The organism is Terrabacter koreensis, from assembly GCF_054783315.1.
In genome coordinates this window covers 1,467,524-1,524,118 of sequence record NZ_BAAGQU010000004.1, presented here as the reverse complement: position 1 = coordinate 1,524,118, position 56,595 = coordinate 1,467,524, and the positions used below count along the sequence as shown (strand labels likewise).

At 71.2% G+C, this 56,595-nt stretch carries 53 protein-coding genes, 3 tRNA genes and 1 other RNA gene (2 of these 57 only partly in view); 33 read left to right on the top strand and 24 right to left on the bottom strand.

Annotated elements, in window-relative coordinates:
* A protein-coding gene (locus ACYVNR_RS09870; RefSeq protein WP_461047899.1) for a quinone oxidoreductase family protein crosses the window boundary here: on the bottom strand, positions 1–995 show its 5' portion. It extends 115 nt beyond the left edge of the window; the window shows 995 of its 1,110 coding nt (coding positions 1–995); its start codon is at positions 993–995; its stop codon lies beyond the left edge, outside the window.
* A 321-nt stretch (positions 996–1,316) separates the two neighbouring features.
* Between ACYVNR_RS09870 and ACYVNR_RS09865 the strand changes: the two genes are divergently transcribed.
* The 9 genes from ACYVNR_RS09865 to ACYVNR_RS09825 all read left to right on the top strand — a co-directional run bounded on the left by ACYVNR_RS09865 (position 1,317) and on the right by ACYVNR_RS09825 (position 10,093).
* Positions 1,317–2,231, top strand: coding sequence for a lysostaphin resistance A-like protein (locus tag ACYVNR_RS09865; protein WP_461047898.1), 915 nt, complete (start codon positions 1,317–1,319; stop codon positions 2,229–2,231).
* A 235-nt stretch (positions 2,232–2,466) separates the two neighbouring features.
* The gene (locus ACYVNR_RS09860; protein WP_461047897.1) at positions 2,467–3,120 is read left to right on the top strand and encodes a hypothetical protein; all 654 of its coding nucleotides are present in this window, start codon (positions 2,467–2,469) and stop codon (positions 3,118–3,120) included.
* 4 nt (positions 3,121–3,124) lie between these two features.
* Positions 3,125–3,469, top strand: coding sequence for an ANTAR domain-containing protein (locus tag ACYVNR_RS09855; RefSeq protein ID WP_461047896.1), 345 nt, complete (start codon positions 3,125–3,127; stop codon positions 3,467–3,469).
* A gap of 234 nt (positions 3,470–3,703) precedes the next feature.
* The gene (locus ACYVNR_RS09850; protein ID WP_458800113.1) at positions 3,704–4,660 is read left to right on the top strand and encodes an ABC transporter substrate-binding protein; all 957 of its coding nucleotides are present in this window, start codon (positions 3,704–3,706) and stop codon (positions 4,658–4,660) included.
* A 2-nt stretch (positions 4,661–4,662) separates the two neighbouring features.
* Positions 4,663–5,601 (top strand): amino acid ABC transporter permease, encoded by a 939-nt coding sequence (locus tag ACYVNR_RS09845; protein WP_461047895.1) that lies wholly within the window; start codon positions 4,663–4,665, stop codon positions 5,599–5,601.
* 83 nt (positions 5,602–5,684) lie between these two features.
* Positions 5,685–6,437 carry an amino acid ABC transporter ATP-binding protein gene (locus tag ACYVNR_RS09840; protein WP_045186607.1) on the top strand — a complete coding sequence of 251 codons (753 nt, stop codon included), beginning with the start codon at positions 5,685–5,687 and terminating at the stop codon, positions 6,435–6,437.
* Between the two features lies 1 nt (position 6,438).
* Positions 6,439–7,683, top strand: coding sequence for a M20 family metallopeptidase (locus ACYVNR_RS09835; RefSeq protein WP_461047894.1), 1,245 nt, complete (start codon positions 6,439–6,441; stop codon positions 7,681–7,683).
* A gap of 31 nt (positions 7,684–7,714) precedes the next feature.
* Positions 7,715–9,091 carry a cyanophycinase gene (locus tag ACYVNR_RS09830; protein WP_461047893.1) on the top strand — a complete coding sequence of 459 codons (1,377 nt, stop codon included), beginning with the start codon at positions 7,715–7,717 and terminating at the stop codon, positions 9,089–9,091.
* A gap of 117 nt (positions 9,092–9,208) precedes the next feature.
* Entirely contained in the window at positions 9,209–10,093 is an 885-nt protein-coding gene (locus tag ACYVNR_RS09825; RefSeq protein WP_461047892.1) for a MurR/RpiR family transcriptional regulator, read from the top strand.
* Between the two features lie 218 nt (positions 10,094–10,311).
* Here the strand turns inward: ACYVNR_RS09825 and ACYVNR_RS09820 are convergent, their stop codons facing one another.
* Complete coding sequence (locus tag ACYVNR_RS09820; RefSeq protein WP_461048302.1) at positions 10,312–11,229, bottom strand: NAD(P)-dependent oxidoreductase; 918 nt, start codon at positions 11,227–11,229, stop codon at positions 10,312–10,314.
* Between the two features lie 493 nt (positions 11,230–11,722).
* Between ACYVNR_RS09820 and ACYVNR_RS09815 the strand changes: the two genes are divergently transcribed.
* The 3 genes from ACYVNR_RS09815 to ACYVNR_RS09805 all read left to right on the top strand — a co-directional run bounded on the left by ACYVNR_RS09815 (position 11,723) and on the right by ACYVNR_RS09805 (position 17,760).
* On the top strand, positions 11,723–14,563 hold the full coding sequence (locus tag ACYVNR_RS09815; RefSeq protein ID WP_052677009.1) for a S8 family serine peptidase: 2,841 nt from the start codon (positions 11,723–11,725) through the stop codon (positions 14,561–14,563).
* 293 nt (positions 14,564–14,856) lie between these two features.
* Positions 14,857–15,453 (top strand): phosphatase PAP2 family protein, encoded by a 597-nt coding sequence (locus tag ACYVNR_RS09810; protein WP_052677008.1) that lies wholly within the window; start codon positions 14,857–14,859, stop codon positions 15,451–15,453.
* A gap of 777 nt (positions 15,454–16,230) precedes the next feature.
* A complete protein-coding gene (locus tag ACYVNR_RS09805) occupies positions 16,231–17,760 on the top strand; it encodes a PQQ-dependent sugar dehydrogenase (RefSeq protein ID WP_461047891.1) in 1,530 nt (509 codons plus the stop codon).
* A 268-nt stretch (positions 17,761–18,028) separates the two neighbouring features.
* On the opposite strand, the gene ACYVNR_RS09800 is transcribed toward ACYVNR_RS09805, so the two are convergent.
* A complete protein-coding gene (locus tag ACYVNR_RS09800; protein ID WP_045186601.1) occupies positions 18,029–18,223 on the bottom strand; it encodes a hypothetical protein in 195 nt (64 codons plus the stop codon).
* Positions 18,224–18,467: 244 nt separating this feature from the next.
* Positions 18,468–19,373 carry a membrane protein gene (locus tag ACYVNR_RS09795; RefSeq protein ID WP_461047890.1) on the bottom strand — a complete coding sequence of 302 codons (906 nt, stop codon included), beginning with the start codon at positions 19,371–19,373 and terminating at the stop codon, positions 18,468–18,470.
* A gap of 269 nt (positions 19,374–19,642) precedes the next feature.
* Between ACYVNR_RS09795 and ACYVNR_RS09790 the strand changes: the two genes are divergently transcribed.
* The 3 genes from ACYVNR_RS09790 (at position 19,643) to ACYVNR_RS09780 (ending at position 22,424) form a co-directional block, all read left to right on the top strand.
* Entirely contained in the window at positions 19,643–20,371 is a 729-nt protein-coding gene (locus ACYVNR_RS09790) for a TetR/AcrR family transcriptional regulator (RefSeq protein ID WP_461048301.1), read from the top strand.
* 162 nt (positions 20,372–20,533) lie between these two features.
* Positions 20,534–21,439 (top strand): NAD-dependent epimerase/dehydratase family protein, encoded by a 906-nt coding sequence (locus ACYVNR_RS09785; protein WP_461047889.1) that lies wholly within the window; start codon positions 20,534–20,536, stop codon positions 21,437–21,439.
* A 31-nt stretch (positions 21,440–21,470) separates the two neighbouring features.
* Positions 21,471–22,424, top strand: coding sequence for an aldo/keto reductase (locus ACYVNR_RS09780; RefSeq protein ID WP_461047888.1), 954 nt, complete (start codon positions 21,471–21,473; stop codon positions 22,422–22,424).
* A gap of 75 nt (positions 22,425–22,499) precedes the next feature.
* On the opposite strand, the gene rnpB is transcribed toward ACYVNR_RS09780, so the two are convergent.
* Positions 22,500–22,895, bottom strand: an RNA gene (gene rnpB, locus ACYVNR_RS09775) — RNase P RNA component class A.
* A 92-nt stretch (positions 22,896–22,987) separates the two neighbouring features.
* Positions 22,988–24,787: a SpoIIE family protein phosphatase gene (locus ACYVNR_RS09770; protein WP_461047887.1), complete on the bottom strand. Its 1,800-nt coding sequence runs from the start codon at positions 24,785–24,787 to the stop codon at positions 22,988–22,990.
* A 67-nt stretch (positions 24,788–24,854) separates the two neighbouring features.
* Between ACYVNR_RS09770 and ACYVNR_RS09765 the strand changes: the two genes are divergently transcribed.
* Complete coding sequence (locus ACYVNR_RS09765) at positions 24,855–25,271, top strand: ATP-binding protein (RefSeq protein WP_461047886.1); 417 nt, start codon at positions 24,855–24,857, stop codon at positions 25,269–25,271.
* Between the two features lie 38 nt (positions 25,272–25,309).
* Here the strand turns inward: ACYVNR_RS09765 and ACYVNR_RS09760 are convergent, their stop codons facing one another.
* The gene (locus ACYVNR_RS09760) at positions 25,310–25,669 is read right to left on the bottom strand and encodes an STAS domain-containing protein (protein WP_461047885.1); all 360 of its coding nucleotides are present in this window, start codon (positions 25,667–25,669) and stop codon (positions 25,310–25,312) included.
* Positions 25,670–25,876: 207 nt separating this feature from the next.
* Between ACYVNR_RS09760 and ACYVNR_RS09755 the strand changes: the two genes are divergently transcribed.
* A complete protein-coding gene (locus ACYVNR_RS09755; RefSeq protein WP_461047884.1) occupies positions 25,877–26,851 on the top strand; it encodes a hypothetical protein in 975 nt (324 codons plus the stop codon).
* 87 nt (positions 26,852–26,938) lie between these two features.
* On the opposite strand, the gene ACYVNR_RS09750 is transcribed toward ACYVNR_RS09755, so the two are convergent.
* Entirely contained in the window at positions 26,939–28,375 is a 1,437-nt protein-coding gene (locus ACYVNR_RS09750; RefSeq protein ID WP_461047883.1) for an RNB domain-containing ribonuclease, read from the bottom strand.
* A gap of 90 nt (positions 28,376–28,465) precedes the next feature.
* Here ACYVNR_RS09750 and ACYVNR_RS09745 point away from each other — a divergent pair, with 90 nt between their 5' ends.
* Together ACYVNR_RS09745 and ACYVNR_RS09740 are read left to right on the top strand one after the other, a co-directional pair.
* Positions 28,466–29,215, top strand: a complete 750-nt coding sequence (locus tag ACYVNR_RS09745) for a YaaA family protein (RefSeq protein ID WP_461047882.1) — start codon at positions 28,466–28,468, stop codon at positions 29,213–29,215.
* A 1-nt stretch (position 29,216) separates the two neighbouring features.
* The gene (locus ACYVNR_RS09740) at positions 29,217–30,311 is read left to right on the top strand and encodes an ArsB/NhaD family transporter (RefSeq protein ID WP_461047881.1); all 1,095 of its coding nucleotides are present in this window, start codon (positions 29,217–29,219) and stop codon (positions 30,309–30,311) included.
* Positions 30,312–30,387: 76 nt separating this feature from the next.
* On the opposite strand, the gene ACYVNR_RS09735 is transcribed toward ACYVNR_RS09740, so the two are convergent.
* The 8 genes from ACYVNR_RS09735 to ACYVNR_RS09700 form a co-directional block, all read right to left on the bottom strand.
* The gene (locus ACYVNR_RS09735) at positions 30,388–31,572 is read right to left on the bottom strand and encodes an O-succinylhomoserine sulfhydrylase (protein ID WP_461047880.1); all 1,185 of its coding nucleotides are present in this window, start codon (positions 31,570–31,572) and stop codon (positions 30,388–30,390) included.
* Complete coding sequence (locus tag ACYVNR_RS09730) at positions 31,569–31,982, bottom strand: rhodanese-like domain-containing protein (RefSeq protein ID WP_461047879.1); 414 nt, start codon at positions 31,980–31,982, stop codon at positions 31,569–31,571. Before ACYVNR_RS09730 ends, ACYVNR_RS09735 begins: the two co-directional genes overlap by 4 nt.
* 24 nt (positions 31,983–32,006) lie before the next feature.
* Positions 32,007–32,987 (bottom strand): reverse transcriptase-like protein, encoded by a 981-nt coding sequence (locus ACYVNR_RS09725; RefSeq protein WP_461047878.1) that lies wholly within the window; start codon positions 32,985–32,987, stop codon positions 32,007–32,009.
* 7 nt (positions 32,988–32,994) lie between these two features.
* Complete coding sequence (locus ACYVNR_RS09720) at positions 32,995–33,804, bottom strand: zinc ribbon domain-containing protein (protein ID WP_461047877.1); 810 nt, start codon at positions 33,802–33,804, stop codon at positions 32,995–32,997.
* Positions 33,732–34,634 carry a Nif3-like dinuclear metal center hexameric protein gene (locus tag ACYVNR_RS09715; RefSeq protein ID WP_461047876.1) on the bottom strand — a complete coding sequence of 301 codons (903 nt, stop codon included), beginning with the start codon at positions 34,632–34,634 and terminating at the stop codon, positions 33,732–33,734. Before ACYVNR_RS09715 ends, ACYVNR_RS09720 begins: the two co-directional genes overlap by 73 nt.
* 1 nt (position 34,635) lies before the next feature.
* Positions 34,636–34,708 (bottom strand) — tRNA-Val (locus ACYVNR_RS09710).
* 45 nt (positions 34,709–34,753) lie between these two features.
* Positions 34,754–35,278: a peroxiredoxin gene (locus ACYVNR_RS09705; RefSeq protein ID WP_458800067.1), complete on the bottom strand. Its 525-nt coding sequence runs from the start codon at positions 35,276–35,278 to the stop codon at positions 34,754–34,756.
* A gap of 55 nt (positions 35,279–35,333) precedes the next feature.
* Positions 35,334–35,750, bottom strand: a complete 417-nt coding sequence (locus tag ACYVNR_RS09700) for a DUF3052 domain-containing protein (protein WP_045193258.1) — start codon at positions 35,748–35,750, stop codon at positions 35,334–35,336.
* A gap of 396 nt (positions 35,751–36,146) precedes the next feature.
* Between ACYVNR_RS09700 and aceE the strand changes: the two genes are divergently transcribed.
* Positions 36,147–38,918, top strand: a complete 2,772-nt coding sequence (aceE, locus tag ACYVNR_RS09695) for a pyruvate dehydrogenase (acetyl-transferring), homodimeric type (RefSeq protein ID WP_461047875.1) — start codon at positions 36,147–36,149, stop codon at positions 38,916–38,918.
* Positions 38,919–39,087: 169 nt separating this feature from the next.
* Here aceE and ACYVNR_RS09690 read toward each other — a convergent pair whose 3' ends face one another.
* Positions 39,088–40,005 (bottom strand): hypothetical protein, encoded by a 918-nt coding sequence (locus tag ACYVNR_RS09690; RefSeq protein ID WP_461047874.1) that lies wholly within the window; start codon positions 40,003–40,005, stop codon positions 39,088–39,090.
* Between the two features lie 226 nt (positions 40,006–40,231).
* Between ACYVNR_RS09690 and argG the strand changes: the two genes are divergently transcribed.
* The 7 genes from argG (at position 40,232) to fabF (ending at position 47,672) form a co-directional block, all read left to right on the top strand.
* Complete coding sequence (gene argG, locus ACYVNR_RS09685; RefSeq protein ID WP_461047873.1) at positions 40,232–41,656, top strand: argininosuccinate synthase; 1,425 nt, start codon at positions 40,232–40,234, stop codon at positions 41,654–41,656.
* 20 nt (positions 41,657–41,676) lie between these two features.
* On the top strand, positions 41,677–42,393 hold the full coding sequence (locus tag ACYVNR_RS09680) for a class I SAM-dependent methyltransferase (RefSeq protein ID WP_461047872.1): 717 nt from the start codon (positions 41,677–41,679) through the stop codon (positions 42,391–42,393).
* A gap of 68 nt (positions 42,394–42,461) precedes the next feature.
* Positions 42,462–43,724 carry a PucR family transcriptional regulator gene (locus ACYVNR_RS09675; protein WP_461047871.1) on the top strand — a complete coding sequence of 421 codons (1,263 nt, stop codon included), beginning with the start codon at positions 42,462–42,464 and terminating at the stop codon, positions 43,722–43,724.
* A 46-nt stretch (positions 43,725–43,770) separates the two neighbouring features.
* A complete protein-coding gene (locus ACYVNR_RS09670; protein ID WP_461047870.1) occupies positions 43,771–44,700 on the top strand; it encodes an ACP S-malonyltransferase in 930 nt (309 codons plus the stop codon).
* Between the two features lie 165 nt (positions 44,701–44,865).
* Complete coding sequence (locus ACYVNR_RS09665) at positions 44,866–45,918, top strand: beta-ketoacyl-ACP synthase III (protein WP_458800052.1); 1,053 nt, start codon at positions 44,866–44,868, stop codon at positions 45,916–45,918.
* A 117-nt stretch (positions 45,919–46,035) separates the two neighbouring features.
* The gene (locus ACYVNR_RS09660; protein WP_045193252.1) at positions 46,036–46,284 is read left to right on the top strand and encodes an acyl carrier protein; all 249 of its coding nucleotides are present in this window, start codon (positions 46,036–46,038) and stop codon (positions 46,282–46,284) included.
* A 137-nt stretch (positions 46,285–46,421) separates the two neighbouring features.
* The gene (gene fabF / locus ACYVNR_RS09655; RefSeq protein ID WP_045193251.1) at positions 46,422–47,672 is read left to right on the top strand and encodes a beta-ketoacyl-ACP synthase II; all 1,251 of its coding nucleotides are present in this window, start codon (positions 46,422–46,424) and stop codon (positions 47,670–47,672) included.
* 188 nt (positions 47,673–47,860) lie between these two features.
* Here fabF and ACYVNR_RS09650 read toward each other — a convergent pair whose 3' ends face one another.
* From ACYVNR_RS09650 to ACYVNR_RS09630, 5 genes are all read right to left on the bottom strand, one after another.
* On the bottom strand, positions 47,861–48,229 hold the full coding sequence (locus ACYVNR_RS09650; RefSeq protein ID WP_458800050.1) for a WhiB family transcriptional regulator: 369 nt from the start codon (positions 48,227–48,229) through the stop codon (positions 47,861–47,863).
* A gap of 18 nt (positions 48,230–48,247) precedes the next feature.
* A complete protein-coding gene (locus ACYVNR_RS09645) occupies positions 48,248–48,742 on the bottom strand; it encodes an HNH endonuclease (RefSeq protein ID WP_045193268.1) in 495 nt (164 codons plus the stop codon).
* 108 nt (positions 48,743–48,850) lie between these two features.
* A complete protein-coding gene (locus tag ACYVNR_RS09640; RefSeq protein ID WP_458800048.1) occupies positions 48,851–48,997 on the bottom strand; it encodes a hypothetical protein in 147 nt (48 codons plus the stop codon).
* A gap of 247 nt (positions 48,998–49,244) precedes the next feature.
* Positions 49,245–49,760, bottom strand: a complete 516-nt coding sequence (locus tag ACYVNR_RS09635) for a DUF3145 domain-containing protein (protein ID WP_082081174.1) — start codon at positions 49,758–49,760, stop codon at positions 49,245–49,247.
* Positions 49,761–49,920: 160 nt separating this feature from the next.
* Positions 49,921–50,262, bottom strand: coding sequence for a bifunctional 3-phenylpropionate/cinnamic acid dioxygenase ferredoxin subunit (locus ACYVNR_RS09630; RefSeq protein ID WP_045193249.1), 342 nt, complete (start codon positions 50,260–50,262; stop codon positions 49,921–49,923).
* A 163-nt stretch (positions 50,263–50,425) separates the two neighbouring features.
* On the opposite strand from ACYVNR_RS09630, the gene ACYVNR_RS09625 reads away from it, so the two are divergent.
* The 6 genes from ACYVNR_RS09625 (at position 50,426) to ACYVNR_RS09600 (ending at position 56,118) form a co-directional block, all read left to right on the top strand.
* Positions 50,426–50,499: transfer RNA gene (locus ACYVNR_RS09625), tRNA-Ile, on the top strand.
* 538 nt (positions 50,500–51,037) lie between these two features.
* On the top strand, positions 51,038–52,591 hold the full coding sequence (locus ACYVNR_RS09620; RefSeq protein WP_461047869.1) for a M23 family metallopeptidase: 1,554 nt from the start codon (positions 51,038–51,040) through the stop codon (positions 52,589–52,591).
* 195 nt (positions 52,592–52,786) lie between these two features.
* Entirely contained in the window at positions 52,787–53,515 is a 729-nt protein-coding gene (locus ACYVNR_RS09615; protein WP_458803584.1) for an amino acid ABC transporter ATP-binding protein, read from the top strand.
* Positions 53,516–53,582: 67 nt separating this feature from the next.
* The gene (locus ACYVNR_RS09610) at positions 53,583–54,428 is read left to right on the top strand and encodes a glutamate ABC transporter substrate-binding protein (protein ID WP_045193213.1); all 846 of its coding nucleotides are present in this window, start codon (positions 53,583–53,585) and stop codon (positions 54,426–54,428) included.
* Positions 54,429–54,508: 80 nt separating this feature from the next.
* Positions 54,509–55,186, top strand: coding sequence for an amino acid ABC transporter permease (locus tag ACYVNR_RS09605; protein WP_045193214.1), 678 nt, complete (start codon positions 54,509–54,511; stop codon positions 55,184–55,186).
* Positions 55,183–56,118 (top strand): amino acid ABC transporter permease, encoded by a 936-nt coding sequence (locus ACYVNR_RS09600; RefSeq protein WP_045193215.1) that lies wholly within the window; start codon positions 55,183–55,185, stop codon positions 56,116–56,118. The genes ACYVNR_RS09605 and ACYVNR_RS09600 overlap by 4 nt, the downstream gene beginning before the upstream one ends.
* 122 nt (positions 56,119–56,240) lie before the next feature.
* On the opposite strand, the gene ACYVNR_RS09595 is transcribed toward ACYVNR_RS09600, so the two are convergent.
* Together ACYVNR_RS09595 and ACYVNR_RS09590 are read right to left on the bottom strand one after the other, a co-directional pair.
* A tRNA-Asn gene (locus tag ACYVNR_RS09595) sits at positions 56,241–56,313 on the bottom strand.
* 105 nt (positions 56,314–56,418) lie between these two features.
* A protein-coding gene (locus ACYVNR_RS09590) for a hypothetical protein (RefSeq protein ID WP_045193217.1) crosses the window boundary here: on the bottom strand, positions 56,419–56,595 show its end. 342 nt of this gene lie beyond the right edge of the window; the window shows 177 of its 519 coding nt (coding positions 343–519); the start codon falls outside the window, past its right edge — the gene reads right to left on this strand; the stop codon is at positions 56,419–56,421.

Genomic DNA, 56,595 nt, shown 5'->3' with positions numbered 1-56,595 from the left:
GACACGTCCAGGACGACCCCGCCCGTCGATGTGGGGTGGCCAAGCAGTGCATAGGCCCGGGCGATCTCGGCCAGCGGCAGGACCGCGTCGACGACCGGTGTCCAGTGCGTGCTGTCCACGTGGTCGAGGAACCCGGCGAACTCCTGCCTGCTACCCCCCTCGGATCCGAGGATCTGCAGGTGCCGCCACGCGAGCAGACGGGCGTCCACGCTGGTGAGACCGGTAGGTCTGGTGGCGACCGTGACCAGCCGCCCGCCGGGTCGGAGACCGGACAGCAGCGCTGCCCAGTGCCTGCCGTCCGTGTCGAGGGCCAGGCTCGCGCCGCGGCCGCCGACGATCTCCCGCACGTGGGCTGCGAGGAAGCGGTCCGAGCTGTCGACCGTTTCGGTCGCTCCGCAGTCGAGCGCGAGCTGTCGCCGAGTGTCCGAGGCAAGGGCGATGACCCGCGCACCGAGGGCTGCCGCGATCTGGATCGCGACCAGGCCCTGAGCGGAAGAGGCACTCGAAACGACGACGGTCTCGCCCTGGCGGAGACGTCCCACCGTCGTGAGTGCCCGCCACGCAGTCAGCCCCGTCATCGGAAGTGCCGCCGCCTCCCTGGCCGTGAGTCGGGACGGCAGGTGAAAGACGTTCCCAGCGGGCACTGCCACGAGCTCTGCGTGGGTGCCGGGAAGGTGCGTGCCCAGCACGCGTACGCGTGGGCCGGGCAGACGTGTGCCGACGCGCCAACCGAGCCATGGCGACATCACCACGGGATCACCCACGCCAAAACGCTTGACACGCGCGCCGATCGCCACGATACGGCCCGCGCCGTCACTTCCGGGAGTCGCTGGGTGGACGCGCCACGCATACCGGCCGAGCATCGCCACGTCATGTCGGGTGACACCGGCGTGGTCGATCTGCACCACCACCCAGCCGGGTCGCGGCCGAGGATCCGGGTGCTCGACCACCCTGAGCGGTGCGTGGGCGTTTGCATCGATGATGGCCGACCTCATGGGGAACTCCATTCGATTCCGTTGTCGCGCCGTTGATTCCGACCGTCAGGCGGGGCTTCATGGGCGCTGCCGAGTGCGTGTCGTCCCAGTAGAGACGTTGCCCTCACATCTCCGGTATCGGCCTGAGCGCCTCGTGTACGCCGGGAGCCCCTTGGCCTCCGGGGTGGCCCGCCCCCCATGGAAACGGTGCGGTCAGCGGGCGAGCCGAGCCTCACAAGGGTGGCTGTTCGCCTGCGCCAGTGCGTGTTTCCCCATCGTGCGACTTCCCGCGTCTGGCTTTCACTGGTCGAGCCAAAGACCTCCGACAAGAGCGGAACCACCATGACCACGACCATCCACACGCGGCATCGACAGAGCCGCCTACATCAGCTGATCCAGCGCCGCCCCATCACCATGTTCCTCATCCTGGGCGTGGGCGCCGTCTACCTGCTGGCCACCGTCTGGGGGCTCGCCTACCACGGAGTCATCCCCGGCGGAGGCCTGCACGAGACCCTCGGCGTCGCTCCCGACGAGGTGGCCGGCTTCCTCTTCATCCTCGGGCTGCTGCCGGTGGCCCTCTACGTGACCTGGGTCGTCGACGGCCGTCGGGGAGTGCGCAGCCTCCTCCGGCGTGCCTTCCGGTGGCGGGTCAGCGTCGGCTGGTGGCTCACCGTGCTGCTCGCCATCCCGGTGATCACCGTCGGCCTCGCCGCCGTCCTCGGCGACAGCCTTCGACCGGTCGACCTGATCCCATTGGTGGCCAGCCAGATCGGCCTGCTGCTCGTCAACTTCGTCCTCGTCAACCTGTGGGAGGAGACGGTGTGGACGGGCTTCATGCAGACGCGCCTCGAGCGTCGCCACAACTGGTACCTCTCCGGGATCATCACCGCCGTGCCGTTCGCGCTGGTCCATTTGCCGCTCGAGTTCTTCCTCGACCAGACGGTGGACCTCAGCGTCCTGCTCGGCGCCTTCGTCACCTACTTCATCCTCGGAGTCCTGGTCCGGCCCGCCTGCGGCGTGCTGCGCCGCGGGACCGGCGACAGCCTGCTCCTCGTGGCCCTGTTCCACAGCATCTTCAACCGGACCAACAACGACAACGGCATCGCCGCCGAGATGGTGAATGGCGAGCTGCGCGCCCTGACCATGATCGTCGCCGTCGTGCTCGTCACCATCGGCGTCGCCGTCGCAGCCAGAGGGCGTCTCTCCAAGACGTATGCCGTGGAGCTGGAGAGGCGAGCCACCGCGGCCGCCAGCTGACGCGTCGGCCGTTCCGCGCACACCTGCCCTGCCGACCCTCGAGGCGACGAACCCGCCCCGGTGCCGGCGACCTACCGCCGCAATCGGGGCGGGTCACGCACGAACGTCTCCCTCCCCCCGCACGCAAGCCACCAGATCGGAACCTCACATGACGCCCTCGAGCGCAACCTCCCGACAGACTCCCCGAAGCCACCGCGCCCGTGCCGTGTCAGCGGCCGGCGTCCTCAGCCTGGCGATGCTGGCTGCCGCATGCTCGATAGGAACCACGGATTCTCGGACCGTCGGCCTCGACCCGAGCTGGACCGGCCCGTCACCTCTCCTGACCAAGGACGACCTGCCCCTCGGGTACAGCAACGACGCATCCGCCGACGAGGAGGACCTGACCGAGGCGGGCTGCCTCTCCGCGGTCACGTCACTCGCGTCGACGGCAACCGACCGGCGCACGGCGACCTTAACCACCCCCAATCCCTTCAACAGCTCGATCGTCAAGCACTCGGTACTGACGTTCGCCGGGGACACCGAGGCGTCAGCCGCCCTCGGCACCTGGCTGAGGGCCGCGCGCCAGTGCAGCCGCGTCGAGGTGCCGACCATGGACGAGAACCTGTCGACTCTGCGACTCACCGTCAGGAACGACACGGTGCGGCACGGAGACGCGGTCGTGGCCGAGGGCAACCTCATCGCCACGGGCAAGGTCGACTCAGAACACATCGACGTCGACATCAGCCAGTGGATCTCGGTCGCGCAGGTGCGTCACCACCTCTCCGTGGTCCAGGTGCTCGACTTCAACGGCGAGGATGCCGTGGAGAACGGGCAGCGGCTCGCCGGACTCACCGCAGAGCGCGTAGCCGGCTGGGCCACGAAGCACGGCTCCGAAGACGTCAACCCGTAGCAGCGTGTCGCGTGCAGCAGAGGTGCCGGCACCACAGCGGAGGGAATCGACGCGGCGCGCCGCGGCATCCCCCGGTCGCGTGCTGGCCCTCGAGCGCGAGGTCCGGGTCCTGCGCGCGGCCGTGACAGCCGCACCGGGCATCCAACGGGCGGTCGGCATCCTCATGGCGCGGCTGGGGTGTACTCCACTCGAGGCGTTCTCGCTGATGCGGCAGCGCGCACTGGACCGCAACGTACGCGTTGCCGACGTCGCGGTCGAAGTGCACCGTCGCACGTTGCCCGGTACCCGTCACCCGCCAGAGGACGGTCCTCGCCGGCGGGAGGCGCTGCTCTGGCCCGAGCAGTGGTAGCCGGACCTCCGACTGCGACAGGCGGCGGCCGGGCCGGGCTCGATGCGTGGCCCGGCCGCCCGCAAGGTGTGGGGCGGCGCAGCCGCACGACGCTGGATCGAGCCATCCAGGCCCGGCCAGCGTGACCACTCCCGATGAATCGTCTGTTACATCTAGACGCCGTCTAGTGCTTTCTGTAATGCTTCACACGCCACCGGCGGCCGCCGGTGCGCTGCCTCCAGTGAAGGATCTGCAGTGCGCACACGTACTCCCGCGTCCCGGCTCGGCGTCGCCTCCGCGGTGGCCCTCGCCTCCCTCACCCTGGCCTCCTGCGCGTCGGGCACCGGCGCCGCGAGCGAGGCGAGCACCCCCGCGTCCGTCACCGTCGCCGGCGTCAGCGTCGGCGTCGACAGCGCCGCAAAGGCCCTCGTGCCGCAGAAGTACCGCGACTCCGGGGAGGTGCGGGTCGCCACCGACGTCCCGTACGCCCCGTTCGAGATGTTCGCCGCGGAGGGCTCGTCGCAGATCACCGGCGTCGACTACGACCTGGGCCAGGCGATCGCCGCGCGCCTGGGGCTGCGCTTCACGTTCACGGCACAGAAGTTCGACGGCATCATCCCGGCCATCCAGGCGGGCAAGTTCGACGCCGTCATGTCGGCCATGACCGACAAGAAGGAGCGCCAGGCCGTCCTGACCTTCGTCGACTACTCCGCCTCGGGGACGGGCGTTCTCGTGGCGAAGGGCAACCCGCAGGGCATCAAGACCTACACGGACCTGTGCGGTCAGTCGGTCGCCGTCCAGGCCGCGACGAACCAGCTGGACCTCGCGACAACGTGGCAGAAGGACTGCACCGCGGCCGGCAAGGCACCGATCCAGCTCCAGCAGTTCCCCAAGGACTCCGACGCCCAGCTCGCGATCAAGGCGGGCAAGGTCGTCGCCGCTCTCGCGACGAAGCCGGCGGCCGGATACTCCGCGAAGACGACCGACGGCGGCAACGCCTTCGAGCTCGTCGAGGACCCGGCGGCCCCCACCGGGTACGAGGCGACCCCGAACGGGATCGGCCTCAGCAAGGCCGACCCCGAGCTCGCCAAGGCGGTGCAGAAGGCCCTGCAGTCGCTCATGGACGACGGCACGTACACGAAGATCCTCGCCAAGTACGGCGTCGAGGGGATCGCCGTCGAGAAGGCGACGATCAACGCGGCGGTCAGCTGAGCATGGCCGCCACGCAGCAGGGCAGCAGCACCATCGAGCCCGCCACCGTCCCGCCTCCACGCCTCGAAGCAGTGCCGGTGCGCCACCCGGGTCGCTGGGTCGCCGCGGTGCTCGTCGGTGTCGTGGGCCTGTCGGTCGTCGTCAGCCTGGCGAAGAACCCCAACCTCGACTGGCCCACCGTCCGGCGCTACCTCTTCTCGGACCTCGTGCTGTCGGGGCTGTGGACGACGGTCTGGCTCACGGTCGCGGCGATGGCGATGGGCGTCGTCGGAGGAGTCGTCGTCGCCGTCATGCGCCTGTCGGCCAACCCCGTGCTGCGGGTCGTGTCCGGCGCCTTCGTCTGGGTCTTCCGCGGCACACCGGTCCTCGTCCAGCTCATCTTCTGGGGATTCCTCGGCGCCTTCTACCCGACGACGACGATCGGCATCCCCTTCACCGACGTCGTGTTCTTCACGGGCCGCACGAGCGACCTCGTCCCGGCCACCGTCGCGGCGCTGCTCGCCCTCGGACTCAACGAGATGGCATACGCCTCCGAGATCATCCGCGCCGGCATCCAGTCCGTCGACAGCGGCCAGGTGGAGGCCGCGCACTCGCTCGGCATGACCTCGGGCCGGACGATGCGCCGCATCGTCCTGCCCCAGGCGATGCGCGTGATCATCCCGCCGATGGGCAACGAGACCATCACCATGCTCAAGACGACCGCCCTCGTGTCGGTCATCTCCGGCCACGACCTCATGTCCAACATCCAGGCCGCCTACGCGCAGAACTTCAAGGTCATCCCGCTGCTCGTCGTCGCGAGCGCCTGGTACCTCGCCCTCACGACCCTCCTGTCCGTCCCGCAGGGCTGGCTCGAGCGCCGGTTCGGCCGAGGCGTGGCGGCCCCGGGCCCGCGCGGCGGTCTCGGCCGGCTCGTCTCCTTCCGTCCAGGAGCCTCCTCATGACCCTTCTCCGTCGTACGCCGTCCTCCACGTCACGCGCGACCGAGCGGCCCGGCGCCGCCGGAGATGCGTCCTCCACGCCGCCCATGGTCCTGGCCGAGGGAGTCTGCAAGAGCTTCGGGCACCTCCAGGTGCTGCAGGGCATCGACTTCGAGGTGGCGCGCGGCGAGGTTGCCGTGCTCCTCGGCCCCTCGGGTTCTGGCAAGTCCACCTTCCTTCGCTGCATCAACCACCTGGAGAAGGTCGACGCCGGACGCCTCAGCGTCGACGGCGAGCCGGTGGGCTACGTCGAGCGGGGTGGGCGGCTGCACGAGCTGCGCGAGAAGGAGGTCGCCGCGCGGCGCACCGAGATCGGCATGGTGTTCCAGCGCTTCAACCTCTTCTCGCACCAGACGGCGCTCGAGAACGTCGTGGAGGCGCCGACGCAGGTGAAGCGGCTCCCCCGGCGGGTGGCCGAGGAGCGCGCCCGCGAGCTGCTCGACCGCGTCGGTCTCGCCGACAAGGCGGGCAGCTACCCCAGCCAGCTGTCCGGCGGCCAGCAGCAACGCGTCGCCATCGCCCGCGCCCTCGCGATGGACCCCAAGCTCATGCTCTTCGACGAGCCCACGTCGGCGCTCGACCCCGAGCTCGTCGGCGAGGTTCTCGACGTGATGCGCGACCTCGCGAGAGAGGGCATGACCATGGTCGTCGTCACCCACGAGATCGGCTTCGCCCGAGAGGTGGCAGACGTCGTGGCGTTCATGGACGGTGGCGTCGTCGTGGAGACCGGACGCCCCGACCAGGTGCTCGGTCGCCCCCAGCACGAGCGCACGCGGTCGTTCCTGTCGAAGGTGCTCTGAGGTGCCTCGCACCACAGGCCTGTCGGCAGACCTGCTCGCCCTGGCGTCCGAGCACCTCGACGCCTTCGTCGTCGACCTGCGGACCCTCGTGTCCATCGACAGCGGGTCGGGCGACGCCGACGGTGTGCGACGGGTGGCCGACTGGTCGTGCGCCCGTCTCGAACAGGCCGGCTTCGCCGTCGAGCGGCGGGAGGTGACGGGCACGGACGGACTCCCACTCGGACCCGTCGTCGTGGCGCGCCGGCCGGGCAGCGGCCGACGAGTGCTGCTCTTCGCCCACATGGACACCGTCTTCGCGCCTGGCACGGCGTCCGCCCGTCCCTTCCGACTCGACGGCCACCGCGCTCTGGGGCCCGGGGTCTGCGACGACAAGGGCGGCCTGCTTGCCGGCGTGCACGCCTGCGAGCTGCTCGTCGCCTCCGGCCTGGCCGACGGCGTCGACCTCACGGTCGCCCTCACGCCAGACGAGGAGATCGGTGCGCCGGGCAGCGCCCCGGTCCTCGCCGAGCTGGCCCGTGAGAGCGACGTCGCCCTGTGCCTCGAGGGCGCCCGTGAGTCCGGCGACCTCGTCGCCTCGCGCAAGGGCGTCGCGGACCTGCACTTCCGGTTGCGCGGGCGTGCGGCCCACTCGGGCATCGAGCCCGGCAGGGGCGCCAGCGCCGCCGTGGAGGCGGCGCACCTCGCCCTCGCCGTGGCCGCGCTCGACCGTTCGGCCCCCGGTCTCACGGTCAACGTCGGGGTGCTCGAGGCGGGGTCGCGTCCCAACGTCGTCGCCGAGGAGGCGCGGATCGTCGCCGAGGTGCGAGCCACCTCGTCCGACGTGCTCGACGTCGTCGTCGGGCAGCTTCGTCGCCGCGCGGCGGAGCCGGTGAACGCGGGCGTGGCCATCGAGCTGGAGGTCCGCGACCGCACCGATCCGATGGAGCGCACCACGAGCAGCGACGCTCTCGCGCGTCTCGCGCTCTCCACGGCTGCCGAGCTCGGGCTCGACATCGACGCCGTCGCCACCGGCGGCGTCTCCGACGCCAACATCGTCGCAGCCACGGGATGCCCGACCCTCGACGGGCTCGGCCCCGTCGGAGGGGACGACCACAGCCAGTCCGAGTGGCTCGACATCTCGTCCGTACCGACCCGAACGGCGCTGCTCGCCTCGCTCGTCGCACGGCTGGGTGCCGGGGACCCGGAGACGTATGCCGCCGGGTCGCCCGAGTCCTTCTCTGCCGCAAGCGGCTCCACCCACCACTGACGCGCGGCGGCGCATCGAACAAGGAGGTTCCATGCACCCTTCCCCGGAGCACCAGCCTGACCACCCAACCGGCCACCGACCCGACCGCCCAGCCGGCCACCCGGACCGGCACCGCACCCTCGCTCGGCGTTCCGCCCTGCGCGGGGCCGCTGTCGCCGCCGCCGCGCTGGCGCTTCCCGGGGCCGCTCGCCCGGCGAGCGCTGCCGAGACCGGCGCCACCTCACGCGAGCAGCCCAGCGGTGCAGGCCAGCTCGTGCTCGTCGGGGGCGGCCTCTCCGACGACAACGCCACGGTGTGGGGCGACATCGTCCGGCGTGCTGGCGGAGCCGGCGCCCGCATCGGCGTGGTCACCGCCGCCTCTGTGCCCGAGTCGCAGGACCCGGACGCCGGCACCCCGGACGCGAGCAACTCGGTGGCCAACGGTGCCTTCTACGTCGGCCTCCTGCGCTCCTACGGCGCCCGCGCCGAGTACGTGCCGGTCGACCTCGACCACGTCGGTGCGGCCGACGACCCGGACCTCGCGGTGCGCGTGTCGCGGCTCGACGGGTTCTTCTTCGGCGGCGGGGACCAGTACCGGCTCGTGCAGGTGCTCCAGCGCGGACCCGAGCAGCGTGACTCAGCGGTGCTCGCCGCGATCCGAGCAGCCCTGACGCGCGGTGCGGTCGTCGCCGGCACGTCCGCCGGCGCGCAGATCCAGGCCGGCCCGTGCATGGTCACGGGCGGCGAGTCATGGGAAGGACTGCGTGACGGGAGCGCACCGGGCTACTTCGACGACCCGACCGTCCTGGGCTACCTCCCCCGCGGCGGCTTCGGGTTCTTCCGCTCGGGTCTGCTCGACACGCACTTCACCGCCTACGGTCGCGAGGGCCGCGCCGTTCGGCTCGCGGCGGACACCGGACGACGGCGCGTCTTCGGCCTCGACCCGGACACCGCGCTCGTCGTCGAGCGCGCCGGCACCACGCACGAGCGGCTCTCGGTGCTGGGGCGGCACGGCGTGTCGGTGCTCGACCTCGGGGCGGCGCGCGTCGCCACCGGCGCTGCTGGCAGATGGAGCGTCGACGGGGTCCGGTGGACCTGGCTGACGAGCGGTGACACCTACGTGCCCGAGGCCGACGCCGTGGTGCCGGGGCGCGACACGTCGCCGCTGCGCGGCATCGACCGACCCGTCGCAGTGACCACGACGGACGTCTTCTCCTCCCTCCGAGGGTCCTCCCCCGGCTACGAGCTCGTCGGGCTGGCACGCGACCTCGTCGCCACCAACCAGCCGTCCGCGTCCGGCACGACGCTCGAGGACGACCCCCGCTTCGTCGTGACCCTCCGCCAGGACGCCCGCACGTCGGCCCGGACCCGTGACGGGGCGACGACCACCGCCTTCACGCGCCTCGACCTGTCGGTGCACGCCCGGTGACGCGCTGGACGGGTGCCACGGTCGGGTCGACGCGACAGGCGGCGCTCGTCCGGTCGGGTCGTCGGCACCCGGCGCGCCCCGGCTTTCCATTGACGAACCCTGAGCGAGAGTTGACCCATGAGCAGTGACCCCGTCCACCCGGCATACGACCGCAGTGTCGCCGACCTGGTGCGACGCTCGCTCGGGGGCCTCAGCGCCTCGGAGCGCAAGGTGGCCCGGGCCCTCCTCGCGGCCTACCCGGTAGCGGGCCTCGAGACCGTCGCCCGGCTCGCGGCCCGCGCCGAGGTCAGCGGGCCCACCGTCGTGCGGTTCGTCGGCCGCCTCGGCTTCGACGGCTACGCCGACTTCCAGCGGGCGCTGCGCGATGACCTTGCGGCACAGTCGGCCTCGCCCCTCGCGCTCTACGAACGGGCCGACCGGCGGCGGGACGACGACACCCCCGACGACCTCGTCTCGAGGGCCGGCGAGAGCGCCCGCGCCGCCACGACAGCCACGTTCGCGGCCCTGTCCGCCGACGAGGTGGACCGGGCCGTCGAGGTGCTCGCCACGAGCCGGCGTGTGCTGCTGTCGGGTGGACGCTACAGCGGCCTGCTCGCCCGCTACCTGCACCAGCACCTCGAGCAGCTGCGGCCGGGCGCGACGATGGTCCCGAACGCCGTGTCCTCACGCGCAGCGGCGCTCTCCGAGCTGTCACGCAAGGACGTGGTGGTGCTCTTCGACTTCCGCCGCTACGAGCCCCAGGCCCAGTCGCTCGCGACGGAGGCCCGCCGGCGCCACGCCCGCGTGCTGCTCTTCACCGACTCCTTCCTGTCCCCGGTCGCGTCCAGCGCCGACGTCGTGCTCGCGGCCGACGTCTCGTCGGTCTCCCCCTTCGACACGATGGCCACGTCGATGTTCCTCGTCGAGACGTGCATCGCCGGCGTCGTGGACCGCCTGGGTGATGCCGCCCGCGACCGGATGTCTGCCGTCGAGGCCGCGGCAGGACGACTCGAACTGTACTGAGCTGTGGGCCGGCCCGAGCCGCGCGCGGCGTGATGGGCTGACGGCCGTCTTCCTGGCGCAGTCGGCAGCCAGTGGTGCCGAGCCGCTGGTGCTTGAACGCTCTCGAGACGTCGGCGTGGCCCGCCGGATCCCCCAGTTCGGGCGGGCCGCGCGTTCCGGCTACAACGCTCGCCGAGCCCAGCTGAAGGCGGATGAGCCGCCAGAGCCTTGAGTCGTCCTCACTCCTCGAGAGCGCCGGGACGACGGTCGCCGTCAGGTGCGTCGGAGGACGACTCGGTCCGATGTTCGATGGCGCGGATGACCGCCGCCATGTCCTCGTCGCCGAAGCCCAGCCGGACTGTCTCGTCGTAGAGCCGATCGGCGGTGTCGGCCATCGGCGTCGCGATGCCTGCCGAGCGGGCGGCCGAGACGACGAAGCCGCTGTTCTTGCGGACGTCGTGGATGGCGGCCTGTGCAGAGAAGTCCCGCTCGCGCAGCTTGGCCCCCTTGATCTCGGCCACGGGGCTTGCCATCTGTCCTGCGTTGATGATGGACACGAAAGTGTCGAGATCGAGCTTCTGGCGTTGTGCGAAGTGCACGGATTCTGCCAGCGCAGCGACAGTGGTCACCAGGTAGAGGTTGACCGCGAGCTTCATCTTCAGTGCGCTGCCGGCTTCGCTGCCGCACCTGTGAATGCTGCGGCACATCGGCTTGATGATCCCCTCGACCTCGTCGACGACATCGGCGCGGCCGGCGAGCATCGCAACCAGCCGGCCCTGCTCCGCCGGCACCTTCGATCCGGAGACCGGCGCTTCCACGTGGGTTCCTGCCGCGGCGGCGATGTCGGCGGCCAGGGCCGTGGCGTACTCGGGCGCGGTGGTTCCCATGAACACCAGCACCCGGCCGGCCACGCGCCGCGAGAAGTCCGGGGTGCCGCGCCCCAGTACCTCGTCTATCGCGTGCTCGTCGGCGAGCATGAAGAGGTTGACGCGGCACGCCCGCAGCACGTCGTCCTGAGTTGCGCCGTGCTGGGCGCCTGCCCGCAGCAGGGGCTCGCAGCGCGACGGATCACGGTTCCACACCATGAGCGGGACTCCGGCCTCCGCGAGCCGCATCGCCATGGGCGTCCCCATGATGCCGAGTCCGAGAAACCCCACGCGGTCCAATCACATCACCTCCTGTAGGCACGACCCGGCGGACTTCAGCGCGCGTGTACGCCAGGTCTGGGCGACCGGCTCCCCCAGGCGAGGGGACCGGTCACCTCCTGTCACCCGGCTCACCTGCCCATCCTCGGGTGCGCACCCACCCTCGCCCCTGCTTTTCGTGCTTCCACCGCCTGAGCATCACACAGACCGCCCGACGCAGCGGCCCGAGACTCCCGTGTCACCCATTTGTGCCGATTCGCTGCGAGATGTCCGCCGCGGCGCTACGTTGCGCATCGGACCCGTTGCGATCGCACGGGGATCGTCACCGCTGGCGTGCCTTTCCCGCCAACGGGCCACACAGGGGGTTTGTATGGGCGCAGGTCGCCGATGCCTTTTTGCTGCCGCTGTCACGTTCGCACTCGTCGTCCCACCGGGCGCGACGGCATACGCGGCGGGTGAGCCGTCGCCCGGCGGAAAGCGTGAACGCCTCGAGCAGGCGCACGCCATGACACCGAGCACGTCGATGTCGCCGAGCCAGAACGGCCGTGGACGCCTCGGCGCTCTCGCCGTCCAGGCCGACCCCGGCAAGGTCGTGCTGTCCGTGAAGATGCGGGCGGGGTCGCGCACCCTGTCGTCGCTCTCCGACGTGGCGCGCACCGCCGCGGCCCACGGAGGTGTGCAGCGGCGGACGCTGCGCCAGCTCGGCACCGTGTCGCTGGAGGTTCCTTCGGCCCGCGCCGACGGTGTCGCAACCCAGCTGCGCCAGCGCGCTGACGTCGCCCGGGTCGACGTGGTCCAGCGCCGCACCCTGACCTTCGTGCCCGACGACGAGCAGTACGCAGCGACGGCGCCCTATCTCGACGCGGTGAACGCACCGAGTGCGTGGGACGTCCAGCGGGGCGACGCCTCCGTCCGCATCGCCGTCGTCGACAGCGGGGTCGACACTGCGCACCCCGACCTCGTCGGACGCGTCACCGACACGTACAACGCCGTCGACCAGAGCGCCGACGTGCAGGACGACGTCGGTCACGGCACCTTCGTCGCCGGGGTCGCGGCAGCCACCGCCGAGAACGGCATCGGGGTCGCGGGCGCCTCCATGGGCGCGAGCGTGATGGCCGTCAAGGTCGCGGACCCCTACGGCCAGGTCTGGGGGGATGCCGAGGCGGCGGGCATCATCTGGGCGGCCGACAACGGCGCCAACGTCATCAACCTCAGTCTGGGCGGCGACACGCCCGACCAGATCGAGTCCGACGCGGTGGCCTACGCCGTCAGCAAGGGCGTGCTCGTGGTGGCCGCGGCAGGCAACGACGCCAGCAGCCTCCCGCAGTACCCGGCCGCGTACCCGGGCGTCGTGGCGGTCGGAGCCACCGACGCCGCAGGCAACCGGGCTTCGTTCTCCCAGTACGGGTCGTGGGTCACCGTCGCCGCCCCTGGGATCAACATCACCAGCACGGCGCCGACCGCCGGCAGCTCCTTCTTCCAGCCGGCCTACGACACCGCCGACGGCACCTCGTTCTCCGCGCCCCTCGTCGCGGCCGAGGCCGCGCTCCTGTGGTCACACAACCGGAACGCCAAGGCCGCCGACGTGCGCAGCGCCATCGTCAGCAGCGCGCACGGCTATGCAGGCCTCGGTCTCGGCGCCGGACAGGTCGACTACACCTCGGCGCTGCAGGCCCTGGCGCCCACGTCGGTGCCGGCCGTGACGAGCCCGACCGCGGGGGCACCCGTGTCCGGCCTGGTCACCGTCACCGCCGCCTCCACGGCCCCGAAGGTCCGCTTCTACGCCGACTCGACGCCGCTCGGCGCCCCGGTGGCCACCAACGGCGGCACCGCCAGCACGGTCTGGTCCACGTGGGGCCTGGCCAACGGCGCCCACACGCTCCGCGCCTTCGACTGCAGCATCAAGGACCTGTGCAGCACGGACGGCGCCGACGTCGCGGTCACCCTCGGCAACGCCGCCCCGGTCATCACGGCCCCGGCCCCGTCGCAGCTGGTCTCCGGCACCGCGACGTTCAAGGCCACTGCGGCGGGCGGCGCCGTCGCGTTCGTCGTCGACGGCGTCCGGCGCGGCCTCGACACCACCGCTCCGTACTCGCTCACCTACCCGGTCAGCGCGCTGGCGGACGGCACCCACACGGTCACGGCCGTCAGCTGCTCCGTGGCCGGCGCCTGCGCAGGCCCCACGTCGGCGTCCGTGTCGTTCCGGAACCAGTCGCTGCACCCGCGGTTCACCGCTGCCGGTCCCAGCCCGTTCAGCCCCAACGGTGACGGTCGCTCCGACACGATCAAGCTGAGCTTCTACCTGCCCGACACCGAGACGGTGAAGTACCAGGTGCGCGACGCCGCCGGAACGATCGTCCGCGGCGCTGCCGGCCTCGGCACCTTCAGCGCCGGGACCCGCTCCTTTGTCTGGAACGGCCTGACCAACGCCGGAGCACGCGTCAGCAGCGGCACCTATCGGGTGGAGCTGCTCACGGCCAAGGCGGTGAGTGGCGCGACCCTCTACGGCTCCGCAGCCATCAACGTGCGCGTCGACCAGGCCGCCCCGACGCTGAGCTCCATCGTGGGCAACGGCACGGCCTTCTACCCGTACCCGGACGCGTACAAGGACGCGTTCTCGCCCGTGTTCACCCTGAACGAGGCCGCCACCGTCACGCTCCAGGTGCGCACCGGCGCGGGCAGCATCGTGCGCACGATCACCGGCAGCCGGGCCGCCGCCCGCACCAGCATCACGTGGAACGGGCGCAACGCCGCCGGCGCGCTCGTCGGCGCAGGCACCTACTACTGGACGCTCACCGCCCAGGACGCTGCCGGCAACCGGCGAGCCACCGCGAGGTACTCCGTCACCGTCAGCAGCAAGCGGCTGGTGACCAAGACCGCCACGCTCGACAAGCGGGGGTCGCAGTTCTACACGGCCGGGGGCAGCAACGACGCCTGCGCCTGGGGCAGCCTCAGCTCCTCGGACTTCCGCCCGTACGGGCTGTGGCTGGCCAACGCGTGCGACCCGTACTACGGGCTCGAGATCGCCGCGGGCACCTACCGCTTCACCCTGCCGGCAGCGGTCAGCTACAGCTCGCTCAAGGTGCAGAGCTACGGCAACTCGCTCGCCACCTCGAAGCTGGCCGCCGGATTCACCAAGTGGGGCACCTCGAACTACGCGTTCACCCCCGAGATCTACACGGGGACGGCGACGGCGTGGCGCACCCTCGGGTCGGTGTCGCCGACCGGCCTGGTGACCTCCTCACGCGTCGTGGAGACGGCGGTGTACGTCCCGAACCGCTACTACAACAGCGACTACGACGTGAGCTACGTGCGTCTCGTCGTGACGTACAAGGTCCTCGCCTGAGCGCACAAGAACCAGCATGGCCGTCCCCGGGCACCTCGTGTGCCCGGGGACGTCTCATGTGTGCGGCAGGCCTGCATCAGGCTTGGAGTGGATGAGTCGGCCGATACGCCGGGATTGCAGCGGCCCGCCGACCGGTCGATTTCGCGGTTGAGCCTCCTGCGCTCGCGAGGTCGGACCTGAGTGGCGGGAGTTCCTCGGAGTCTTCGGCACCACTCTGAGACTTCTCTCAGATCTGCACGTCAGGCTGTGGAATCGTGCGGCCGCCGCCGCTCCACCCATACCGAAGGACGTCCGTGACCACCCTGTTCCACCTGAGCGACGCCCTCTTCCTGCGCATCAACGATTTCGCCCGCACCTCGACGGCACTCCACACACCGGCCATCGCCTTTGCGAAGTACGGCATCGCGGTGTTCGCCGCGCTGATCCTGGTGGGCGTCTGGCGCCGGAGGGGAGCGAGCAACCCTCATCTCGCGGCCGCCCTCTGGGCCGGAGCGGGGGCCCTGCTCGCGGTTGCGGTCAACCAGCCGGTCGCCGCGCTCGTGGCCGAGGCCAGGCCGTATGTCGCGCACCCCGCGGCGCTCACCCTCGTGGACCGGACCACCGACTGGTCCTTCCCCTCCGACCACTCCGTCATGGCGGGTGCGGCCGCCGTGGGGCTGCTGCTCGTGGTTAAGCGCCTAGGCATCGTCGCTGCCCTGGCGGCGATGCTCATGGCCGTCACCCGCGTCTACGTCGGCGCGCACTACCCTCATGACGTCGTCGCCGGTCTGCTCCTCGGCGCAGCGGTCTCGGCTCTCGGCTGGCTGCTCGTACGGCTGCCGATGACGCGCCTCGTCGGAGCTGTTCGCAGGCTCCCCGTGGTCGACCGCGTGCTTGCGCCAGTCGCATAAGCCGACTGCCCAACTGGCAGAGATGCGAGTAGGGATAGCGGCAGGTCGGGCCCTGCCCACATACGTCGGTGTCATGGCCGCTGCCACGGGACGCACGTAGAGGGTCCGTGCGATTCACGGCGGCACGATCCACGTGAGGGTGGCACATGCGCCTCCTTGGCCGACGTCTGCCCGACGTCCGATCTGTCCCCTCGCCGTGTTCCCGCGGGCGGACTACCGTTGCAGCAGGAGCCTCAGTCGCAGGGATGACGCGGTGGCCAGCCAAGGGGGCTGGCCGCTCAGCATGGTCAGCACGTCACGTCCGAGGACGGCTCGTGCCTCATGGAACTCGTCTCAGTCTCAGCCCCCGAGTGGTGGAGCGACGCTCCCGATTGCACGCACCCATTGCTTGCGCATCTCCCCCGCCGCGCCAACGATGCCACGTCGGACCTCAACCGGGCTGCTTTGGGCAGCTATGTGCAGACGCTGGTCCGGGCCAGCACGAACGGCCCGCGGGCCTACGCCCGGATCGCCGCTGCATGAACGAGCGTTGCCCTGGCACAACGGCCCACACTGGCGCCCGCATGCGACCGTGAAGGACCGTCGACGCTTGCGGGTCATGGGGCGTAAGGGCGGCCTTCACCCGACTGCGGCCGCGGGTACTAGTACCAACGGGCAGTGACCCGGCTGGTGCCGCGGACCCTAGCCTTGACGGGTTCAGTGCACTGCCGCCCCGCCCGGCGCATGGCTGCGCCGCTCGCCGCAACAGCGCTCGCTCGACCTCGAGGGAGATCACGCATGGCCAGCTCACCGACCCCGTACCTGCGGCACGACACACAGGTCAGGCGCACCACCAGGAGAGCGGCGCTCGTCGCCGGGGCGGCTGTGACGGCGCTGGCCGTCTCGCTGCCCCAGTCCGCGATCGCGAGCGGCCCCTCCACGCACGTACCGATCGACGACCCCATCGGACCCCGCATCCAACAGGGACCCGTGCAGGTCGACCTCACCACCATCACCACGGAAGTGACGGCGCCCTTGGCCGGTATCACGGCGCCCGGACATCCCGACGAGCTCTTCATCGTCGACCAGGTCGGCACGCTATGGAGCCTCGATCTCACCGCAACCGCGCCGGTGTCCCCGACCTCGGTCCTCGACGTGTCGGGCCTGCTCGCCGGCCCTCAGGACCCGAAGGACGAGCGCGGCTTCCTGGGTGCCGCCTTCTCGCCGGACTTCTCCACCGACGGCCTCGTCTACACCGACACGTCCGAGCCCCTCGGCCCCGCTGACCACCCCCTGCGTCCGAGCACCGACGCGTGCCTGAATGGGTTCCCCCAAACGCCTGACCACGTCGACGTGATCCGCGAGTGGCACCTCGTCCCCGATGCGTCGGGTGCGCTTCACGTAGACCCGGCCCTACCGGCCGGCCGCAAGCTGCTCTCCTCCGAGCACCCGCAGGCGAACCACAACGCCGGCGACATGCACTTCGGCCCAGACAGATTCCTCTACGTGACCGACGGCGACGGCGGCGGCGCCGACGACCAGAACTGCCAGACCAACTTCGACGGCAACCCGATGTTCGGTCACCCTGGCATCGGCAACGGCCAAAGCCTCGACACCCCGCTCGGCAAGCTGCTCCGCATCAACCCGCGGCAAACCGACACACGCGGAACCTTGTCGGCCAACGGCGCCTTCCGGATCCCTCCGGGCAACCCCTTCCCGAACGGCGCCGTGCCCGAGATCTACTCCTACGGGCTGCGCAACCCGTTCCGCTTCTCCTTCGACCGCGACAACGGCGACCTGTGGGTGCCGGATGTCGGCCAGAACGACGTCGAAGAAGTCAACCTCGTCTCCCAGCCCGGCCAGAATTTCGGCTGGCACCTCAAGGAAGGAACGTTCCTCTTCGACGCAGGAGGCTTCCAGCTCAAGGGCGCCCGCTCTGACGCGTTCGTGTTCGCGCAGTCCCCTGGAACCCCGGCCGGCCTCACCGACCCGGTCGCCCAGTACGACCACGACGACGGCACCGCCATCATCGGTGGCTATGTCTACCGCGGAGCCTCCATGCCCGGCCTCAGGGGCCACTACGTGTTCGGAGACACGTCGCGACGACTCAACAACGGGCACGGCCGGCTCCTCGCGTTCGACTCCGACCGCAGGTCGCTCGTGACAGCAGCGAACACGATCGTGGAGCTACGTGACGGACCGCTCGACTTCCAGCTCATCGGCTTCGGTCAGGACAGCGCCGGCGAGCTGTATGCGCTCGTCTTCGGTGTTCCGGGTCCGAACGGGCCCACGGGGGCCGTGATGCGCCTGAGCCAGTCGAGGCAATAGGCGCCCTGGCCGACGCTCCCGACCTCGGTTCGTCTTCCGCAAGTCGGCGGGCCGCACGGAGAGCACCGGTCGACGGGACACTCGGCACCGACGCAACCCTCTGGTCGTAGAACCATTGTCCTCCGACCTACCCTACGGGCCGCCCCCACTCCCGGGGGGCGGGCCGTAGGCGTGCCCGGCCTGCTCCGTGGCAGAAGGCAGGCCGCCGACGTGACGTCGACTTCCTGCACATTCGGTCGGGGAACATCCGACCTGCCGCGTGAGCCCGCTAGAAGCCGAGCTTGTCGGCGATGCCGCCGGCTCCGCCGAGAAGTTCCTGCGGGTTGATGCCGAAGCGGTTCAGAAGGTCGGCGTGCTGCTCGGTGTCGACCTGGTCGGGCAGCTCACTCTCGGCCTGCTGAGCCTGCTGCTGGTCGCCGCGGTTCTTGAGGAACTCGATGATCTGCTGCTTGTCGATCTGCATCTGTTCTCCTTTCTCGACTGCCCTGCGAATGCGGGCAGTTCACATCCCCGGAGCGCGTGGCCCAGGGACGTTTCTCGGTCAGCCGCCGAAGCCGGCGCGCTCGATCGTGTGGTGGCCCCGTCCGCCTCGGTCAACCGTGGAGGGGCCGGTCCCCGGGCCTGCCGGCGCCGGTGGTGCTTACGGGGACGCCTCGACGCGGCGCCGGCAGGGCGATCTGGGTTGCCTTCGGCGGGTTCGTATGCCGTCAGCGTCGGGGGTCGTGGCCGCCGTCCGCCTGGAAGGGCTGGGTGGCGGTGTCGAGCGGGCGGTCGTGGTAGAAGTCAGCGTTGGCCTGGGCCTGCACCGAGGCGGGCACCTCCTCGCCGACCGGCCCGACGTGGGAGCCGTGGTCGGAACCGCTGGAGCCGTGGTCGGAGCCGGCGAACCGGTCCTTGGCCGCGCGGGCCTGCTCCGTCATGGACGGAGCAGCCTGGACATGCGCCTTGATGCGGCCGGACTCCTGCGACATCTTCTCGAGGTACTGCTCCCACCGGGACTGCATGGGACGCACGAGGCCACCGCCGACACCGACGATGAGGACACCGGCGATGGTGGCGAGCACGGCGATCAGCACCGGGGTCGTGACGGTCGTCGCGATACCGACCTGGTTCAGGGCCGCGATGATGCCGAGGCCGAGGATGAAGATGCTCGCAATGTTGGCCAGGACCCTCCCGTAGGACAGGCCGCCGAGCGTGTTGCTGATCAGCTCGCGCACCGCGGCGGCGATGGCGGAGGCCACGACGATGATGATGATCGCGACGATCGCCTTGGGCAGGAAGGCGATGACGCCGGTGATGAGGTCGCTGATCGGGTTGGGCCCGAAGACGCCGAATGCGAGCTGCAGCACGAAGAGCAGCAGTGCGTAGTAGACGAGCTTGCCCACGATGCCGGAGGCGTCGTACTGGCTGTTCGCCAGCGCCTTCTTGACCCCGCCACGCTCCACGGCGCGGTCGAAGCCGACACGCTCGAGGATCTTGTCGACGGCCTTGCCGATGGCCTTGGCCACGAACCAGCCGATCAGGAGGATCAGCAGGAACGCCACGAACTTGGGCACGAACAGTGCCACGGACCGCCACAGGTCGGTGGCGGCGGCACTCAGGTTGTCTGTCATGGTCTCGGGCTCCCTAACGTTTACGTTGTAAACCGTACGAGAGCCCTCATACCCGCCTAACACCGTCCTCCCCACCTCCGACGCGAACTTTTCCGAATCGCCGGTGCCGGGGGCGCGGTCACCGGTCCTGTACCCACTACATACGCCGTCAGACAGACGCGCCGAGACTCCGCTGTCACAGGCAACACAGGCTCTCCCGGAACTCCCGAGTCGGCCATCGTGCGCTGCCGTCATGAGGTAGACAGGAGACGACCAGAGAGGGGTGGACCATCACGTCACAAGAGCAGACGGCAGCGTCGCAGGGGTCAGCTGCTCGGGCTCCGCTGAGCCGGGCACGCATCGTCGAGACCGCTATCGGCCTGATCGACACGGAGGGCGTGAGCGCGCTGACGATGCGGCGGCTGGGCGCTGCCCTCGACGTCGAGGCCATGGCCCTCTACCGCTACGTCAACGGCCGGGAGGACCTGCTCGAGGCCGTCGTCGACGCGCTCGTGAACTCCATCGAGATCCCGACCACCGCGCACCTGCAGCCGGTGGACGGCTGGCAGGCGTTCCTGCAGGTGCTCGCCCACAACGTGAGGCGGGTGGCCATCGAGCACCCGGCCGCGTTCCCGCTGATCGCGACGCGCCACCCGGCTGCCCCATGGCTGCGGCCACCCCTTCGCAGCCTGCGCATGGTCGAGGCGTTCCTCACCGGGCTCGAAGCCCGTGGGTTCTCCGAGCAGCAGGCCGTCGGCGCCTACCGTTCCTTCACCAGCTTCCTGCTCGGGCACCTTCTCCTGGAGGCAGCCGTGCAAGGAGCCCCTATGGCACCCGTGGAGGAGCCCCTCGACGAAGGCGACGCGGACCTGCCCAACCGCGACGCCGAGCTCGATGTGAGCGAGTTCCCCACGGTTGCGCGGCTACGCGCGCCGCTGGCCGAGGACCACACCGACGAAGAGTTCGAGACCGCCCTCGAGCACCTCCTCGTTCGCCTCGACCTCGAGAACGCCCAGTAGCTCCGCCCCGCCTGAACATCCCGCGGGCGCGCCGACGACGACCCGCCGGCATCGGAACGCGTCCGTTCGGGGTAAGGCCAGGACGAGGCCTGAGACGAAGCGCCCTGCCGAGGCGGGCACGTCGAGGCTTCACCATCGAGGACGATCGCGAAGGGACGGACCATGCGCGTCTTGATCACCGGGGCCGGCGGCACGCTGGGCACCTCGCTGGCCCCCGCTCTGGCGGAGGAAGGGCACGAGCCGGTGCTGCAGGACATGCGCCGGCTCGAGACGCCATACGAGTTCATCCAGGGCGACGTCCGCTCGATCGACGACGTGACCCTCGCCGCGCGTGGCGCGGAGATGATCGTCCACACGGCGGCCATCCACGGCATCCACCTGGCAGACCACACGACCCGCGAGTTCTACGACCTCAACCTCACCGGCACGCTGAACGTCTGGGAGGCCGCCGCTGCCTCCGGCACCTGCCGGGGCGTTGTCTTCAGCAGCACCATGGGTGTGTACGGCGACCACCGCGGCGGCCGGGCGGGCGCGGTGTCGCTGCACGAAGACCTGCCGCTGCGGCCAGGCGACATCTACGGCTGGACCAAGCTGGCCGGGGAGGAGCTGTGCCGGCTCTACGGCCGTAGGTACGGCATACCGAGTGTGGCGCTGCGCTTCGGCATGTTCGTGCCCGAGCCCTTCTTCAGGCACGGGATCAGGCTGCTCTACGGAGGGGTCGACACCCGCGACGTCGTCCGTGCGGTGTTGGCATCCTTGAACGCCTTGGCCACCGGCACGAAGACCTGCGGCGCCTTCAACGTGCATTCACTGCTGCCCTTCCGACCGGCCGATGGGGAACGGCTGGTGAGCGACCCCATGTCGGTCGTCGACGCGTACCACCCCCGGGCCCGGGGGCTGCTCGGCGAGCGCGGTGTGGAGTCGCTGGCGCCCGTGACGGCGTGGTATCCGATGGACCGAGCGCGCGACGAGCTGGGCTTCGAGCCGAGGCACAGCTTCGACGCATGGCTGGAGGAGCTGCGGCTGCGACCGGAGGAGCGGGCCGCGAGCAGCCCACCGTGGCCCTGAACGGCAGGGAACCGGGACCGACGAGAGGAATGTGGTGGGAGTGGAATACCGCACGCTGGGGAGCACCGGGATCTCCGTTTCGGAGATCGGGTTCGGCGCCTGGGCGATCGGAGGTGACGCTTGGGGTCCTGTCGACGACGAGGCCTCGGTCGCGGCCATGGAGCGTGCCCTCGAGCTGGGGGTGACCCTCATCGACACGGCCGACGTCTACGGCGACGGTCACAGCGAGGAGCTCGTCGCGAAGGTGATCAAGGGTCGCCGGAGCGACGTGGTCGTCGCGACCAAGGGCGGCCTCATGGGCCACCATCGCGACCCCGCCGGCGCACCGGTCTACGACCGCCCCGAGAAGGTATGCCGTGCCCTCGAGGACAGCCTGCGCCGCCTGGGCACCGATTACGTCGACGTCTACTACGACCACATCTGGTGGGACCGGCCCGAGGAGAGGGAGGCCTTCGTGGAGGCGCTTGCCCGCCTCAAGGCCGACGGGAAGGTCCGTGCGGCCGGGCTGTCGACGGACGACATCGACTACATCAGGCACTTCAACAGCAACGGCGGGCTGGACGTGGTGCAGGTGGAGTACAGCGTGCTCAACCGGCGAGCGGAGCACGAGATCCTGCCCTACCTCGCCGAGCACGGCATCGGCGCGGTGCTGCGTGGCCCCCTGCAGAAGGGATTGCTCACCGGCAAGTTCACGGCCGACACCACGTTTCCCGAGGGCGACGTGCGAGCCGACTGGCCCGAGCAGGACTGGTACCGACGCGACCTCGCACGGGTGGGCAGCCTTCGCCGGCTCGAACGCGACGACATGACACTGGGGCAGCTCGCGCTGCGCTTCGTCCTCGACCACCCGGCAGTCTCGTCCGCCATCCCCGGCGGCAAGACACCGGAGCAGGTGGCCGCAAACGCCGCGGCCTCCGCGATCCCGCCCCTCACCGATGCTGAGCGGCAGCTCATCGACGACATCGCGCCGGCCGCACTGCCCTAGTAAGGGCTCAGGCCGGCCGGGGCTCCGGTCCCCGCCCTCATCACCCGCCGAAACCGTAGGTCAGAGGCCTAAGAGTGGATGAGTCGGCCGATACGCCGGGTTCTGTTCCGCGCCTCCGTTACCAGGGACGCAGCGACGGCCATCCATCTGGGCCGGCCATTGCTGGCCGGCTCTAGCGTCCTACCCGCGCACTCGACCGGGCCGGCCTCCTCGGCGCCCGAGGGCACCGTGCGTACGCTGTCTGGACTTGCTCCGGGTGGGGTTTACCGAGCCGCTCCAGTCACCTGGAGCGCTGGTGGTCTCTTACACCACCGTTTCACCCTTACCGGCCGCCGAAGCGGCCGGCGGTCTGTTCTCTGTGGCACTGTCCCGCGGGTCACCCCGGGTGGCTGTTGGCCACCACCCTGCCCTGTGGAGCCCGGACGTTCCTCGGCAGGGCCGAAGCCCTGACGCGACCGCCTGGCCGACTCATCCGCGGACCAGCATAGGGGCCGTATGCCGCAGGCTCCCAACGCGCACCGGCGCGGCCCACGGACCAGCCCGTCCGGAAGCGCCCGGGAGTCTCAGACCATTCGCCGGAACGCGAGGAGGGCGACGTCGTCGTGACGGTCGGGGTCGGTGACGGCCTCGGCGAGGTCGTGCAGCACCTCGTCGAGGTCGGTGTCGTCGTCGACGCGTCCGAGCATCTCCTCGGCGGCAGCCTGCAACCGTCCGAGGCCCGCGTCGATACTCTCCCCGCGTCGCTCGACGAGCCCGTCCGTGTAGAGCAGCAGGAGGTCGCCGACCGCGAACGGCACGCGAGCGGCAGGCCGCTGCACGATGCCGATGCCGTGGACCGGCGACCCCTCCTCGACGACGTAGCGGCTGACCCCGTTCTGCAGCAGCAGGGGCGGGGGGTGCCCGGCGACGACGGTCGACAGCTTGTCGTGGGCCGGGTCGAAGAGGGCGTATGCCGCCGACGCCATGGGGGTGGGTGGCTGGTGGGTCATCAGCCGGTCGATCGCCGATGCGAGAGCTGGCGGCTCAGGGTCCTGGGTCACGAGCACCCTCGTCGCGGAACGCATCCGGGATCCGGCGACGGAGGCGTCGACTCCTCGGCCCATCACGTCACCGACGAAGGCGATGACCTTGCCGTCGGCGAGCGTGCTCACGTCGAAGTAGTCGCCGCCGACATCGGTGCGCCCGGCCTGTCGGTAGACCATCCCGACCTGCCAGCCGGGCACCTCGGGGAGGTCGTGGGGCAGCAGCGTCGCCTGGAGCACCGACGCCACGCGCCGGGTCTGGGAGTACAGATCCGCGTTGTCGATGGCGATTCCCGCACGGCGGGCGAGGTCCTCGGCGAAGGCCACGTCGTCGGCCGTGTAGCGGCGGCCCGACTCGGCCGCGACGAAGGTGAGGACGCCGATCACCCGGTCGTGGGTCCTCAGTGGGACGGACATCGCGCTCAGCAGGCCCAGCTCACGGGCAACGCGCAGGTGCTCGTCGTCGCGGGCCGCGGCCACGAGCATCTCGTCGGTGATCTCCTCGACGAGCAGGCTCCTGCCGGTTCGCGCGACCTCGCCCGCTCCGCCGGGTTGGTTCGGGTCGGGCGGCCAGCGGGTCTCCAGTTCCTTGGCCATCTGCACCTTCGCCGGGTCGACGTGGGCCACGGCGAGGGTGCGCAGCACGCCATCGTCCAGCATCTGCACCGAGCACCAGTCTGCGTGCGTGGGCACCGCGAGCGAGGCGACCTGCCGCAGGGTCTGCCGGTAGTCGAGCGACTCGGCGAGAGCCTGCGACGCGTGTGCGAGGAACTCGAGGCGGGCCGCGCGGTCGGCGCTCTCGGCCTCGGCCCGCAGCCGGAGCATCGTCTGCGCGCACATGTCCGTGAGGAACTGCAGCACGGAGAGCTCGTCCGCGTCCAGATGACCTCGTTGGCCGTCGAACCGGAAGCCGACCGCACCGACCGCCTCGCCGGTGGTCGGCGACATCAGGGGCAGGGCCACGGTGAACCGCTCGGCGGCGTCCTCGAGGTCGGGGTAGCGCTCGAGCAGCTCGGCAACGGTCGTGATCACCACCGGCTCCCGGGTTCGGACGGCATCAGTGAGCGGCGTCGGGATCCGGATGTCGAACGAGGACCACTGCTGGACCAGGTGGGGGCTGAGCCCGTGCGTGCCGATGGTGCGTAGGCGGTGACGACCCTCCCGCACCACGAGCACGGCACGCGAGGCGCCCATCACGGCGGACGCCCGCTGCGTGATGGTCTCGGTGAGGTCGTCCAGGGTGACGGCGCTGGCGAGATCGGCGGCCATCCGCCCCAGCTCCACGAGCCGGGTCGCGACGGTCGAGGACGCGTCGCCGCCATCCCACGCCGTCGTGTTCATGGCGTCATCCTGACACCACAGGGGCCTTGACGTCCCACAGATGTCCCATCAGTGGCACGATGGCAACGTGGGCGGGCCGACGATCACCGGCGAGAGCGGGCTCAGCCGTGTCGAGTTCGGCCCGGAGGACCTGCGTCTCGTGCGTGAGACCGTCCGCACGGTCGCCGAGCAGCATCTGCCCGAACGGGCCGGTGACGCCATGCTCGCGGTGCACGAGCTCGCGGTGAACAGCATCATCCACGGTGGCGGTCACGGCGTGCTGCGCATCGACCGCACCGCCGACTCGCTCGTCTTCACGGTCGAGGACTCCGACGGCACGTCTTCGAAGCCCCGAATCAGCGAGCCGGCCGGCCAGGCGACGAGCGGTCGCGGCCTGCTCATCGCCCAGCGGCTCAGCGACCGCCTGACGATCGAGTCACCGCCCGGCCGCACCCGCGTCCGACTCCACCTGGCGCTCCAGGCGGTCGCCGCCGGCCGCGGCTGAGACTCGCGCGCGTCAGCCGCGCCTCCGTCCCAAGCGCCTCAGGCGAGCGCCGCTCCTCCGTTGGGCGAGACTCCGTTGGGCGAGACCTCGCCGAGCTCGGTGCTGATGTCGAGCACCTGACCGAGGTTCATCAGCTCCATCAGGCGCAGGGTCACGCCGGCGCAGACGAGCCGCAGGTGCCCGCCCGCATCGCTCACACGGTGGTAGAGCCCGATGAGCGCACCGAGGCCGGACGAGTCGAGGAAGGTCACCTCCCGGAGGTCGACGACGACCTCGGACCCCGTCGTGGCCCTCAGCCCGTCGAACACCCTCCGGGCGTCCGGGACGGTGTAGGTGTCGAGCTCTCCCGTCACGTGGGCCACGACCACGTCGCCCCTGTCGTCGACCGTCACGTCCACCGGCTCCCCCTCCTCGCACGACCGTCACCGCCCACGTTAGGCCTCGCAGCCCCTGCGGCATAGGGCAATCACGTATGCCGCGCGCGCCCGAGCGGAGTGTGAGGCACGTCACGCCTGGGGCGCGGTCGTCAACGAACGCACCTGCTCGTTCGTCATCACTGGGAGACGACGACGTCGCACGCAGACGAACGCAACCCCTCCAGGAACATGACGCCACCGCTGACCGCACCTCTGCCCGACCTCCCGATCCGACCCACCGGCAGTCTCGACGCCGAACCTGACGCCATTGACGCAGCCGACCGCGCGACAGCCACGGCGCGCCCCTCGTCGCCACACGCCGCCCACACGGCCGACAGCGCCGACATCGCCGACATCGCCGAAGGTCCCGAGCCCAGGTCCAAGCTCTTCGACCTCTCGCTGACCCAGCTGCTGGGCGGGTCGATGGCAGCGGCCACCGCCGCCGCGCTCGGGTCCCGCCTCGGCGTCGTGGGGACCATCGCGGGGGCCGCCGTCCTGAGCGTCGTGTCCGCGATCGCCGGCAGTCTCTACACGACCTCGATGTCTCGGGCCCGGGACATCGTGCTGCTGGTGCGCGCGCGGCGCGACGTCGCGGCTGTACGCCCGGCTCTGGCGCTCCCGACCCAGACGCGCCGACCGTGGTCGCGACCCGATCGTGCGACCCGGCGGCGGACCCTCGCGATGGCCGGAGCAGTCTTCGCGCTGGCGGCCGCCTTCCTCGCCGGGCTGCAGCTCGCGACGGGGGCCCCTGTCACGGGGACCGATCTCGGCGGTCGCACGGCCGCCGGCGCGGTGGTCGACGGCTCGGCGGAACCGGCCACCGGGACCGCGGGCGATGCGAAGGCAGGCGACGGTGCTGGGGCGCCGGACGGTGCTGGCACCGCGGCGGACAGCCCGACCGCCGCCGGGCCGGGCAGCGGCTCCGACGCCGCCTCCGGCGCCGGTTCCTCGGCTACCGGCACCCCGACGACTGCCGCGGGCGGTACGCCCTCCGTCGCGACCACGGCCGACCCGGGCGGCCCGGCCGCGCAGACGCCCGCGGCCACGCCGCCGGGGACGCCCGCGGCGGGTGGCTCCACGCCCAGCTCCCCCGGCGCGCCCAGCTCCCCCGGCGCGACCGGGTCCGCGGGCGCGACCTCGCCCGCGGCGACCGCCGGGCCGTGAAGACCGGGCGCTGAACACCAAGCCGTGAGAGCCACGTCCTGAGAGCCGGGCCCCGAGAGCCGCGCCCAGGGAGCGGAGGGCGGCCCTTCAGGCGATCGAGAGCGTGATGGTCCCGGAGGCGATGTCAACGGCGTCGACCCGCACCGTGACGGACTCACCGGCCTTGGCCGAGCCTGCGGCACGGGCCACGACCGCGTGGTCGACCAGCTGCACGACGACACCCTTGTCGTTCTCGTCGACGACGACCCCGGCGAGCGTCTGGCCGACGAACGGCTGCAGCTCGGCCGCCTCGACGGCATCGGTGCAGGCGCGCTCGACGGCGTTGGTGCGCCGGTCGGAGGTCGCCATGATCTCGGGCAGTGTCGGCAGGGCATCACGCACCCAGGCGGGCACCTCGTGCCCCGCCGACAGCGCCTCGCACACGACGAGGCCGAAGCGGTCGACCAGGCGCCGCAGCGGAGCCGTGACGTGCGCATACGGGTTGGCGACGGCGGCGTGCATCGGCTGCTCGGGCAGCGCGCCGTCGAACGGCGTGTAGCCGGCGCCGCGGAAGAGCGTCGTCGCCTCGTGGATGAGCGCCAGGTGCCTGGGGTCGGTGCGGTCGAGCGTGCGGAGGAACTCGCCGTACGCCATCCCGTCGGGCCACGGCACCCCTGCCGCGGCCGCCTGCCGGTGGAAGCGCTTGAGGTCGCGCGGGTCGGGCGGGGGCATCGTGCGCAGGATGCCGACCTTGCCCTTGAGCATGAGGTCGGCGGCGCCCATGCCGGTGAGCAGCGAGATCTGGGCGTTCCAGTCCTCGGCGGGCAGGACCGGCCGGAAGGAGATGTGGAACGAGCCGTCCTGGCCCTCCTCCACCTCCTGCTCCGGCATCGGCAGGCTGGCTCCGCCCCGTTGGCGCTCGAGGGCGATCCGCTTCTCGCCCACCTCCTTGAGCAGCATGAGGCAGTCCTCGGCGGTGCCCGCGTCGATCTCCTTCTGGACCTGCTCGTAGTCGTAGCGGCGCACGCTCCGGACCATGGCGCGCGACACCTCCACCGCGGTGCCCTCGCCGTCCGCGGCCAGCCTGATGTCCCAGACGAACGCCGGGCGCACCTGGTCGGGCAGCAGGCTCGCGGCCCCCTCGCTCAGCTCGGTCGGGTGCAGCTGCACGCGCCTGTCGGGGCAGTAGACGGTCTGGCCGCGGCGACGCGTCTCGCCGTCGACGGCTCCGCCGGCCCGCACGAACGCGGGCACGTCGGCGATGGCGTAGCGCACCCGGTAGCCGTCGCCGTCACGCTCGATCGACATGGCCTGGTCGAGGTCCAGGGATGACGGCGGGTCGATCGTGATGAACGCCACCGCCGTCTCGTCGCGGTCCGGCAGATCGGCCTCCGCTGCGGCCGACCTCGCCTCCGCGAGCACCTCGGGAGGGAACTCCTCAGGGACCTCGAGCTCTCGGCGCACGGCCTCGAAGCGGTCTGCGAGCTGCCGGGCCACGTCGCCGGGCTGCGTCGCCGGGCGGAACACGATGTGTCGCTGCGCCATGGCGCCACCCTACGCACCCAACGCGTACGCAATCCGCGCGTCGCTGGACGTTTTGGGACTTTGGACCCCGGCTTCCCTAGGCTGACCCCCGTGCTCATCCTGCTCCCGCCGTCCGAGGGCAAGACCAGGCCCCGGCGGGGGTCCTCGCTCGATCTCGGCTCGTTGTCCTTCCCGCAGCTCACCCCGCTGCGCGAGGCGGTCGTCGACACCGTCGTGAAGCTGAGCGGTGAGCCCGACGCCGCGAACCTGCTCGACCTCAACCCCAACCTCGTCGACGACATCGCCGGCAACACCCGGCTGCAAAGCGCCCCGACGGCCACCGCCTCGCGGGTCTACTCCGGCGTGCTCTACCACGCCCTCGACGTGGACTCGCTCGACCCGGCCTCCAAGCGCCGGGCGAACCGCTGGATCGTCGTCGTGTCCGCCCTCTTCGGAGCGCTGCGCCTCGGCGACCGCGTGCCTGCCTACCGGGTCAACATCTGCAGCACCCTCCCCGAGGTCGGCCACCTCTCCCAGGAGTGGCGCCGTGAGCTGCCGGCCGCGCTCGACGACGCGGTGAAGCCGCGTGAGCTCATCGTCGACTGCCGGTCCAGCACGTATGCCGCCGTGTGGCGTCCCCGTGACGAGCGGGCCGACCGGTGGGTTCAGGTCACCGTGCCCGGCGCCTCACACATGGCGAAGCACACGCGCGGCCTGGTGACCCGAGAGCTGGTGCAGGCCGAGGCTCCGCGCACCCCCGAGGCCCTGGCCGAGCGCCTGTCCGAGCGCTTCGACGTGGCGCTGACGCCTCCGCCGCGCCCCGGCAAGCCGTGGCAGCTGGCCACCACCCCGAAGTCCTGACGTGCTGCTCGACCTCGCCCAGCTCGTCGAGCGCGTGGCGCCGATCCTCGTCTTCCTCGTCGCCATCACCCTCGTCGCCGAGATCTGCGACCTGGCCGGTCTCTTCGACGTCGCGGCACACTACGCCGCGCGGCTCGCGAAGGGCCACGTCCTCGTGCTCTGGCTCCTCGTCGTGGTGCTGGCCGTGCTGTCCACGACCGTTCTCAGCCTCGACACGACGGCCGTGCTGCTGACACCGGTCGCCATCACCGTGGCGCGGCAGGTCGGCGCCCCTCCCCTGCCCTTTGCGATGACGACCCTGTGGCTCGCCAACACGGCCTCGCTGCTGCTGCCGGTCTCCAACCTGACGAACCTGCTCGCGCTGCACCCGTTCGCGGCGCTCGACGTCCGCACGCTCGGCTATATAAAGCTCATGGCCGTGCCCGCAGTGACGGCCGCCCTCGCGACCGTGGCCGTGCTCTGGCTGCTGCACCGGCGCGACCTGCGCGGCTCCTACGCGACTCCCCCGCTGGCCGAGCCGCACGACCGCGTGCTCACCCAGGTGACCGGTGTCGCCTGCGGCCTCCTCGCGGTCGCGTTCGTCGCGGGCGTGCAGCCCGCCCTGGCCTCGGTGCCGGCCGCGGGTGTGTTGGTCGCGGCAACCTACTGGCGCGCCCCCGAGCTGCTCCGGCGCATCCGCATGCCGTGGCTGACCGTCGTCGGCGTCTGCGTGCTCTTCCTCGTCGTCGACGCCGCTCTGAGGTTCGGGCTCGAGGCGTGGCTGCGCACCGTCGTCGGCACGGGCACGACCGTCGGCGACCTCCTGCGCGTGAGCGGCCTGGGCGCGCTGACGGCCAACGGCATCAACAACCTCCCGGCGTACCTCGCGCTAGAGCCGACCGTGGCCGACTCGCCCACCCGGCTGGCCGCCCTGCTCATCGGCGTCAACACGGGTCCGATCGTGACGATGTGGGGGTCCGTGGCGACCCTGCTCTGGGCGCAGCGCTGCCGCTCGGCCGGGCTCGAGGTGTCCGCCCGCCGCATCGCCGGCACCGGCCTGCTGTGCGCGGTCGTGGTCGTGGTGGCGACGACCCTCACCCTCACCGCGACCGCCTGACCCCAGCCAACGGCATACGCCCCCGTCTCGCCGTCGAGCGCGCGGTTCCCGACGCACGGACGCGCGGTGGGTCGGTTCAACCGAGGGCGCGGCGCAGGTCGTCGACGAGGTCGCGGACGTCCTCGAGCCCGACCGAGACACGCAGCACGCCGTCGGTGATGCCCACGGCGGCACGAGCCTCCGGCGTGAGACGGCGGTGCGTCGTCGTGGCCGGGTGCGTGATGAGCGACTTCGAGTCGCCGAGGTTGTTCGAGATGTCGATGACCTGGAGGGCGTTCATGAGCGCGAACGCCTCGTCCTTGCCGCCGTCGAGCTCGAACGTCACGACGGTGCCACCGGCGAGCATCTGCCGCTTCGCGAGGTCGTGCTGCGGGTGCGACTCGAGGAACGGGTGCACGACGCGCGTCACCTTCGGGTGCGACTCGAGGAAGCGAGCCACCTCGAGGGCCGAGTCGGCCATCCGCTCGACGCGCAGCGACATCGTCTCGAGCCCCTTGACGAGCACCCACGCGTTGAAGGGCGACATGGACGGACCCGTGTGGCGCATGAGGTTCTGCACCGGGCCGTCGATGAACTCCTTCGGCCCCAGCACCGCCCCGCCGAGCGTGCGTCCCTGGCCGTCGATGTGTTTCGTCGCGGAGTAGACGATGATGTCGGCCCCGAAGTCGAGGGGCTTGGAGAAGACCGGCGTTCCGAAGACGTTGTCGACGACGACCTTGGCGCCGGCGGCGTGGGCCAGGTCGGTGACGGCGGCGATGTCGACGAGCTCCTGCATCGGGTTGCTCGGCGTCTCGAAGAAGACGGCTGTCGTCGGCTCGGAGAGGGCCTCTCGCCACTGGTCGAGGTCGGCCCCGTCGACGAAGACGGTCTCGACGCCCCAGCGGGGCAGGATCTCGTCGAGGATGACGAAGCACGAGCCGAAGAGCGCACGCGAGGACACGACGCGGTCACCCTTGCCGAGCAGCGCGGCCAGGGCGACGAAGACCGCCGACATGCCGGAGCCGGTCGCGAAGCAGGCCTCGGCGCCCTCGATCTGGCGCAGCCGCTCCTCGAACATCGTGACCGTCGGGTTGCCGTAGCGGGAGTAGACGAACCGTTCGACGTCGCCCTTGAACGCCGCCTCGGCGTCCTCGGCCGTGTCGTAGACGAAGCCCGACGTGAGGTAGAGCGCCTCGGACGTCTCCTCGAAACCGCTGCGGGACAGTCCTCCTCGCACCGCCAGGGTGTCGGGGCGCCAGATCTGCTCCACGTCGTCGCTCATCCCTGCACCCACGGCAGGCCCGCGACCTTCCAGCCCGAGACGGTGCGGTGGCGCTGGGCGTCGTGCGGACCCTCGAAGCCGTCGAGCACGTTGCGCGACTCGGACCAGCCCGCCGCGGTTGCGGCCTCGGCGGCGCTGACGGAGCGCACGCCGGAGCGGCAGAGGAAGTAGAGCGACTGCTCCTTGCCGATGCCGGCCGCCTCGAGCTCGCCGACGAAGCCGTCGTTGACGCGGCCGTCGGGGAACGACTGCCACTCGACGAGCACGACCTCCTTGCCGATCGGGCCGAGGTCGGGCAGGCCGACGTACGACCATTCCGCCCTCGTGCGCACGTCGACGAGCACCGCGCCGGGCTCGTCGCGCAGGGCCGCCCAGGCCTGCTCGGGGGTCACGTCACCGGCATAGCTCATGCAGCGACTATAAAACCGCGTCCGTCAGGCGAGATGGTCGGTCCGATTGGTGAAAGCGACCGAGGCCGAGCCGTCCTCCCAGACCTCCACGGCGGTCAGGCTGCCCGGCGCGGTGGCCAGGGCCCAGAAGCGCTCGACGGGCGTGCCGAGCACGTCGGCGAGCACCGACAGCACTCCGCGCCGGCTCGTCACGGCCACCGCCGTGCCGCCCGTGGCCACGAGGCTCCGGTATGCCGTCACGACCGTCGCGTCGCCGCCCTCGCCGGGTGCCCGCCCCGACCAGTCGCCGGTCGTCGTGGCGTCGGTGCCGACGGCCGCCGCGACCGCGTCCGCGACCCGCACCGACTGCTCGTCGTCGGCTCCGAAGACTGCCGCCCCTGCGCCGACCAGGCGACGCGCCGCATCGGTGATCGCTGCCGTCGGGCCGTCGTCATGAGGCGTCTGCACGAGCAGCAGGCGCAGTGGGCGCGTGGGCGTCGACGGCGCCTCTGTCGCCGAGCCAGGTTCCCTCGCAGCCGCGTCCGTCTCCTCGCCCGCGTCGCCCACGAGCACGCGGTGCACGCGCTTGCCGTCCATCGCCACGTTGCTCAGGGCGTCGGCGTCCTTGTTCCTCTCCCGAGGGATCCACTCGAAGTCGACGCTGCCGCCGCTGTCGGAGATCCGCGCGCAGAGGTCGCGCGCCTCCAGGGCCAGCCGGCGCATGTCCTCGTGCTTGATCTTCCAGCGGCCCGACATCTGCTCGACGACGAGCTTGGAGTCCATCCTCACCCGCACCTCGGCGCCGGCATCGATGTCGAGCACCGCCCGCAGCCCGGCGATGAGTCCCGAGTACTCGGCGACGTTGTTGCTCTGCTTGCCGAGCGGTTCGGCGAGCTCGACGAGGACGGCGCCCGTGGCCGGGTCGCGCACGAGCGCGCCGTAGCCGGCGACCCCGGGGTTGCCGCGTGAGCCGCCGTCCGCCTCGACGACGAGCCGGCGGCCCACCGCGCGAGACGCTGCGCTCACGGTCGGCTCACAGGCCGGACTCGCCCGTGCGGATCATGATGCGGCGGCACTCCTCGCACCGCACGACCTCGTCCTGTGGGGCGCGCCTGATGCGGTCGAGGTCGACGTTGCCGAGCTCGAGCCGGCAGCCGCCGCAGCGACGGTGGCGCAGCTCGGCCGCGGCCAGGCCCCCGCTCACGGCGCGGATCTTCTCGTAGAGGGCAGCGAGGTCGTCACCGATGCCGGCGACGATGTTCGCCCGTCCGGAGCCCACCTGGACCGCCTCGGCGTCGAGCTTCTCGATGGCGGCGTCGCGATCGGTCTCGAGCGTCTCGACCTTCTGCACGAGCTCGGAGTGCCGTGCCTCCAGCTCGGCGACCTTGGCCGTGAGCGTCTCGGAGCGCTCCATCACCTCGATCTCGACGTCCTCGAGCTCGGACTGGCGTCGCGCGAGCGAGGCCAGCTCGTGCTGCAGCGCCTGCAGGTCCTTCGCACTGCCCTGCCCGGCGTCGAGCCGCGCCTGGTTGCGCGCCGCGCGGTCGCGCACGAGCTGGACGTCCTGGTCGGACTTCGTCAGCTCGCGCTGCACGTCGCCGGCAGCCGTGCGCGCGTTGACGATCTCCGTCTCGAGCGCGGACAGCTCACGCCGCGCCGCCTCGACCGCAGGTGTCTGCGGCAGGTTGGCCTTGGCGTGGGCGATCTGGTCCAGGCGCGTGTCGATGGCCTGCAGGTCGAGCAGGCGCCACTGACGGGACGGGTCGGCTTTCAGGACACACCTCCGGGTTCGGTGGCCGCCCGGTCCTCCCGGGCGGCGTTCGCACCGACGACGAAGGTCCATGGCTCGGTGCGGATGGCTGAGACTCTGGTCTCGACCCTAGTCGCTCCGGCGGCGTGCTCCAGCGCGGCGAGCAGCCGGTCGCGCCCGTCGGCGAGCCAGAGGGACTCGGTGGCCCAGTGCCCGGCGTCGACGAGGAACGGGCGACCGCCGCGCGCCTCCTCACGTGCCTCGAGGACAGGGTGGTGGCGCAGGTCGGCGGTCACGTAGACGTCGGCGCCGCACGCCCGCACGTCGTCGAAGCGGTCGTCGCCCGAGCCACCCATGACCGCGACGACGGACACCTCGGCGGATGGGTCGCCGCTCACCCGTATGCCGCCCGCGGTCGCCGGCAGCGCCTCGGTCAGCGACTCCGCGAACCGCACCAAGCTGGTCGGCGCGGGCAGCACGCCGACGCGGCCGATCGCGTGGTCCCCCTCGCGCGACAGCGGTCGCTGGTCGGTGAGCCCGAGCGCATCGGCCAGCACGCCGGACACGCCGGGGTCGGCGACGTCGGCGTTGGTGTGACCCACCCAGAGGGCGACGCCGGACCGGACGAGCGCCGTCACGGAGGCGCCCTTGGCACTGGTGGTCGCGACCGAGTGCACCCCGCGCAGCAGCAGCGGGTGGTGCGTCACGAGCAGGTCCGCGCCCCACGCACTCGCCTCGTCGATGACCGCGAGCGTCGGGTCGAGCGCGAAGAGGATGCGGCGTACGGGCTGGTCCGGGTCACCGGCGACCAGACCGACGCGGTCCCAGTCGGCCGCGTGCTCGAGCGGGTAGAGGGACTCCAGCGCCGCGACGACGTCGCGCAGCCGAAGGTCTCCCCTGGGTTCGGGGGCTGGGTCGTCCACGTGGGCCCGGCCGGGCTCGAACCGACGACACCCGCGGTGTAAACGCGGTGCTCTACCAACTGAGCTACAGGCCCTCACGCACCGGCAGGTGACAGGTTGGCGTCACCGGCGGGCGGCGGTCAGCCTACGGCATCCGGTGCGCTCGCGCGGAGCGCCGCCAGCGCCTGCCGGTAGGCCGTGAAGTCACGGCCGTGACCGATGGCGCGCGCCTCGCTCCAGACGATGTGCCCGCTGCGGTCGATGAGGAAGGTCCCGCGCCGCGCGAAGCCGTCCTCCTCGTCGAAGACGCCGTAGCGGCGAGCCACCTCCCCGTGCGGCCAGAAGTCCGACAGCAGCGGGAAGAAGTGCCCCTCGGCATCGGCCCACGCCCGCAGGGTGTACATCGAGTCGCACGAGATCGCGAAGACCTGGATGTCGTCGTCCTGGAAGTCCTCGAGTCCGTCGCGGATCTCGCGCAGCTCGCCGCGGCAGATGCCCGAGAAGGCTGCCGGGTAGAAGACGACGACGGCGTTCTTGAGGTCACGGACGGCGGACAGGCTGACGTCGACGCCGTACTGGTCGACGAGCGTGAAGTCGGGGGCGAGCTCGCCGACACCCAGTGGGGCGGCCGCGTGGACCGACTCGGTCGGGTGCGCGTTCATCATGTCCGCCAGTGTGACACCCGACGGGCGCCCGACCGAAAAGCCGCCCGAAACGCCGTCAGCGCCTCGGACCCTTCGGCGGCATGAGCCGGGTGGCGGCCCACTCCTTGGCGACGTTGACCTGGCCACCCGTGACGAGACCGGCCGTCGACGCGGCCTCCTCGACGTCGCTCGCGTCGACGTGGCCGGGGCGCCCGGCCTTCGGCGTGAGCAGCACGATGAAACCCTGGTCGAAGAGCTTGGTCAGGCCGTCGACCATGAGGTCGACGAGGTCCTCGTCGCCGTCGCGGTACCAGAGCAGCACCCCGTCCGCGCCGTCGTTGAAGTCCTCGTCCTCGAGCTCGCTGCCGATGACGTCCTCGATCGAGAACCGCAGCTGGTCGTCGACGTCATCGTCATGGCCGAACTCCTGGATGATCTGCCCGTTGGCAAATCCGAGCTTGCTGAAGGACGCCGCTCCCGCGGTCTCGCTCACTGTCACCGGTCCTCTCGGTCGTGGCCGACGGGCCCTGGTGGTGTCGTCGGTCGCATCTGTCATACCCGTGACACCACCGTCGTGACGTCACGTCCACGGCATCCAGTGCACTGGTTCCGACGCTACCGCGCAAGCCCGGCCCCGCGTCGGCACAACGCCCAGTCGGACTCCGTCGGCGTGCCGCTCGCGTGCCAACCGGTGAGCCACCCGGGTTCCCGTCGCGAACCGACCGGCCCCCACGGCATACCACTGCAGAGGCCTCCGTGGGAAGGAGCGAAGCGTCCCATCGCTGGACCCGAGTGTGACGGTCACCACGGATTGGTAGAGGATGGGCGAAGCAGCGGCGTGGCCGACCGGTCACGCGCGCGGCGGACGCGACGAGAAAGGACCCACGACGTGGCATCCGAGGCCGGCCCGATCCTCAACGGCATCCCCAGTCAGCTCCCGGACATCGACCCGGACGAGACGCAGGAGTGGATCGACTCCCTCGACGCCGTCCTCGACGAGAAGGGCCGCACCCGGGCGCGCTACATCATGCTCAAGCTCATCGAGCGGGCGCGCCAGCAGCAGGTCGGCGTGCCCTCGCTGACGGCGACCGACTACATCAACACCATCCCGCCGGAGCGCGAGGCCTGGTTCCCCGGTGACGAGGACGTCGAGCGCGAGATGCGCCGCTACATCCGCTGGAACGCCGCGGTCATGGTGCACCGCGCCCAGCGCCCCGGCATCGGCGTCGGCGGCCACATCTCCACCTACGCGAGCGCCGCGACGCTCTACGAGGTGGGGATGAACCACTTCTTCCGCGGCAAGGACCACGAGGGCGGCGGCGACCAGATCTACTTCCAGGGCCACGCCTCCCCCGGCATGTACGCCCGCAGCTTCCTCGAGGGCCACCTCACCGAAGCCGACCTCGACGGCTTCCGCCAGGAGAAGAGCCACCTCGTCGACGGCGAGGTCAAGGCCGTGCCGTCCTACCCGCACCCGCGGCTGCTCCCCGACTATTGGGAGTTCCCGACCGTGTCCATGGGCATCGGCCCGATGAACGCGATCTACCAGGCGCAGTTCAACAAGTACCTCCACAACCGCGGCATCAAGGACACCAGCCAGCAGGACGTCTGGGCCTTCCTCGGCGACGGCGAGATGGACGAGCCCGAGTCGCGCGGCCTGCTGCAGCTCGCGGCCAACGAGGAGCTCGACAACCTCAACTTCGTCATCAACTGCAACCTGCAGCGCCTCGACGGCCCGGTGCGCGGCAACGGCAAGATCATCCAGGAGCTCGAGGCGTTCTTCCGCGGCGCGGGCTGGAACGTCATCAAGGTCGTCTGGGGCCGAGGCTGGGACCCGCTCCTGGCCGGCGACCGCGACGGCGCGCTAGTGCACCTCATGAACTCCACGAGCGACGGCGACTACCAGACCTTCCGCGCCAACGACGGCAAGTACGTGCGCGACCACTTCTTCGGCCGCGACCCGCGCACCGCGAAGATGGTCGAGAGCTGGACCGACGACCAGGTCTGGTGGGACCTCAAGCGCGGCGGGCACGACTACCGCAAGGTCTACGCGGCCTACAAGGCGGCCCGCGAGCACACCGGGCAGCCGACCGTCATCCTCGCGAAGACGATCAAGGGCTACAGCCTGGGCTCGCACTTCGCCGGCCGCAACGCCACGCACCAGATGAAGAAGATGACGCTGGACGACCTCAAGGCCTTCCGCGACAGCCTCCGCATCCCGATCACCGACGAGCAGCTCGAGGCGAACCCCTACCAGCCGCCGTACTACCACCCGGGCGCCGACAGCGAGGTCATCAAGTACTCCATCGACCGCCGCACCAAGCTCGGCGGCACGCTGCCGAGCCGGCGCGTCGCGTACGAGCCGGTCAAGCTGCCGGGCGACGAGGCGTACGCCCAGGTGAAGAAGGGGTCGGGCAAGCAGGAGGTCGCCACGACGATGGCGTTCGTGCGCCTGCTCAAGGACCTCCTGCGCGACAAGGAGTTCGGCAAGCGCATCGTGCCGATCATCCCCGACGAGGCGCGCACGTTCGGCATGGACGCGTTCTTCCCGACGATCAAGATCTACAACCCGAACGGGCAGAACTACACGCCGGTCGACGCCGAGCTCATGCTCGCCTACCGCGAGAACGAGCAGGGCCAGATCCTGCACCTCGGCATCAACGAGGCGGGCTCGGTCGCCGCGTTCACGGCCGCGGGCACGTCGTACGCGACGCACGGCCAGCCGATGATCCCGATCTACGTCTTCTACTCGATGTTCGGCTTCCAGCGCACGGGCGACTCGATCTGGGCAGCCGCCGACCAAATGACGCGTGGCTTCCTCATCGGCGCCACGGCTGGTCGCACGACGCTCACCGGCGAGGGCCTGCAGCACGCCGACGGCCACAGCCCGCTCCTCGCGTCGACCAACCCGGCTGTCGTGCACTACGACCCGGCGTACGCGTACGAGATCGCCCACATCATGCAGGCCGGCCTCGACCGGATGTACGGCGAGGGGCACACGACCGACGAGTCGAACGTCATCTACTACCTCACCGTCTACAACGAGCCGATCCAGCAGCCGGCCGAGCCCGAGAACGTCGACGTCGAGGGCATCCTCAAGGGCATGTACAAGCTCAAGGCCGCGAACACCGAGGGCTGGACCCACGAGGCCCCGCGCGCGCAGCTGCTCGGGTCGGGCGTCGGCCTGCCGTGGGCGCTCGAGGCCCAGCACCTGCTCGCCGACGACTGGGGCGTGGCCGCCGACGTGTGGTCGGTGACGTCGTGGAACGAGCTGCGCCGTGACGGCCTCGCCGCCGACGAGCAGGAGTTCCTGCGTCCCGACGGCGAGAAGCGCGTGCCGTGGGTCACCCAGTGCCTCGAGGGCACCGAGGGCCCGGTGGTCGGCGTCTCCGACTACATGCGCGCCGTGCAGGACCAGATCCGCGAGTGGGTCCCCGGCACGTACGCGACGCTCGGCGCCGACGGCTTCGGCTTCTCCGACACCCGTCCCGCCGCCCGCCGCTTCTTCCACATCGACGGGCCGTCGGTCGCGGTGCGCACGCTGCAACTGCTGGCCCGTGAGGGCAAGGTGCCGGCCGACGTTCCGGCCAAGGCCGCCGCGAAGTACCGCCTCGACGACGTCACCGCCGGCACGTCCGGCAACGCCGGCGGCGAGAGCTGACCCGCTGACGTATGCCGTGTGGCCCGGTCCCCGTGAGGGGCCGGGCCACACGCCTACCCGGGACGGTTCCCACCGCCGCCGGTCGCGCTCACTGACGCCGGTCGCGCTCACTGACGCCGCAGGGCTGCGGCGTCGCTGAGCGCCGGCGGGTCCGGTGAGCAAGGACCGATCACGGGGCGAGGGCGAGAGCGGCGGCGATCCGTCGTCCGACGCGGCGCGGGTCGTCGAGGTCGGACCACACGAGCCGAACCACGACCCAGCCCGCGCGACGCAGGGCGTCCTCACGCTGCTTCTCCCCGAAGAGCGTGCGGCGGTCGTCGTACTTCACGGCGCCGTCGAACTCGACGAGCACGCGCGTCCCTGCGATGCGGAAGTCGGCGCGGTAGAGCCGGCCCTCGGCGACGACCTCGAACTGTGGTTCCAGCGCGTGCCCGAGAGCGCCGAGCAGGAACGCCGCGCGTGACTCGCCCGGCGACTCGTGTCGTGCGTCCACGACGGACCGGGCAGCCCTGATCGGACCTATGCCGGTGTGCGTCGCGAAGACCTCGATCGCGCGGTCGAGTGCGGCCGTCGTCGTGGCGCCGGATCGCAGGGCAGCGTCCGCCGGCACCACGAACGCCTCGGGGCCCGCGATGAGCCCCGCCTGGACGGCAGCCCAGGCCGCGGGGACGAGCCGTGGCCGGTGGGCCTCCAGCATGTCCGGCACGGGGAGCCGGAGACTGCCGACACGGCGGTGCACCGCCACCCCGGGCCGGGCGACCGAGACGCCGCCGCGCGACGCGACCAAGGATGTCAGGTGCACGGTGTCGAGGTCCGCACCGAACGTCGGCAGGCCGGCGACCACGAGGCACGAGTGGTGGCTGAGGGCTGCGCGGCCGCGCATCGACCTGCCGAGGGCGGTCGCCGTGAGTCGGTGCAGTGCCTCCCGGACCGGCGGCTCCCCGTCGACGACGGCATACCAGCCCGTCGCCAGTCGGAGGCAGCGTCCGCCGCGGACGAGCCGGGCCAACGCGTTGCGGTCGAGACCGAGGCAGGCGGCGTCCGCGGTCGAGAAGACGCCGTCGCGGGCGACGAGGTGCAGGTCCATGCGGTCGAGGGTCTGTGCATCAGGGCACCCGGCGCGACGGGGTCGCACCAGGGTGTGGACGACGCGGCTCGCGCTCACGAGGGTGTGGACGGCTCAGCGGCGACGGAGTGCTCCACCGCGGCTGGGCGCGACCCGCGCCGCTGAGCGGAAAGAGGGCACACGGCATACCTCGTCGGCTCGCACCGCGATTGGATAAGTATGCGCGCGTATGCATATACTTACATCCATGTCCAAGGTCCTCACCTCGCTCCCCGTCGGCGAACGCGTCGGCATCGCCTTCTCCGGCGGCCTCGACACCTCCGTGGCTGTTGCCTGGATGCGCGAGAAGGGCGCGGTGCCGTGCACCTACACCGCCGACCTGGGCCAGTACGACGAGCCCGACATCGACTCGGTCCCCGGCCGCGCCGGCCAGTACGGCGCCGAGATCAGCCGCCTCGTCGACTGCAAGACCGCGCTCGTCGAGGAGGGCCTGTCGGCCATCGCGTGCGGCGCCTTCCACATCCGCAGCGGCGGCAAGACGTACTTCAACACCACTCCCCTGGGCCGTGTCGTCACCGGCACCCTGCTCGTGCGTGCCATGCAGGAGGACGGCGTCTCGATCTGGGGCGACGGCTCGACCTTCAAGGGCAACGACATCGAGCGGTTCTACCGCTACGGCCTCATGGCCAACCCCAGCCTGCGCATCTACAAGCCGTGGCTCGACGCCGACTTCGTCACCGAGCTCGGCGGCCGGCACGAGATGTCCGAGTGGCTCACCGCGCGTGACCTGCCCTACCGCGCGTCCGCCGAGAAGGCGTACTCCACCGACGCGAACATCTGGGGTGCGACCCACGAGGCCAAGACGCTCGAGTTCCTCAACGAGTCCATGGAGGTCGTCGAGCCGATCATGGGCGTGAGGTTCTGGGACCCCTCCGTCGCCATCGAGACCGAGGACGTCACGGTGCGCTGGGAGCGGGGGCGCCCCGTGGCGATCAACGGCAAGACCTTCGCCGACGCGGTCGCCCTCGTCGACGAGGCGAACCGCATCGGTGGCCGCCACGGCCTCGGCATGAGCGACCAGATCGAGAACCGCATCATCGAGGCCAAGTCGCGCGGCATCTACGAGGCCCCGGCCATGGCCCTGCTCCACCTCACCTACGAACGGCTCCTCAACGCGATCCACAACGAGGACACGATCGCGAACTACCACGCCGAGGGCCGCAAGCTGGGCCGCCTCCTCTACGAGGGGCGCTGGCTCGACCCGCAGTCGCTCATGGTGCGCGAGTCGCTCCAGCGCTGGGTCGCGTCGGCGGTCACGGGCGAGGTGACGCTGCGCCTGCGCCGGGGAGACGACTGGTCGGTCGTCAACACCACCGGGCCGGCGTTCAGCTACCACCCCGAGAAGCTCTCGATGGAGCGCACCGAGGACGCCGCGTTCGGCCCGGTCGACCGCATCGGCCAGCTGACGATGCGCAACCTCGACATCGCCGACTCGCGCGCCAAGCTCGAGCTGTATGCCGCCCAGGGCCTCCTCGGCGCAGACGCCCACGAGCTCGTGGGCGAGCTCGCCCCCGGTGGCGCGGCCGCGATCTCGGCCAACCCGGCGGCTGCGCACGTCGACGAGCAGGACGACGCGCTGGACCGCGCGGCCATGGAGTTCGGCACCGACTGACGCCTCTAGGGTGGTCCGTCATGGACCACGCCACCGAGCTCACCGACAGCACGCGCGTCGCCGAGCAGTACGCGACCACCGCCAACCTGCTCACCCGACGCGGCGTCTGGGGCCCGGGCCCCGAGGGCGTCTCGCCCGTCGACGTGCTGCGCACGCTCGTCGTGGCCGGACGGCACGCCCGGATCATCGAGATCGGTTGCGGCGCGGGCCAGTTCGCCCGCTCCGTGCTCGACGAGTCACCCCACACCGACTACGTAGCCACCGACCTCTCGCCTGCGATGGTCGAGGCATCCCGTTCCTTGGGGCTGACCGCGCACCTGGCGTCGGCCGATGCGCTGCCCTTCGCCGACGCCACGTTCGACGGCGCCGTCGCAGCCTGGATGCTCTACCACGTGCCGGACCTCGACCGGACCCTGGCCGAGGTCCGCCGGGTCCTGCGCGACGGCGGCACGCTCTACGTCGCGACGAACGGCTCGGAGCACCTGGGCGACCTGCTGCGCGAGGCCGGTGGCGAGCCGCTCGTCACGCAGTTCACCGCGGAGGTCGCGGCCGACGTGCTCGGGCGGCACTTCTCCACCGTCAGCCGGCGCGACATCGAGACCCGCGCGACCTTCGCCGACCACGCCTCCGCACAGGCCTACCTCGCGAGCTTCGCCCCGCACCTCGCCGACGCGCTGCCGCCCTTCGAGGGTCCGCGCACCTACTCCGGCCGCACCGCCGTCCTGACCGCCCGCTGACCCTGCAGAGGCACCCGCTTTGTGAACGGCATACAAACTCGGGGCGGCGTGCAGCCTAGGCTGACGGCGTGACCCGACCCCAGCACCCGAGCGAGGAGACCTCGCGCGCCGTCGAGCGCAGCTCCGGCGAGCTCGCGACGCTGGCCTCACGCCGCATGGAGGAGAACCTCGCGTGGTACCGCCGGCTCTCCGCCGAGGAGCGCTCGCAGGTCGGGCTCGTCGCCCAGGCCGGCATCTCGCAGTTCATCGCGTGGTTCCACCAGGAGGAGGAGCACTCCCCGTCGGCCATCTCGATCTTCGCCAACGCGCCGCAGGAGCTGACCCGCTCGGTGAGCCTGAGGCAGACCCTCGACCTCGTGCGCACCGTCGTCGACGTCGTCGAGTCGAGGGTGGAGAGCCTCGCCGGGCCGGGTGACGAGCAGCTGCTGCGCGAGTCGGTGCTGCGTTTCTCGCGCGAGATCGCCTTCGCGGCCGCCGAGGTCTACGCCGGCGCGGCCGAGGCTCGGGGCGCGTGGGACGCCCGACTCGAGGCACTCGTCGTCGACGCCGTGCTGCGTGGCGAGGCGGACGACTCGATGCAGTCGAGGGCGAGCGCGCTCGGCTGGGGCGACGTCGCCGACGTCACGTTCGTCGTGGGGAGCACCCCGTCGACGGCCACTGGCGCAGTGCCCGCCGTCGACGACCTGCGCCGGTCGGTGCGCCAGCACGGCGTGGAGGCCCTCGCCATCGTGCAGCGCTCCCGGCTCATCGCGATCCTGGGCGGCACGCGCGAGGCCTCGCGCGTCGTGGAGCAGGTCGTCGACTGCTTCGGCCCCGGTCCGATCGTGCTCGGCCCCACGGTGCCGCACCTCTTCGCGGCAGGCCGCTCGGCCCGAGCGGCCCTGAGCGGGCTGTCGGCGGCCGCCGCCTGGCCCGACGCCCCGCGCATCCTCGACGCCGACGCGCTGCTGCCGGAGCGAGCCCTCGCCGGCGACCCACCGGCGCGGCGCGTGCTCGTCGACCGCATCCACCGGCCGCTCGGTGCCAAGGGCCACGCCCCGCTGCTGCAGACGGCAACGGCCTACCTCGAGACGGGCGGCTCGCTCGAGGCGACCGCTCGCGCGCTGTTCGTCCACCCCAACACGGTGCGCTACCGCCTCGGTCGCATCTCCGACGTCATCGGCTACGACCTCACCACTCCACGCGAGGCGTGGGCGGTGCGCATAGCCCTCGCGCTGGGGCGCCTGTCGGGCGCGCCGCCGGTGACGCCCCTCGCGAGCACCCCCTCGCGTATGCCGTCCGTCACAGCCGACTTGGAGGAATCCTCCAAACTATCTCCATCGACTTCGTGACATTCGGTGGCGAGGTCCTCACCGGTAACCGGGAAAGGTTGGACACGTGCTAGCGATCGTCTGCCCAGGACAGGGCTCCCAGACCCCCGGCTTCCTCACCCCGTGGCTCGAGCTCGACGGCGTGCGCGACCGGCTCACCGCGCTCGGTCGGGCCGCTGGCCTCGACCTCGTCGCCCACGGCACCGAGTCCGATGCCGACACGATCAAGGACACCGCGGTCGCGCAGCCGCTCATCGTGGCGGCCGGCCTGGTGACGGCGGGCGCCCTCTTCCCGTCGCGTGACGACCTGACGTCCACCGGCGCCGTCCTCGCCGGTCACTCGGTGGGCGAGCTCACCGCCACCGCCCTCGCCGGTGTCGTCACCGACGAGCAGGCGCTCTCGCTCGTCGCCACGCGCGGCCGCGCCATGGCCGAGGCCGGCGCCGTCACGCCCACCGGAATGGCGGCCGTCCTCGGCGGCGACCCCGACGAGGTGCTCGCCACGCTCGAGACGCACGGCCTGACGCCCGCGAACATCAACGGCGCCGGTCAGGTGGTCGCCGCAGGCACGCTCGAGCAGATCGAGGCGCTGCGCGGCGCCCCGCCCGCCAAGGCCCGCGTCATCCCGCTCCAGGTCGCGGGAGCCTTCCACACCCACCACATGGCACCGGCCGTCGAGGCCCTCGCCGGGGCCGCGGCAGACATCACCCCGTCGGCTCCCGCGCTGCGCCTGCTGTCCAACGCCGACGGGGCCACGGTCGCCGACGGCCCCGACACCGTCGACCGCCTCGTCCGCCAGGTGAGCAACCCGGTGCGCTGGGATCGCTGCATGGAGACGATGCTCGCGCTCGGCGTCACCGGCCTGCTCGAGCTCGCCCCGGCCGGCACCCTCGTCGGGCTCGCCAAGCGGGCGATGCCCGGCGTCGAGACCCTCGCCGTCAAGACCCCTGACGACCTCGAGGCCGCACGCGCCCTCGTCGAGGCCCACCGCTCATGACCGCGCCCACCACGGCCACCCGCCGCTGCCGCACCACTGGCGCAGCGACCCCCATGAGGGGCAGGCTCGTGGTGTCGGACCGCACCGGCGGCGACCCCGTCGGCCGCGGCACCGGGCGGCGCCACCTCCCGACCCACTGAACCCTCACTCCCGAGAAGGCCTCACGTGACCTCCCCCAGCACCGCTCCCCAACCCAAGGGCACCGGCACCCTCGTCGACAACGGCGCCCCACGCCATTCGCGGATCATGGGAGTCGGGGCCTACCGCCCGGCCCGTGTCGTCATGAACTCCGAGATCGTCGACAAGATCGACTCGAGCGACGAGTGGATCCGCGAGCGCTCCGGCATCATCAGCCGCCACTTCGCGGCGCCCGACGAGAGCGTCATCGACATGTCCGAGCACGCGGCGCGGCAGGCTCTCGAGCACGCCGGCGTCTCCCCCGAGCAGATCGGCTTCGTGCTCGTCGCGACCGTGACGCACCCCTACCAGACCCCCGCCGCCGCGCCCGAGCTCGCGTCGCGACTCGGCTCCACCGCCCCCGCGCTCGACATCTCGGCGGCCTGCGCCGGCTACTGCTACGGCGTCGCGATGGCGAGCGACATGGTCAAGGGCGGCTCCGCCGACTACGTGCTCGTCGTCGGTGTCGAGAAGCTGAGCGACTTCACCGACCCCTACGACCGCGGCAGCGCCTTCATCTTCGGCGACGGCGCCGGCGCCTGTGTCGTCGGCCCCAGCGACACCCCCGGCATCGGCCCGACCGTCTGGGGCTCCGACGGCACGCAGCGCGACGCGATCACGCAGAAGCAGGCGTGGACCGACGTGCGCGAGTCCTGGCAGGCCGCCCAGGCCGACAAGAACGTCTGGCCCGCCATCGGCATGGCCGGGCAGACGGTCTTCCGCTGGGCCGTCTGGGGCATGGCCCCGGTCGCGCAGCAGGCCATCGACAAGGCCGGCATCAAGGCCGACGACCTCGACGCCTTCATCCCGCACCAGGCGAACATCCGCATCATCGACGCGATGGTCAAGCAGCTCAAGCTGCCGGCCGACATCCCCGTGGCCCGCGACATCGTCACGACCGCCAACACGTCGGCCGCCTCCATCCCGATCGCCACGACGCGCATGCTCGCCGAGAAGGAGATCCCGAGCGGCGGCCTCGCGCTGCAGATCGGCTTCGGTGCCGGGCTCGTCTACGCCGCCCAGGTCGTCGTGCTGCCCTGAGCCGACACGGGCATCCACCCACTCCCGCAGGTCCCGACGGGTCATTCGGGCCACGCACGACATCCGTCACGGATGACAGACGAAGGCACCACCGACAACCAACCAAGGAGCAGACAGATGGCTCAGTCCGAGCAGGAGATCCTCGAGGGTCTTGCAGAGATCGTCAACGAGGAGACCGGCCTCGACACCGCGTCCGTCGAGATGGACAAGTCCTTCACCGAGGACCTCGACATCGACTCCCTCTCGATGATGACGATCGTCGTCAACGCCGAGGAGAAGTTCGGCGTCCGCATCCCCGACAGCGAGGTCAAGAACCTCAAGACCGTCCGCGACGCCGTCACCTACATCAACGGCGCGCAGTCCTGATCATCTGATCAGACGGCTTCCGTATGCCGTCCGGCGTCGCGGGCAGCGCCCCGCCGGCCGGCATACGGAAGCCAACCCCAGCACCACCCCTCAGCCAGCACGTAGCACGACCCCCCGACTCAGAGGAGCACGTCACCATGACGTCCAATCGCGACCGACGCGTCGTGGTCACCGGACTCGGCGCCACCACGCCCCTGGGCGGCACTGCCGCAGAGACCTGGGAGGCCCTGCTCGCCGGCCGCTCCGGCGCCCGCCCGATGGACTTCGACTGGGTCTCCAAGTACGAGCTCCCGGTCACGTTCGCGGCGACCATCGCCACGAAGCCCGAGGAGGTGCTCGCCAAGGTCGAGACCCGGCGCCTCGACCCGTCGAGCCAGTACGCCCTCATCGCCGCGCGCGAGGCGTGGGCCGACGCCGGCAAGCCGGAGGTCGACCCCGAGCGCCTGGGCGCCGCGATCGGCTCCGGCATCGGCGGCGTGTGGACCCTCCTCGACCAGTGGGACAACCTGCGCGAGAAGGGCCCCCGCCGCGTCTACCCGCTCGCGGTGCCGATGCTCATGCCCAACGGCCCGGCCGCTGCCGTCTCGCTCGACCTCGGCGCCCGCGCCGGCGCCCACACCACGGTGAGCGCGTGTGCCTCCGGCGCCGAGAGCATGGGCTACGCCATCGACATGATCCGCACCGGCCGCGCCGACGTCGTCGTCGCGGGTGGCACCGAGGCTGCCGTGCACGCCCTGCCGATCGCGGGGTTCGCTGCGATGCAGGCCCTGTCGACGCGCAACGACGAGCCTGAGAAGGCCTCGCGGCCCTACGACACCGGCCGCGACGGCTTCGTGCTCGGTGAGGGCGCCGCCGTCATCGTGCTCGAGTCCGAGGAGCACGCCCGCGCCCGCGGAGCCCGCATCTACGCCGAGCTCGCCAGCGTCGGCATGTCGGCCGACGCCCACCACATCACGGCCCCGGAGCCCAACGGGTCAGGCGCCGCCCGGGCGATGACGTACGCCGTCGAGAGGGCCGACCTGTCGCTCTCCGACATCATCCACATCAACGCGCACGCCACCTCGACGCCCGTCGGTGACGTCGCCGAGTACAACGCGATCAAGCGGGCCTTCGGCGACCACACCGAGAACCTCTCGGTGACGGCGACGAAGTCGATGACCGGCCACCTGCTCGGTGCCGCAGGCGCGCTCGAGGCCGTCATCACGATCCAGTCGATCTACAACCGGCTCGTGCCGGCCACGATCAACCTCGACGAGCAGGACCCCGAGATCCCCCTCAACGTCGTCACGGGCGAGGCCCAGAAGCTGCCCGACGGCGACATCGCGGCCCTGAACAACTCGTTCGGCTTCGGCGGCCACAACGTCGCCCTCGCGATCCGCAGCATCTGACGAGCCCGGTGGGAAAGTGCCCACTCGACCCTCCGGTCGAGTGGGCACTTGCTCGTCTCCGCGTTGCCGACACCGCGCACGACGGAGGAGCCGGTGCAAGGTTCGACCCGGGCTCGGAGGTCGAAGGGTGGCTCTGCCGTATGCCGGGTGGTGCGGGCCGCTGGGACCGCGCCACCCGGCATACGGGCTCAGGCCGTGCGGGCCCGGTGCGCTTCGGGGCGCACGTTGCCCGGCAGCTCCGTCGTGGGGCGCCCCTTGGCGAGCAGCTGCCCGCCCCAGACGCCCCACTCGAGCCGCTCGCGCCCGACAGCCAGGCACGCCTCCGCGAGCGGGCACCCGCCGCAGACCGCCTGCGCCGCCGCGACGTCGGCCTCGGTCGCCGGCCAGAACAGCTCAGGATCGGCGGAGGCGCAGTGCGGCACGGCGTCGCCGGGCTCGAACGGGTGCTCGGTCGCAGCGCGGAAGATCCACGGCTCGAGGCCGTTCGCGGCCGCAGCTGTCGGTCGGAGCCCGACCTGACCGAGGGACTGGGTGCGAATGGTGCGGTGCCTGGTCATCGGGGGCTCCTTCCGGGGCTACGTGACGGGAACGGGATCTCGGGCGGTGAAGGTGGTGGCCTCGCGGGCGAAGTGCAGCTGCACCCTCGTCGGGACGTACGGGTCCCAGCGCAGCGGCATACCGGCCTCCTCGGGTGTGCGGTCGCCCTTGCGGGCGTTGCACGACTCGCAGGCGGCGACGGCGTTGGCCCACGAGGTCGCGCCACCGCGCGACCGCGGTCGGACGTGGTCCATCGTGGTGGCGGTGAACCGGCCGCAGTAGGCGCACTGCCCGCGGTCGCGGAGCAGCACTCCCTCGCGCGAGTAGGTCGCCCGGGTGCGCGAGTAGAGCCACTTCTGCTCGACGTAGCGCACGAGCCGGACGACGAGGGGCACCTGGTAGGGGCCGAAGCGCGCCGTCTGATGGACCTCCACCGGCGTCGCGACGCCGCGCCAGATCATGCCGACGGCGTGCCGCACCGAGACGCGGTGCAGGAGCGTCTCGTCGGCGTTCCACACCTCGACCTGCGTCATGACCGACCACTCCTCTCTCGTCTCGTCGGGACGGGTTCGCATGGGATGCAACGAAAAGAGCCGCCGACCGGGGTCATCCCGGTGGGCGGCTCGGTCGGCAGGAGCACCTCAGGCTCGATGCACGTCGGCGAGGTCGCAGTGGGGATGCCGTCGGACGGCCCGCGGGTGCCGGTTGCGGCACTCACCCGGGAACGGGTAGGTCGCATCGGCGAGGCGCAGGCTGCGCTTCGCGTCGGTGCTGGTTCCCGTTGCCATCTCGGTGTCTCCGTGGTTCGTCGTGATCGGTGGTCGTGGGTCTCGCGCAGCGACGGGTGCGCGGCCGGGTTGATGATGACAGGCGGACCTCGTCGGTGACCACCGGTTTTCGGTGAAGCGGTCGTGGCGGCCTCGACCCGCGTACCGGCACCCGGGACGCGACGAGGGCCCGGGAGCACGAACCGCCCGGGCCCTCGCCACCTCCGGAGCCGCGCTGGAGGACACGGCTCAGTGGGTGCCGGCCAACTCAGCCGACCTTGTGCAGCCACCGGACGGGCGCGCCGTCGCCCGCGTAGCGGAAGGGCTCGAGCTCCTCGTCCCACGGGATGCCGAGGAGCAGGTCGATCTCGTCCTGGAGCTCCTCCACGTCCCCGCACGCCCGCAGCACGGCCTCACGCAGGCGCTCCTCCGACACCACGGCGTCGCCCGAGGCAGAGGTCATGGCGTGGTGGATGCCGAGCCGCGGCGTGTAGGACCAGCGGGCGCCGTCGCACCCTTGCGACGGGTCCTCGGTCACCTCGTAGCGCAGCCCGTCCCAGCCGCGGAGGGCGCTGGCCAGCTCGGCGCCGGTGCCGGGGGCGCCGGTCCACGAGAGCTCGGTGCGCACGAGCCGGGGCGCGGCCGGCTGCGGGATCCAGTCGAGCGTCACCCGCTGGTCGAGGACGGCTTCGATCGCCCAGGTGATGTGCGGGCACAGCGCGGCAGGGGCTCCGTGCACGAACAGAACCCCACGTGTCGTGGTGCGCGGCATCGCGACAGGCATCCGATCCTCCTGAAGTTGCAGGGACGTCTTCCCCAACGCCTGCTACTTCGAGCCCGAATGGTCTCTCGTGGTGCCGAACGAGCGTGCTCTCTCGAGCACTCGCCCATTGTGCACCATGGGGCACACGTGCACCAGCAGTTGCGCTGACCGAAATGTCCGGTCAGGAGGCTCGTGGCACCCCGGGGAAGAGGTAGACCTCATCGCCCCTGATCTCCACCCGGTGGGTGCGCACCGGCTTGGTCGCGGGCAGGCACATCGGCTGCCCGTCGGCGAGGCAGAACCGGGTCGCGTGGAGCGGGCACTCGACCTCGCCGGCCTCGATCCACCCGTCGGCGAGCGAGGCGTCCTCGTGCGAGCACGTGTCGTCGAGCGCGTAGTAGGTGCCGTCGTCGTCGCGGAAGAGCGAGATCGGCTCGTCCGTCGCCGTGACGTCGGTGTCGAGCACGAGGGCCTCGCCGGGTTCGACGTCGTCGACCGCAGCCACGCGGATGCCGTCACTCATGCGTTTCGTCCTGGGAGCTCGGGTTCAGGGGTCGTGCGCGAGCCTAGAGGGTGTCGCCTCGACGCCGGCCGGCGGTGCCGCCGAAGGCCGGCCGCGTGGTGGTTCGCGCCATGGTTAGACTCCGTGCGACCCGATCGGGCCGTGGCCGGCCCGCCCAGGTCGCGGGGCAGTAGCTCAGCCGGTCAGAGCAGCGGACTCATAATCCGTCGGTCCAGGGTTCAAGCCCCTGCTGCCCCACAGACGCGACCGCGAACGGACAGCGAGCCGAGAACGAGTCGTCGAGCCCCGGACGGCGATGAGGTGGGTTCCGCCGACTCCCCCGGCAGAACCCACCTCGTCTCCACCCCACCGGTCCCCCGACCGGCCTTGCACCCGACGCAGCCCCCACGCGTCGGTTTCCCCTCCGAACACCACAGTGCCTGCAGGACTGCAAGTTCCATGACATTTTGGACGCGACGTTTGCGCAAGATTGGAGCAAGCGCCCGCGTGTCGATCGCCAGGAGCCCGGACATTGTCGTCACCAGTCACACCCGTCACAGACGGCAGCCGCAATTCTGCTGGAACCGCCCGTCGACGGGGCGGCCCACCTATGGTTGAAGGACCGGTCGTTCGGACGGGGGGTCGTCCGCGTGAGCTTCCGGTTGCGGGGGCCCGGTACGCCGGGAGATGGTCGAGACAGACAACAGATTTGCCTCCAGGGGGTGGCCCAGTGGTGCGTGACGTCGACGGGAGCAGGGGTCCGTTCGTCCTGAACATCAGGATGAGCCGGCGACTCGTGCCCTTTGCCACCATGCTCGTGCTCTTCGCCCTGCTGCCCTTCCTCGGTGGCAGCACGCCCCAGTCGCCTCGCGCCGCCGTGCTGCTGGCCGCTGGAGAGCCCGCCGTGCAGAACGCCGTCGGGGTGGTCGAGGAGGCCCGCGACCAGGTTGCCGAGCTGGCGTCCACCGGCACGCCCGCGGTCGGCGTTGCCCCGGTCGACTCCGCCTTCGCCAGCGCCGTGGGCGGTGGGCTCTTCATGTTCCCGGCGATCAGCCTGGCTCCGGCCACGGCCGAGGCCATCGCGGCCCCGATCGCAGGAGGCCCTCTCTTCATCCACCCCGTCCCCGGCGGCGAGACTTCCTCGTTCGGACCGCGCATGCACCCCGTGCTGGGGCGGCCGATGTTCCACACCGGCATCGACCTCGCCGCCAACTGCGGCACGCCGATCCACGCAGCGGCCGACGGCACCGTCATCTACGCGCGCGTCTCCAACTCGTGGGGTGGACGCACGATCATCGAGCACACCCCGACGCTCAAGACGGCCTACGGTCACCAGTCGAAGTTCCTCGTGACCGAGGGCCAGCACGTCACCCAGGGCCAGGTCATCGGCCTCGTCGGTACGACCGGATGGTCCACGGGCTGCCACCTGCACTTCGACGTCATCGTCAACGACCGCTACGTCGACCCGGCCCCCTACCTGGGCTTCGCTCCGTCGGCGACCTCGTCCGTGCCGTATGCCGTCGTGCCGCACCTCGTCATCGACCGCGGTGGCCGTGTCGTCAAGACCGTCGAGGACGGCGACGTGCCGATCCCCGAGGCGTCGGTCGTGCCGTCGGCCCCGGCCGCGACGATCACACCGCCGTCGTCGCCCAGCCAGACGCCGCCGCCGGCCGCGACGGGTCACCCGACGCAGACGTCCACGCCGCCGCCGACCACGACGACGCCGCCCCCGTCCACGACCACGCCGCCGCCGACCACGACGACGCCGCCCCCGTCCACGACCACGTCCCCGCCGGGCACCACGACGCCACCGGGCACCACGACGGGAACGACGACGCCACCGGGCACCACGACGGGAACGACGACGCCTCCGGGCACCACGACGCCTCCGACCGGCACGACCACCCCGCCCGCCACGACGACGCCGCCGGCCGACACCACGACGGCTCCGCCGGCCACGACCGAGCCGCCGGCCACGACGACGCCCCCTGCGACGGCCCCTGCGACGGCCCCTGCGACGACGCCTGCGGCGCCGGCTGACCCGCCGCCGGCCTCGACGACGGTGGCCGACCCGCCGCCCGCACCGGCAGCCGACCCGCCACCGCCACCGCCACCGGCCCCGGCCGCTGACCCCGCTCCGGTCGCGCCGGCTGACCCCGCTCCTGCGCCCGCGCCCGAGCCGCCGCCGGCGGTGGCCCCGTCGGCACGGATCGTGCCGGCGGACCCGGCACCGGCTCCCGCTCCCAGCGACCCGCCGCCGGCCACGACGCAGTCAGCGGCTGCGGCGCCCGAGGCCACGACAGGCCCCGTCCCCACGGATCCGCCGGCCCCGACGGCCTCCGGCGCCTGAACCACAGTGAGGAAGGCGGCTCCGAGAGCCGCCTTCCTCGCTGTGCGCGTGGGGCCGCTGTCCTCACGATTCGAGCACGCTCGGCGCGCTTGGGTGCAGCACGACCGCGGGAGCCGATAGGTTTCCGGGATGGACGACGTGAGAACCGACGCTGCGGCGACGAGCGATCGGACCCCCGACGAGCCCCGTGACCCGATGGTCGTCATCGAGGGCGTCAACAAGCACTTCGGTGACCTGCACGTGCTGCGCGACATCAACCTCACGGTCGGCAAGGGTGAGGTCGTCGTCGTGCTCGGCCCCTCCGGCTCGGGCAAGTCGACGCTGTGCCGGGCCATCAACCGCCTCGAGACCATCGAGGCCGGCACGATCTCGATCGACGGCAAGGCCCTGCCCGAGGAAGGCAAGCCGCTGGCACAGCTGCGCGCCGACGTCGGCATGGTGTTCCAGTCCTTCAACCTCTTCGCGCACAAGACGATCCGCGACAACGTGACCCTCGGGCCGATGAAGGTGCGCAAGAAGTCCAAGGCCGACGCCGACAAGCTCGCGAGCGACCTGCTCAAGCGGGTCGGGGTCGAGGCGCAGGCCGAGAAGTACCCCGCACAGCTCTCCGGCGGCCAGCAGCAGCGCGTGGCCATCGCGCGCTCGCTCGCGATGGGGCCCAAGGTCATGCTGTTCGACGAGCCCACCTCGGCCCTCGACCCCGAGATGGTCAACGAGGTGCTCGACGTCATGGTCGGCCTCGCCAAGGAGGGGATGACGATGATCGTCGTCACCCACGAGATGGGGTTCGCCCGCAAGGCGGCCGACCGGGTGGTCTTCATGGCCGACGGCCAGATCGTCGAGGTCGGAACCCCGCAGGAGTTCTTCACCAACCCCAAGAGCGATCGCGCCAAGGACTTCCTCGGCAAGATCCTCACCCACTGAACCAGCTGACGACAGGTAGCGGCGCGCAGGACTGCGCGCCGTGAGCAACCACCAGGGAGGAACCCCAATGAAGGCACGACGACTCGGAGCCGTCGCGGCGGCAGCGACGCTCGCCCTCACGCTCGCCGCGTGTGGATCCGGTCAGCCCAGCGGAGGCAGCGGAGGCACCGGCGGAGGCGGCGGCGGCGGCCTCAAGATCGGCATCAAGTTCGACCAGCCCGGCATGGGCCTCAAGAAGGGCAACGAGTACAGCGGCTTCGACGTCGAGGTCGCCAAGTACGTCGCCAAGGAGCTCGGCACGTCCGAGGACAACATCACGTGGGTCCAGGCGCCCAGCGCCCAGCGCGAGACGCTCATCCAGACCGGCCAGGTGGACTTCGTCGTCGCGACGTACTCCATCACCGATGCCCGCAAGGAGAAGGTCAGCTTCGCCGGCCCGTACTTCATCGCCGGCCAGGACCTCCTCGTCCGCGCCGACGACGCGACGATCACGGGCCCCGACGCCCTCGACGGCAAGAAGCTGTGCTCGGTCACCGGCTCGACGTCGGCCCAGAAGGTCAAGAAGCAGTACCCCGGCGTGCAGCTCCAGGAGTTCGGCACGTACTCCGAGTGCCTGCCCGCCCTGCAGACCGGTGGCGTCGACGCCCTCACCACCGACGACACGATCCTCGCCGGCTACGCCGCGCAGGAGCAGTACAAGGGCAAGTTCAAGGTCGTCGGCAAGCCGTTCTCCAAGGAGAACTACGGCATCGGCCTCAAGAAGGGCGACACCGCCCAGTGCACCAAGATCACCGACGCCATCAAGAAGATGATCAGCGACGGCTCGTGGCAGAAGGCGCTCGACGCCAACCTCGGGCCGGCCGGCTACAAGCCGGGTGCGGGCAACCCGCCCACTCCGGACGCCTGCTCCTGATCCCTCGCCGCGCGCAAGCCGCGGCGCCACCCGGCGCCGCGGCTTGCGCGGGCCAGATCCCTTGTGCCTGAAGGAGGGACATGTTCGACGTCCTCGAGAAGTACGACATCCTCGCCGCCTTCTGGATGACCATCAAGCTGACGTTCTTCTCGGCGATCGGTGCCCTCGTCATCGGCACGGTCCTCGCGATCATGCGCGTCTCGCCGGTCGCGGTGCTGCGCAGGCTGGGCGCGTTCTACGTCAACGTCGTGCGCAACACCCCGCTGACCCTCATCGTCTTCTTCTCGCTCGCGGGCGTGGGGATCGTGCTGCAGATCAACCTGGTCGACCCGAACTCGGCGACCTCGCTGCGCGACAACGCGATCCGCTGGGCGATGGTGGCTCTCGCGGTCTACCACGCGGCGTTCGTGTGCGAGGCGCTGCGCAGCGGCTTCAACACGGTGCCGCTCGGCCAGGCCGAGGCGGCCCGCTCGATCGGGCTGACCTTCGGACAGAGCCTGCGCGAGGTGATCCTGCCGCAGGCGTTCCGGGGAGCGATCGCCCCGCTCGGTTCCGTCCTCATCGCCCTCACCAAGAACACCACCGTGGCCTCGGTCATCGGAGTCGCGGAGGCATCAGCACTGATGAAGGTCATCATCGAGAACGAGACGGCGAGCGTGGCGGTGTTCCTCGTGTTCGCGCTCGGCTTCGTCATCCTGACGTTGCCCGTCGGCCTGCTCTTCACGTCCCTCTCGCGTCGCCTGGCGGTGAAGCGATGAGCGCCCAGAACGTCCTGTTCGACGCGCCGGGGCCTCGCGCCCGGCGCCGTCACGCCATCCTCACGGCGTTCGGGTTCGTGCTTCTCGCGGCCACGCTGGCCGGCGTGGTGTGGAAGCTGGGCGCTCAGGGCCAGCTGACCGGCGCGCTGTGGCAGCCCCTCGTCGACCCGGAGGTGTGGACGGCATACGTCGTCCCCGGTCTGATCAACACGCTCAAGGCGGCTGCCGTCTCGATCGTGGCAGCCATGGTCTTCGGCATCCTCTTCGGCATGGGCCGGCTCTCGCAGAACCGTGCCATCCGCTGGGTCAGCGGCATCATCGTGGAGTTCTTCCGCGCGGTCCCGGTGCTGCTGATGATGTACTTCCTTTTCCAGCTGTTCGCGTTCAACAACATCTTCGTGGCCAGCCTCAACTCGTTCATGGCGGTCGTCATCGCCCTGACCCTCTACAACGGCTCGGTCATCGCCGAGCTCGTCCGTTCGGGCGTCTACGGGTTGCCCAAGGGGCAGTCCGAGGCCGGACTGTCCATCGGGCTCACGGCGTCGCAGACGCTCCGGTCGATCCAGCTGCCCCAGGCGCTGACGGCCATGTTGCCGGCCCTGATCAGCCAGATCGTCGTCATCCTCAAGGACAGCGCGCTGGGTGCGGCCATCACCTATCCGGAGCTGCTCCAGAGCATGCGCGACATGGGCACGGCGTACGCGACGGTCATCCCCGCGTACATCCTCGCGGCCGTCGTCTTCATCGCGATCAACTTCGGTCTGACGGTTCTCGCGGGCCGGCTCGAGCGCCGCCTCAACCGACGAGGTCGTGGGCCCCGCAAGGCGGGACCGGCGACCGGCGTTGCCGGGCCCGGGACGGCGGACGCCCCCACCGACGGTCTCGGCGGTCGGGGCGTGCACACCGGCGACGCGACGAGCCAGGCACGCTGACGCACAGGGCGCCCGTACGCGTACCGTACGGGCGCCCTGTGCGCACCACCTCGCCGAGGGCCGAGAAGAAGACCGAGAAAGGGCCCCGACACCAGTGGTGTCGGGGCCCTTCTCGTGCTGTGCTCCCCCGATTGGACTCGAACCAATAACCTGCCGGTTAACAGCCGGCTGCTCTGCCAATTGAGCTACAGGGGAATGCTGCTGCGCAACCATAGCAAAGCATCAGCGGCGACAAGAAATCGGGATCGGCGGGTCGTGCAGACACCCTTCGGCAGGCGTCGCGCGGGCGTCGGCGCTCCCTCAGAGGCCCACTTCGGAGCGGAGCCGGGCCAGCCGCTCGGCAGCTTCAGCGGCCACGCGCGGGTCGCTCAGGTCGACCCCCTTGCCGGGGATGGTCTGCTCCACCAGGCCGCCGGTCGCGAGGTCCTGACGGATGACGACGCGCACGGTGCGCCGGTTCGGGGCGCGGAACTCGTC

Coding starts and splice junctions, on each gene's coding strand:
- ACYVNR_RS09865 (WP_461047898.1), top strand. CDS start 1,317: ATGACCACGACCATCCACACGCGGCATCGACAGAGCCGCCTACATCAG.
- ACYVNR_RS09860 (WP_461047897.1), top strand. CDS start 2,467: ATGCTGGCTGCCGCATGCTCGATAGGAACCACGGATTCTCGGACCGTC.
- ACYVNR_RS09845 (WP_461047895.1), top strand. CDS start 4,663: ATGGCCGCCACGCAGCAGGGCAGCAGCACCATCGAGCCCGCCACCGTC.
- ACYVNR_RS09840 (WP_045186607.1), top strand. CDS start 5,685: ATGGTCCTGGCCGAGGGAGTCTGCAAGAGCTTCGGGCACCTCCAGGTG.
- ACYVNR_RS09830 (WP_461047893.1), top strand. CDS start 7,715: ATGCACCCTTCCCCGGAGCACCAGCCTGACCACCCAACCGGCCACCGA.
- ACYVNR_RS09825 (WP_461047892.1), top strand. CDS start 9,209: ATGAGCAGTGACCCCGTCCACCCGGCATACGACCGCAGTGTCGCCGAC.
- ACYVNR_RS09815 (WP_052677009.1), top strand. CDS start 11,723: ATGACACCGAGCACGTCGATGTCGCCGAGCCAGAACGGCCGTGGACGC.
- ACYVNR_RS09805 (WP_461047891.1), top strand. CDS start 16,231: ATGGCCAGCTCACCGACCCCGTACCTGCGGCACGACACACAGGTCAGG.
- ACYVNR_RS09800 (WP_045186601.1), bottom strand. CDS start 18,223: ATGCAGATCGACAAGCAGCAGATCATCGAGTTCCTCAAGAACCGCGGC.
- ACYVNR_RS09795 (WP_461047890.1), bottom strand. CDS start 19,373: ATGACAGACAACCTGAGTGCCGCCGCCACCGACCTGTGGCGGTCCGTG.
- ACYVNR_RS09785 (WP_461047889.1), top strand. CDS start 20,534: ATGCGCGTCTTGATCACCGGGGCCGGCGGCACGCTGGGCACCTCGCTG.
- ACYVNR_RS09770 (WP_461047887.1), bottom strand. CDS start 24,787: ATGAACACGACGGCGTGGGATGGCGGCGACGCGTCCTCGACCGTCGCG.
- ACYVNR_RS09755 (WP_461047884.1), top strand. CDS start 25,877: ATGACGCCACCGCTGACCGCACCTCTGCCCGACCTCCCGATCCGACCC.
- ACYVNR_RS09750 (WP_461047883.1), bottom strand. CDS start 28,375: ATGGCGCAGCGACACATCGTGTTCCGCCCGGCGACGCAGCCCGGCGAC.
- ACYVNR_RS09735 (WP_461047880.1), bottom strand. CDS start 31,572: ATGAGCGACGACGTGGAGCAGATCTGGCGCCCCGACACCCTGGCGGTG.
- ACYVNR_RS09730 (WP_461047879.1), bottom strand. CDS start 31,982: ATGAGCTATGCCGGTGACGTGACCCCCGAGCAGGCCTGGGCGGCCCTG.
- ACYVNR_RS09720 (WP_461047877.1), bottom strand. CDS start 33,804: ATGGACCTTCGTCGTCGGTGCGAACGCCGCCCGGGAGGACCGGGCGGC.
- ACYVNR_RS09705 (WP_458800067.1), bottom strand. CDS start 35,278: ATGATGAACGCGCACCCGACCGAGTCGGTCCACGCGGCCGCCCCACTG.
- ACYVNR_RS09690 (WP_461047874.1), bottom strand. CDS start 40,005: ATGGACCTGCACCTCGTCGCCCGCGACGGCGTCTTCTCGACCGCGGAC.
- argG (WP_461047873.1), top strand. CDS start 40,232: ATGTCCAAGGTCCTCACCTCGCTCCCCGTCGGCGAACGCGTCGGCATC.
- ACYVNR_RS09680 (WP_461047872.1), top strand. CDS start 41,677: ATGGACCACGCCACCGAGCTCACCGACAGCACGCGCGTCGCCGAGCAG.
- ACYVNR_RS09660 (WP_045193252.1), top strand. CDS start 46,036: ATGGCTCAGTCCGAGCAGGAGATCCTCGAGGGTCTTGCAGAGATCGTC.
- fabF (WP_045193251.1), top strand. CDS start 46,422: ATGACGTCCAATCGCGACCGACGCGTCGTGGTCACCGGACTCGGCGCC.
- ACYVNR_RS09650 (WP_458800050.1), bottom strand. CDS start 48,229: ATGACCAGGCACCGCACCATTCGCACCCAGTCCCTCGGTCAGGTCGGG.
- ACYVNR_RS09645 (WP_045193268.1), bottom strand. CDS start 48,742: ATGACGCAGGTCGAGGTGTGGAACGCCGACGAGACGCTCCTGCACCGC.
- ACYVNR_RS09640 (WP_458800048.1), bottom strand. CDS start 48,997: ATGGCAACGGGAACCAGCACCGACGCGAAGCGCAGCCTGCGCCTCGCC.
- ACYVNR_RS09635 (WP_082081174.1), bottom strand. CDS start 49,760: ATGCCTGTCGCGATGCCGCGCACCACGACACGTGGGGTTCTGTTCGTG.
- ACYVNR_RS09630 (WP_045193249.1), bottom strand. CDS start 50,262: ATGAGTGACGGCATCCGCGTGGCTGCGGTCGACGACGTCGAACCCGGC.
- ACYVNR_RS09615 (WP_458803584.1), top strand. CDS start 52,787: ATGGTCGTCATCGAGGGCGTCAACAAGCACTTCGGTGACCTGCACGTG.
- ACYVNR_RS09610 (WP_045193213.1), top strand. CDS start 53,583: ATGAAGGCACGACGACTCGGAGCCGTCGCGGCGGCAGCGACGCTCGCC.
- ACYVNR_RS09605 (WP_045193214.1), top strand. CDS start 54,509: ATGTTCGACGTCCTCGAGAAGTACGACATCCTCGCCGCCTTCTGGATG.
- ACYVNR_RS09600 (WP_045193215.1), top strand. CDS start 55,183: ATGAGCGCCCAGAACGTCCTGTTCGACGCGCCGGGGCCTCGCGCCCGG.